This is a genomic window from Arthrobacter sp. Soil761 (assembly GCF_001428325.1).
GTDB lineage: Bacteria > Actinomycetota > Actinomycetes > Actinomycetales > Micrococcaceae > Arthrobacter.
In genome coordinates, this window is the sequence record NZ_LMSF01000012.1 from 113,976 (window position 1) to 171,646 (window position 57,671).

The window sequence follows — 57,671 nt, forward strand, 5'->3', positions numbered from 1 at the left end:
ACCTCCACCGGACACCGGTTCGCCGCCGGGGTGGTAGCCGCGCTCTCCGGGGACCACCGCGCACCCGGAGCGGACCTGACCCGCCTGCTGGCCCAGCTCAAAGCCGACACAGGCCCGGCCGGAAGGCGCTGGGCGGACGAGTCCAGGCGGCTGGGCGCCCTGGCGGGTCGGCAACAGGACGGCGCCACGGCCCCTCCCGCCATCCCTGCCGCTGGAAACGAAGCTGCGGGCGCCGTCGTCGCGCTTGCCTTTCCCGACCGCGTGGCCCGCCGCGTGCCCGGCAGCGACGGCGCCGGACAGTACCTGCTGACGTCCGGGACCAGGGCAGGGCTGCCGGCAGGCAGCACGTTGTCAGGCCACGAGTGGCTGGCCGTGGCCGACGTGTCCCGCGCCAAGGGAAGGGACGCGGCCGGTACGGGCGCCGTGATCCGCGCCGCAGCCCCCATCACCCTTGGCATTGCCGAAGCGGCGGCGTCCCACCTGCTGTCCGACAGTGTGGACGCGGAATTCAGCGGCGGCCGGCTGAGCGCGCGCAGGACCAGGCGGCTGGGAGCGGTCGTACTCTCCGCAACCCCCGTGCGCCCCACCGCCGAACAGGGCAGGAGGGCCGTGCAAGCCGCGCTGCGGTCAAGCGGCCTTGCCGCCCTGTCGTGGTCGACGGCGGCGGCCTCCTTGCGGCGCCGCCTCGCCTTCCTGCACCGCGAGGTGGGGGCGCCGTGGCCTGATGTGTCGGACGGGGCGTTGCTTGGGCGGCTGGAAGAGTGGCTGGGGCCCGAGCTGGAAGACCTGGCGGCCGGGAAACCGGTCACCTCAATCGACCTGGCCCACCCCCTGCGCCGGCTGCTGCCCTGGCCCGAAGCGGCCCGGCTGGACGAGCTTGCGCCGGAAAACCTGGAGGTCCCCAGCGGCTCCCGCGTCAGGATCGACTACCCGGAACCAGGTGGGGACTCCGCCGCGCCCGTGGTGGCGGTGAAACTGCAGGAGTGTTTCGGGCTGGTTGAATCCCCGCGCCTGGCGGGCGGCCGTGTCCCGGTCCTGTTCCACCTGCTGTCACCGGCCCGCAGGCCGCTGGCGGTCACCGGCGACCTCACATCGTTCTGGTCCGGCCCGTATACCCAGGTGCGCGCCGAAATGCGGGGCCGCTACCCCAGGCATCCCTGGCCGGAGGACCCCTGGTCGGCTCCCGCCACGGCACGGACCAACAAGCGGAACTGAAACCACGTCCGATTCTTTCCGGCCGGGGAAGGCTGCGTGAGAACTCCGATACACAGCCGAAACGTCGCGTCGACGTGCTGAAACATGCCTTCCCTACGCTCTTAAGTACGCGGACAACGTGGTCCGCATTCCCCTACGGAAGGACACACCATGTTTCTCTTGAACAGCCTCAACCTCCTGCTGGACGGCCGACGCAGTGAGGCCAGCGGGTCCCGCAACACCGACACCGGCACGTTCCCGGAAGGCCGGCTCACCTCCGCCGCCTGGGAAGGCTGGTGGCACGAGGACGCTGCCTAGCAGCGTCAGCCGTGCCCGGCGATGAACTCCGCCACCGGAAGCGCCAGCGACGCACCCACCTCATCGGCGGGGCGCTTGTTTCCCGCCACGGCAAAGGAGTGGTCACCGCCCTCCACCCACTGCAGGACCGCGTTGGATCCGATCCGGGCCACGACGCCCGCCAGGATGTCGGGCGTGGCAAACGTGTCGCGCGTTCCCTGCAGGAACAGCATCGGCGCCGTGATCCCGTACAGGTGCTCATCCCGGAGTTTCTCCGGCTTGCCGGGGGCATGCAGCGGGTAGCCGAGGTACACCAGGCCTGTGGCCTCCATGCCGTCGGCAACGGCCATGGACGCCATCCTGCCGCCGAACGACTTGCCCGCCGCCCAGACGGGGCCGCTGCCGCCGTTGGCCTCCGCCTGGGCGCGGGCTGTGTCCATGGCGGCCCGCCAGGCGGCGATGGCAGCCGGAGGGCGGTCTGGGAACTTCCGCCCTGCCTCCAGGTACGGGAAATTGAAGCGCAGGGTGGCCAGGCCCAGCCCGTTCAGGGCGTCGCTGAAGCCGCGGAGGAACGGATGGTCCTTGCCGGCACCGGCACCATGCGCCACCACCACAGTGGCGGTGGGCTTCCCGGGACGGGCGTAGACGGCGGAAAACGAGGCGTCACCGACGGCGACCATGAGCTGCTGATCGGATGAGGGCATGGCTCCATCATGCCGGAGGCCGGCGGATATGCCGGTGTCTGCCGGCGGCCGGGTGTACGTTGTCCCCATGGCGAGCGAACAGACCACCATCACTGTCCCGGGTCCCAACGGCGGGCGCGAAATGCGCATCTCCAGCCCCAGCCGCGTCCTCTGGCCGGACCTGGGCCTGACCAAGCTGGACCTCGCCAGGTACATCTGCGACGTGGGGGAGGCATTCATCGCCGCCAACGGGGACCGGCCCGTGTCCCTCCAGCGGTACTCGGACAACATCGAAGGCGAGATGTTCTTCTCAAAGAACCCGCCAAAAGGCACGCCGGACTTCATCAGGTCCGTCAAGGTGGTGTATCCGAGCGCCAGGTCCCACCCCCAGCTGGTCCTTGACGAACCGGCAGCTGCCGTCTGGGCCGTACAGATGAACACCGTGGTCTTCCACCCCTGGCCCTCCCGGGCGGAGAACACGGACAACCCGGACCAGCTGCGGATCGACCTTGACCCGCAGCCGGGCACGGACTTCGACGACGCCGTTCCCGCCGCCTTGGTGCTGAAGGACGTCCTCGCCGAGGCAGGCCTCACCTGCTTCATCAAAACGTCCGGCAACCGCGGGCTGCACGTTTACGCACCCGTCGAACCAACACGGGAATTCCTGGACGTCCGGCACGCGGTCATCGCCGCTGCCCGGGAAGTGGAGCGCCGGATCCCGGACAAAGTAACCACGGCGTGGTGGAAGGAAGAACGCGGCCAACGGGTGTTCCTGGACTTCAACCAGGCCAACCGCGACCGCACCATCGCCGGCGCCTACAGCCCGCGGGCCCTGCCGCACGCCCCCGTGTCCTGCCCCATCACCTGGGAGGAACTGGAACACGCGGATCCAAAGAACTTCACCATCCTCACGGTTCCGGAACGGTTGAAGACGGTGGGAGACCCCTGGGCTGGCTTCAACGCCAAGCCCGGGACCATCGACACGCTGCTGGAATGGTGGGACCGCGACTGCAAAGCCGGCCTGGGGGAGATGCCCTTCCCGCCGGACTACCCCAAGATGCCGGGCGAACCGCCCCGGGTCCAGCCCAGCCGGGCGAAAAAGCAGACTGACGCCAACAGCGACTGACCCGCGCCCTCCAAAACGGGGCACTTTGGCACGGACACGGCGGCCGCCGTCGGAAATTACGACGGCGGCGCCGCCAAAGTGCCCCGGGACCGCAGGTGCGGCCCGGGTTACTTCGAAGCAGGTTTATTCGAAGCGGGACGGGTCGCCCATGCCACGCCGGACCACCTCGGCCAGCCCGCTGGAGAAATCAATCACGGTGGTGGGCTCTGCGCCGCAGTCCCCGGCGTCGATCACGGCATCCACCTGGTGGTCCAGCCGCTCCTTGATTTCCCAGCCCACGGTCAGCGGCTCTTCCTCGTCCGGCAGCAGCAGCGTGCTGGACAGCAGCGGCTCGCCCAGTTCGGCGAGCAGCGCCTGGACCACGCGGTTGTCCGGAATCCGCACGCCCACCGTCTTCTTCTTGGGGTGGAGCAGGCGCTTGGGAACCTCCTTGGTGGCGGGCAGGATGAAGGTGTAGCTGCCCGGGGTAACGGACTTGATGCTGCGGAACACGTCGTTGCCGATGTTCACAAACTGGCCCAGCTGCGCGAAATCGCGGCAGACCAGCGTGAAGTGGTGCTTGTCGTCCAGGTGCCGGATGCTCCTGATCCGGTCCAGCGCCTCCCGGTTGCCCATCTGCGCCCCCAGCGCGTAGCAGGAATCCGTGGGGTAGGCGATCAGGCCGCCGTCGCGGATTATGTTCACTGCCTGCGCGATGGCGCGCGGCTGGGGGTCCTGGGGATGCACATCAAAGAATCGGGCCATGCCCCGAGCCTACGTTCCCGCGGCCCGCGCCGCACCCTTTCCTGCGGGATATGCCTCGACACGGAAACAGTTTCGTCCCCTGACATTCAAACCCCGGAACACGGGATGAACAGGGGAGACTTCCCCTACCGGGTGGCGGCCGGATAGGGCAGGATGTTGTCTGCCCGCGTTCCGGCCGAAGCAGTTCCGGCCCCTGTGAAGGAGAACCTGCCATGCCAACAATCCTCAATCCCTACATAAGTTTCCGGGACAATGCCCGTGAGGCACTGAACTTCTACCAGCAGGTGTTCGGCGGCGAGCTGACACTCAGCACTTTTGGTGACTTCCAGGCCAGCGAGGATCCTGCGGAAGCGGAAAAGATCATGCACGGCATGCTGATCACCACCCAGGGCCTGGTCCTCATGGGCGCTGATACCCCCAACAGCATGGAGTACCACCCGGGTTCCGCCATCTCCATCTCGCTCAGCGGCGATGATGAAGTGGAGCTTCGCGGCTACTACGAGCAGCTCAGCGGCGATGGCGGCGCGGTGACAGTCCCCATGGAAAAGTCGCCGTGGGGTGACATCTTCGGCATGTGCACCGACCGGTACGGAGTCGCCTGGCTGGTCAACGTCAACGCATCGCAGGCCACGCCGGCACCCTGAGGACCCTGAGGACGTGGAGGGGGGAGGGCCGGCCGGCCAGCCTGCATGGATCTGCCCCTGCGCCTTGAGGCCGGGCCCCCGGGCTGGGAGGATTGATGCGTGAGGCCCCTCATGGAGTTCCTGTACGACAAGTGGTGGATGGTGTTTCCACTGATGGCGGTGGCCGGCCGTTGGGCAGGCGGCTGGCGGCGTGCCGGCGAGCGCCGGTACCGGCGCCGGGTTGAACTGTACAAACTCCAGAACCAGGACAAACTCCAGAACCAGGCACGCGAAGCTGCCAGGGCGTCGGTGGCCGACGTGAAGTCGCTCATGGCCACCCACGATGCCACCAACCGGCGATGGCTTGACTATGAGCTCGACGTGGGCAAGCTCATTGACTTTCCCCTCATGACGGACGTCCGGGAACCCCTCACGGTCGCCTTCCTGCGCGCCAAACGCGAAGCCGACGGCCTGCGGCCACCCTCTGCCGAAGACCTGACATCAGTGGCCGGCCTTGACGCCTACCGGCAGGCCGTGAACAACTTCGCGGTGGCCCTGGATGTGGCCGAGCGCGAAGCCATACGGATCAGGGACAGCAAGTTCAGCGGCCCCGAACGCGAACGGCTTGCCGTGGCACGGAAACTGCTCATGATTGCCGAGAACCATGCGGCTACCCCGGCCGAACGGCAGTCTGCCTACAAGCGGGCCCGGCGTGAGCTGGACGGGCTCATCGTCCTGCCGGACGTCACAGTGGCGGCCCTTGAGGGCAGAATCGCGCCGCCGCTGGATGCAGGTCCCAGGCCGCCGCAGTTCCACCAGGGCTGAAGCCCCTGCAGGTGCAGCGTGCGGCGGACGCTTTATTTGGATGTCGACGGCGTGGTCTGCCCGTTCGGCCCGGAGGGAACCACCGGCTGGGGGTCCGCCTGGCAGCGCGCCGACGCTGGGCTGTTGCCCGTCACCTTCGCCGCAGAACTCGTATCGGGGCTCAACTCCCTGGCCATGACGCCCGGGCTGCGTTGTGTCTGGCTTACCAGCTGGGAGGAGCTGGCGCCCCAATACCTGTGTCCCGCCGTCGGACTTGCGGGCAGCGGCTGGCCATACCTTGCCGCGGACGGGGCAGCAGGCGGGGCCGTCTGGTGGAAGCTCCGGGCCATCCAGGGCGACGTCGAGAAGACCGGACCCGACTCGGTGGCGTGGGTGGATGACCAGCTGGCGTTCGAGGCTGAAGCACAATCATGGGCACGCTTCCTGGGCAGGCGCATCCTCACGGTGTCGCCCCATCCGCGGCAGGGAATCACGCCCGCGGAACTGGACGTGCTCCGCTCTTTCCTGGCCGGGCCCGTGTTTTGACCTCCTGCCCGGTACGCGTACGATCGATAAGGTTTCCCGCCGGTTGTGCCATCGCCGCAAGTCATTCCAAAGCAAACAACTGGTGAACTATGCTGTCCAAGGCAGCCGGGTAAGAGAAACTGCTGAACGTCGACTCTGCAGATTGGGCAACAGGTGGATATCACCTTCATGGTGGCGCTGGTCATCGCACTGGCACTATTTTTCGACTTCACGAACGGCTTCCACGACACCGCGAACGCCATGGCAACGCCCATCGCAACCGGTGCCATCAAGCCCAGGACAGCCGTGGCCCTGGCAGCCGTCCTGAACCTGGTGGGCGCCTTCCTTTCCACCGAGGTGGCCAAGACAGTGTCCGGCGGCATCATCCGCGAAGGGTCCGGCGGCGTCCAGATCACGCCGGAGATCATCTTCGCCGGATTGATGGGGGCCGTCCTGTGGAACATGGTCACATGGCTGAAGGGTTTGCCCTCCAGCTCATCCCACGCACTGTTCGGCGGACTGATCGGCGCGGCCATCGTCGGCGCAGGGTTCAACTCCGTCAACCTTGAGACGCTCCTTCAGAAGGTCATTCTTCCGGCGGTCTTCGCACCGCTGATCGCAGGCCTTGCCGCCTACGTCTGCACGCGCCTTGCCTACGCCCTCACGTCACGCCACGATCCCGAGACGGGCACCAAGCTCACCCAGAAGCGCGGCGGCTTCCGCACGGGGCAGGTCTTCACGTCCAGCCTGGTGGCCCTGGCACACGGAACCAATGACGCCCAGAAGACCATGGGCATCATCACGCTGGTCCTGATCGCCGCCGGAAGCCAGGCGCCCGGGTCCGGTCCCCAGCTTTGGGTGATCGCCGCCTGCGCCCTCGCCATCGCCATCGGTACTTATGCCGGCGGCTGGCGGATCATCCGCACCATGGGTTCCGGCCTGACCGAAGTCAAGCCCGCCCAGGGCTTCGCGGCCGAGACCAGCACTGCGTCCGCCATCCTCGCCTCGTCCCACCTTGGCTTCGCCCTTTCCACCACGCAGGTGGCCTCGGGTTCCGTCATCGGCTCCGGAATGGGACGCCGCGGGACCACCGTCCGCTGGAACATGGTGGGCAAGATCGCGCTGGGATGGCTCTTCACCCTGCCGGCCGCCGGCATCGTCGGTGCCCTGACCGCCCTGCTGGTGAAGACCGGAGTCGTGGGCGTGCTCATTGCCGCGATTGCCGGCAGTGCCGCGGTGCTCTTCATGTTCTTCTACTCACGCAAGTCCTCCGTGAGCCACCAGAACGCCGTCGAGGTGGAGGAAGCCGGCCAGGCTGTCCGGTTCGCCAAGAAGAAGGCCATGGCCCGCGCCCGGGCCGAAGCCAAGGCTAAAGCCAAGGCCGATGCCAAAGCCAACAACCCCAAGGAGAATCGGCGATGAAGTGGTTGGAACTCCTGACCGTTGCCGGCGCCACGCTGGTTGCTGCCGCAACAGTGGTGACCCTTTACTCGCTCGGCGTCCGGCTGACGGCGATCGCAGCTGACGCCGAACAGCCGTCCCCGGCCATGAAGCGCTCGTTCGCTTATGCTTGCTTCGGCCTGTGCGGCCTGGCTGTCCTGGTGGGGCTGTACCTGATCATTCCGTACTTCTCCAAGTAGCCATTCCCGGAAGCTGCTGCCCGGAGAGCCGCAGCCCGGGCATGGCCCGGGCCATTGGCTGGACTGGGCCGCTTGGCTAGGCTGGGGCCATGCCGCGCATCCAATATTTTGTGGCCGCGTCCCTTGATGGCTTCATCGCCACGTCCACCGATGATCTGGACTGGCTCCTGCAGTTCGACGGCTTCGAAGGCGGGGCCGACAGTTACGGCGAGTTCATGTCCGGGGTGGGCTGCATCGTCATGGGCGGGGAAACCTACGCCTGGCTGATGGAGCACGAGCCCGGCAGGTGGCCGTACACGGACACACCCAGCTACGTCTTCACGCACCACGAATACCGTGCCCCGGAGGGCGCAGACATCACGTTCGTCCGCGGGGATGTCCTGGAGTTCATGGCCGACTTCGAGCGCGCGGCCGGGGACAGAAACATCTGGGTAGTGGGCGGCGGCAACCTGGCGGCCGAGTTCGCGGATGCCGGACTGCTGGACGACATCATCCTTTCCGTCATCCCGGTGGTCCTGGGCAGCGGGAAGCGGCTGCTCCCGGTAAAAGGACCGACGCCGCCGCTTGAGCTGGCTGCGTCCCGCACCATGGGCAGGGGGATCGTGGAGCTGCGCTATCTGCTGCCCGGGCGAACGGGCCCGCGGTCCTGACGCACGTACCTCAGCCGGCGTCGTCCCGGAGCATGTTGGTGATCCGTGCCGTTGACAGGCGCCGTCCCTGGGCATCGGTCATGACGATTTCATGGGTGGCAAGCGTGCGCCCCAAATGGATCGCCGTACAGGTGCCCGTCACCATGCCCTTCGCAATGGACCGGTGATGCGTGGCACTGACCTCGATGCCGACGGCATGCCGGCCGGGACCGGCGTGCATCCCTGCGGAGAACGAACCCAGGGTCTCGGCCAGCACCACGTGCGCGCCGCCATGGAGTATGCCTGCCACCTGGGTGTTGCCCTCCACCGGCATGGTGGCAACGGTCCGTTCCGGACTCATCTCCAGGAAATGGATTCCCATTTTGACCACCAGGGCGCCAACGCCAAACCGGCCCAGCCAGCCGTGCATGTGGTCGGGAATGCCGGCGGCCGCCAGCTCCTCCGCGAAAGCGCCCGGCGTGAAATTGTCTGTCATGGCAACTAGGCTGGCACCTGTGAGTGAAACAACCAAACCGGCCCCTTTCCCGTCTTCGGCCATCGCTGAGGAGGCTGCCGCGCAGCTTTCGTCCTCCACGCCCAGGCCTGCTGCAAAGGCCGCCACCCCCGCTGCCGGTGGGTCTGTTTCAGCCACGGAAGCGCCCGTGATTCCCATCACCGACCAGCCCCGGCTGCTGGTCCTTGACGGCCACTCCATGGCGTTCCGCGCCTTCTTCGCCCTGCCCGCGGACAAGTTCTCCACGTCCAACGGCCAGCACACCAACGCCATCCACGGCTTCACCTCCATGCTGATCAACCTCATCAAGGAGCAGCAGCCCACCCACATCGCGGTGGCGTTCGATGTCTCGGACGAATCCACCCACCGGAAGACCGAGTACAGCGACTACAAGGGCGGCCGGAACGAAACCCCCCGCGAGATGAGCGGCCAGATCGACCTCATCGCGCAGGTCATGGAAGCGTGGGGCATCAAGACCATCAAAATGCCCGGCTACGAGGCCGACGACATCCTGGCCACGCTCGCCACCATGGGTGAAAAGGCCGGATTCGAAGTCCTGCTGGTCTCCGGTGACCGGGATGCCTTCCAGCTCATCACGGACAACGTCTTCGTGCTCTACCCGCGGAAGGGCGTCAGCGACATCCCGCGGATGGACGCTGCGGCCATTGAAGCGAAATACTTCGTCAGCCCGTCCCGCTACTCGGACCTTGCCGCCCTGGTGGGGGAGACGGCCGACAACCTGCCGGGCGTGCCCGGCGTCGGGCCCAAGACCGCGGCGAAATGGATCAACCTGTACGGCGGCCTGGAAGGCGTCCTGGAGCACCTTGACTCCATCGGGGGCAAGGTGGGCGACGCCCTGCGGGAGAACGTCGACGCCGTGAAGCGCAACCGCCGGCTGAACCAGCTCCACACCGATCTTGACCTCCCCGTCACCCTGGACGACCTCTACCAGCCGCGCCCCGACCAGGCCGCGATTGAGGACCTCTTCGACCAGTTGGAGTTCAAGGCCATCCGCGGCCGGCTGTTTGCCCTCTACGGCGACGCTGACACTCCCGCCGCCGAACGCGACAGCATCGAAACACCGCACTACACCACGCCTGCCGGTGCCGCCGAACTGGCCGCCTTCCTGGCCGCAGGCGCCGGCCAGCGGACCGCCCTCGCTGTGGACCTCGTGCCCGGCCGCATTGGCGAGGACGCCGCCGCGCTGGCCATCGTGCGCGGCGACGCCGCCGTCTACGTCGACCTCGCCGGCCAGGACGCCGAAACCGAAAATGTACTGGCCGGATGGCTGCGCGACCCCGAAGCACCCAAGGTGATGCACGGCTTCAAGGCCGCGCTCAAGGCACTCACTGCCCGCGGCCTGGAGCTGGAGGGCGTGGTGGACGACACCTCCATCTCGGGCTACCTCATCCAGCCGGACCGCCGCACCTATGAACTCGCCGAACTCGCCCAGCACCACCTCAATGTGGGAATCCCCGCCGCCACGGCCAAGGCCGGGCAGCTGGAACTGTCGTTCGACGGCGACGACACCGCAGCCGCCGACGCCCTGGTCCAGGCCGGCGCCGTCGTGCTGGCCCTGAGCCGCTACTTCGAGGACGAGCTCAAGGAGCGCAAGGCGGAGGAACTGCTGTCCACCCTGGAACTGCCGGTCAGCCGGGTCCTCGCCGACATGGAACTCGCCGGCATCGCCATCGACATGGACAAGATGGATGAACAGCTTGCCGACCTCGCGCGGGTGATCGACCAGGCGCAGGAACAGGCCTTCGCTGCCATCGGCCACGAGGTCAACCTGGGCTCGCCCAAGCAGCTGCAGACCGTCCTGTTCGACGAACTGCAGCTCCCCAAGACCAAGAAGATCAAGTCCGGTTACACCACGGACGCCGCTTCCCTGAAGAACCTCCTGGAAAAGACAGGGCACGAGTTCCTGGTGCAGCTCATGGCGCACCGCGAGGCGGCCAAGCTGCGCCAGATGCTCGAATCGTTGAAGAAGTCCGTGGCGGAGGACGGCCGGATCCACACCACCTACGCCCAGAACGTGGCCGCCACCGGCCGGATCTCGTCCAACAACCCCAACCTGCAGAACATCCCCATCCGCAGCGAGGAAGGCCGGCGCGTCCGTGGCATCTTCGTGGTCAGCGATGGCTACGAATGCCTGTTGTCCGCCGACTACTCCCAGATCGAGATGCGCATCATGGCGCATCTTTCGGGGGATGCGGGCCTGATCCAGGCGTACAGGGACGGCGAGGACCTGCACCGCTTCGTCGGCTCCAACATCTTCCACGTCCCCACGGACCAGGTCACCAGCGCCATGCGCTCCAAGGTGAAGGCCATGTCCTACGGGCTTGCCTATGGTTTGACGTCCTTCGGCCTGTCCAAGCAGCTGGAGATTTCCGTTGATGAGGCACGGACCCTGATGAAGGATTACTTCGACCGCTTCGGCGCCGTCCGCGACTACCTCCGGGGAGTGGTGGACCAGGCCCGGGTTGACGGCTACACCGCCACCATTGAGGGGCGCCGCCGCTACCTGCCGGACCTGACCAGCACCGATCGCCAGCTGCGCGAGAACGCCGAGCGCATCGCGCTCAACAGCCCCATCCAGGGTTCGGCGGCGGACATCATCAAGCGCGCCATGCTGGGTGTCCATGCCGAACTGCAGGCGCAGGGCCTGAAATCGCGGATGCTGCTCCAGGTCCATGACGAACTGGTCCTGGAAGTCGCTGCCGGGGAGCGGGCCGCCGTGGAGAAACTGGTGACCGAGCAGATGGCGGCAGCCGCGGACCTGAGCGTGCCCCTGGAAGTCCAGATCGGTGTCGGACCCAGCTGGTACGACGCCGGGCACTAACGTGTGTTGATGCTGGCCAGGCGCCGGAGGTCTTGGCTAGGCTCGGGTGCGTGGCTGATCTGAGTGGAAACTACGAAATCCGGCGCTTTGGGGCTGTATCCAGGGGCAAAGACGGTTACGCCCAGGCGGAAACCTGGAGCCGCGCCGTATCCTTCGGCTTCCACGAATCCACCCGCACCCCGGAACATGTCGCGAAGACGCTCGAAACGTATGAGGCAGACCGGCGCGTCCTCACCGGCGCCTACCAAACGGGCCCGGTAGCGCCCTCTTCGCTGCCCGCGGACGTGCCGGTGGCCACCTTCGGCACCATGCGCAATACCCTCAACGTAGGCTTCGGGCGCCTGGTGGAAGCCCACCTGGTCACCGCCGTTACCGTCCGCACCTCGCACCGGCGGCGTGGGCTGCTGCGGCGGATGATGAGCGAGGACCTGCAGCTCGCGAAGGACGACGGGGTGGCGGTGGCGGCGCTGACCGCATCAGAGGGAACCATCTATGGCCGGTTCGGCTACGGCGTGGCCAGCTTTGAACGCACTGCCAAGGTGGACACCACTGCGCGGTTCAGCCTGCGGCACCAGGCCACCGGCACCGTGGAGGTCGCCGACCCCAAGGCCCTGCTGCAGCTGGCTCCTGAAGTCTTCGACCAGGTGCACCGGCTGACTCCGGGGTCCGTAGGCCGGCAGGACTGGTATCGGCTGCTCGCGTCGGGCGCGCTCGGCCGCGACGGCAAGGAGGACCCCGCCATCAAGGTGGCGCTCCACTACGGCCCGGGCGGCGACATTGACGGCTACGTTTCCTACAAGTTCCTCGGCTGGGACACCGAGCCCTACACCGTGGAAGTAGTGGACCTGCTGGCCGGCAGCAACGATGCCTACCTGGAACTCTGGCAGTTCCTTGGTGCCATCGATCTGGTGGACCGCGTGTCCTGGACGGAAGCCCCGTTGGACGACCCCCTGGCCTGGGCCCTGGACGATCCCCGCTGCATCGACTCCTCGGACAGCCGGGACATGCTCTGGCTGCGCATCCTCGATGTCCCTAAGGCACTCTCCGGGCGGCATTACCCAGCAGCAGGCCGCCTGGCGCTGAAAGTCCTGGACCCGCTCGGCCTCACGGCTGGAACCTACGCCCTTTCGTCTGACGGCGGCCAGGCCGCCGTCGAGCGCCTGCCGGAAACCGCGGAGGCGGACCTGACCCTCGATGTGTCCGCCCTGTCGTCCATCTACGTCGGCGGGGTCAGTCCGGTTACGCTGGCGGCAGCCGGCAAAATCCGGGAGCACACGGCAGGTTCGGCGTTGACGGCCATGCAGATGTTCGCCGTCGAACGGGCGACGCACTGCCTCACCCACTTCTGAGGTCGGTTGACTGCTTGGGGTCCGGTCCTGGGTGAACGCGCCACCGGCGTACTGCGCCTGCCCGCTTTGACCCGAATTGCGGGCAGCGACTAGAATAAACGGGCGTGTACCACGTGCACGCACTTGCGTCCCCTCGCGGGGCGCATTGAAAGCAATCCACAAAATCAGGATGACCCGGAGGATCCGTCGGATTCACCGCGAATCGCGCCTGCGTTCCATAACGCGGGCGCGCCGGTTTGCCTGACCGACTAACTATCCACAACGGAGCCCCTACTACATGACCATCACCTCCACCGAGAAGCCCGGTACCCCCGTAGTCGCCATTAACGACATCGGTACCGCTGAGGACTTCCTCGCAGCAGTCGACGCGACCATCAAGTACTTCAACGACGGAGACCTCGTCGAAGGTACCGTCGTCAAGGTCGACCGCGACGAAGTCCTGCTCGACATCGGTTACAAGACCGAAGGTGTCATCCCCTCCCGCGAGCTTTCCATCAAGCACGACGTTGACCCCGGAGACGTCGTCTCCGTTGGCGATCAGGTCGAAGCCCTGGTGCTCACCAAGGAAGACAAAGAAGGCCGCCTGATCCTCTCCAAGAAGCGCGCTCAGTACGAGCGTGCCTGGGGCGACATCGAGAAGGTCAAGGAAGAAGACGGTGTCGTCACCGGTACCGTCATCGAGGTTGTCAAGGGTGGTCTTATCCTCGACATCGGCCTGCGCGGCTTCCTGCCCGCATCCCTCGTCGAGATGCGCCGCGTGCGCGACCTGGCTCCGTACATCGGCCAGCAGATCGAAGCCAAGATCATCGAGCTGGACAAGAACCGCAACAACGTGGTCCTGTCCCGCCGTGCATGGCTGGAGCAGACCCAGTCCGAGGTCCGCTCCACCTTCCTCAACAAGCTGGAAAAGGGCCAGGTCCGCCCCGGCGTTGTTTCCTCCATCGTCAACTTCGGTGCCTTCGTGGACCTGGGCGGCGTAGACGGCCTGGTCCACGTTTCCGAGCTGTCCTGGAAGCACATCGACCACCCGTCCGAGGTTGTCGAGGTTGGCCAGGAAGTCACCGTCGAGGTCCTCGAGGTCGACCTGGACCGCGAGCGCGTCTCCCTGTCGCTCAAGGCTACGCAGGAAGACCCGTGGCAGACCTTCGCCCGCACCCACGCCCTGGGCCAGGTCGTCCCGGGTAAGGTCACCAAGCTGGTTCCGTTCGGTGCGTTCGTCCGCGTCGAAGACGGCATCGAAGGCCTGGTCCACATCTCCGAGCTGGCCGTGCGCCACGTGGAGCTGGCCGAGCAGGTTGTCTCCGTTGGCGACGAACTGTTCGTCAAGGTCATCGACATCGACCTGGAACGCCGCCGCATCTCGCTGTCCCTCAAGCAGGCCAACGAGGGCGTCGACGCCGACAGCACCGAATTCGATCCGGCTCTGTACGGCATGGCCGCAGAGTACGACGAAGAGGGCAACTACAAGTACCCCGAGGGCTTCGACCCCGAGTCCAACGAATGGCTCGAAGGCTACGAGACCCAGCGCGCCGCTTGGGAGCAGCAGTACGCTGACGCCCAGGCCCGTTGGGAAGCCCACAAGAAGCAGGTTGCCCAGCACGCTGCCGACGACGCTGCTGCCGCAACGTCCGGTGACGGCGATTCCGGCGCCACCAGCTACTCCTCCGAGCCTGCTGCCACCGACACCGGTGCCGGCACCCTGGCTTCGGACGAGGCACTTGCTGCCCTGCGCGAGAAGCTGACCGGCAACTAATTGCCGCCGGCCCGGATTCCGGGCTGACACAACGGGCCCCCGCGAAAGCGGGGGCCCGTTGTGCTTTAACGCGACAGCTGGCTGGCAGCTGCCCGACAACGCATGGGGCGTTGCGCTCAGCCGGGCCTACAGGTCGACGACGGCGAGGACCGTCCCTTCGCCGTCAGAGGTCAGTGCCGCCCCGGCTGCCGCGAGCAGCCGCTGGGCGCGGTGGTTCCCAGCCAGGGTACGCGCGGTGACGCGCCTCAGGCCGGCCCGGCGGGCCTCCGCAAGGACCAGGTCCAGGGCGGCGGCGCCGATCCCGCGCGAACGGAAGCTCCGGCCAAGCCAGATCCCGGTTTCCGCGGAAGGCACGTCGGCACCAGCGTTCCGTTTGAGGCGCACGGAGCCGGCAATCCGGCTGCCGCTGAAGACGGCCCAGGACTTTTCCGCTGCGGGGCCTCCCAACCCGGCTGCCGCAGCGTGATGGTAGCTGTAGAACCAGGCGGTGCGCTCCAGGTTCCAGCCGGGGCCGCCCAGTGGGGGAGCGACTTCATCCGGGGAGGCGTCGCGCTTGGCCAGCTGGAGCAGCTGGTCCGCTACGGCTTCATCGACGTCCACCAGGGTCACTTCAGGTGATGGCTTCATCCACCCATTCCGTTTCACCGGGCGTGAGCGTGGCAGACCCTGCCGTCAGCTGCAGGACGCGGTCAGTTGCGGCAGCTATGGCGGCTGCGTGGTCCGGCACGGCAATCCGCAGCACCGTGTGCCGGTCCTGGTAGCTGGTCTCCGCCATGACGGCGCCGGTGGCACGCAGGTCGTTCTCCAGCCGCCCTGCGGCGGCGTGCGGTACCGCCGTGGAACAGATCCGCAGCCTGCTGCGGCGGACCAGGGGCGCCAGGTCCAGGGCTGCCGAAACCGACTCGGAGTAGGCCCGGACCAGCCCACCGGCGCCGAGCAGGACGCCGCCGAAATAACGCACGAGGACGGCACTGGTGTCACTGAGGTCGGTCACCCCGGGTGCGGTCTCCCTCTTCAGCAGGGCTTCGAGCATGGGGATGCCTGCAGTCCCGGCAGGTTCGCCGTCGTCGCTGGAGCGCTGGATGGTGCGGTCCGGCCCAAGGACAAACGCCGAGCAATGGTGGCGCGCGTCGTGGAATTCCCGGCGGAGGTCCGCCACCAGGTCACGGGCCGCAGCCTCCGTGCCGGCCCTCCGCAGGACCGTGATGAACCGGGAGCGCTTGATCTCGAGTTCGTGCCGGAAGTCCCGGCCGGCCGCCAGCGTGGTGTAGGTGCCTGACCGGCTGTCTTGCTCTTGCATCCGCCCCAGTCTAGGCCCACCCGCCGGCGGCCTCACCTCCCTGCTTCCAGGCGGCGGACCTGCGGCCGGGGACTAGTAGGCTGGCGGGGTGCTGAAAATCGGGCTGACGGGCGGGATCGCTTCAGGGAAATCGGTGGTGGCCGCGCGGCTGAAGGAACGTGGCGCCGTGCTGGTGGACGCAGATGCGCTGGCACGGGAGGTGGTTGAGCCCGGCACCGAGGGCCTCGAGCGGATTGTGGGGGAGTTCGGCGCGGACATGCTCGACGGCGCCGGGCGGCTGGACCGCGCACGGCTCGGCGGGGCGGTGTTCGGCAACCAGGAGCGCCTGGCTGCGCTGAACGCCATCGTCCACCCCCTGGTACGCGCCCGCGCCGCCGCCATCACGGCAGCGGCGCCGGAAGACGCCATTGTGGTCCAGGACATCCCCCTTCTGGTGGAGACGGGGCAGGGGGCCGCCTTCCACCTGGTGCTGGTGGTGGACGCCCCGGACGAGGTGCGGATGCAACGCATGCAGGAGCAGCGCGGCATGACCGCCGAAGCGGCGCGTGCGCGGATGGCCGCCCAGGCCACCCGGGAGGCACGGCTGGCCGCTGCCGACGTCGTCCTGGACAACTCCGGCACCATCCAGCACCTGCTTGAGCAGGTAGACAGGCTCTGGGACGGGCGGCTGGTGCCGTTTGCGCGCAACCTGGCAGCCGGGACCCGCGCACCGCGGAAGGGGGGACCGGTGCTGGAGCCGCACCGGAAGGAATGGGCACGGCAGGCGGCCCGGATCGCGGCCCGGCTGGAAGCGGCTGCGCCCGGCCTCATCCTGGCCGTGGACCACATCGGCTCCACCTCCATTCCCGGCCTGGCCGCCAAGGACGTCATCGACCTGCAAGTGGTGGTGCCCGACCTGGAAACCGCGGACAGGATCGCACCGCTCCTGGCGGCTGCCGGCTTCCCGGCAGTACGGGGAGCCGAATCGGACACCCCGAAGCCCAACGCCCCTGATCATGCCGAATGGCAGAAGCGGTTCCACGCCAATGCGGACCCGTGCCGGGCCGTGAACGTCCATGTCCGGGCCGCCGGCTCGGCCGGGTGGCGTTACGCGCTGATGTTCCGCGACTGGCTGCGGACTGACCCCTCCGCGGTCCGGCTTTACGAAGCGCACAAGGCGGACCTGGCAGGACGCTTCGCGGACTCCGCCACCACCAGGGCCTACGCGGACGCCAAGGAGCCCTGGTTCACCGACGTTGCCTGGCCGCGCATGTCCGCCTGGGCCGAGGCAACAGGGTGGGTGCCGCCGTCGTACGCGTCCTGAGGCAGGTCCTTGGACGGGCGGCTGTTCGCCTGTAACGGACGGGACCGCCCAGTGTCGGTGCCCGGTTGTAGATTAGATCCATGAGCCTTGCGCAGGAGATCAACCGTGTTGTAGCGCCCTTTGAGGTCATCAGCGAATTCAAGCCCGCGGGCGACCAGCCGGCGGCCATCGCGGAGCTGACGGAGCGGATCAACAACGGCGAGAAGGACGTGGTGCTGCTCGGTGCCACGGGTACCGGTAAGAGCGCCACCACTGCCTGGCTCATCGAACAGGTGCAGCGCCCCACCCTGGTAATGGTGCAGAACAAGACCCTCGCCGCCCAGCTGGCCAACGAGTTCCGCGAACTCCTGCCCAATAACGCGGTGGAATACTTCGTTTCCTATTACGACTACTACCAGCCCGAAGCCTACGTCCCGCAGACGGACACGTTCATCGAAAAGGACTCCTCCATCAATGAGGAAGTCGAACGGCTGCGCCACTCCGCCACCAATGCCCTCCTGACCCGCCGTGACGTCATCGTGGTGGCCACCGTGTCCTGCATCTACGGCCTGGGAACGCCGGAGGAATACATCGCAGGGATGGTCACGCTGCGCAGGGGCCAGGAGATGAACCGGGATGCCCTGCTGCGCAAGTTCGTGTCCATGCAGTATGCCCGGAACGACATGGACTTCCACCGCGGCACGTTCCGGGTACGGGGCGACACGGTCGAGATCATCCCCATGTACGAGGAACTGGCGCTGCGGATCGAGTTCTTCGGGGATGAAGTGGAAAACATCTACACCCTCCATCCGGTGACGGGCGATGTCATCCGGGAGGAGACGGAGATGTACGTCTTCCCCGCGTCGCACTACGTGGCCGGGCCGGAGCGGATGAGCCGCGCCATCAAGACCATCGAGGCCGAGCTCGCGGAGCGGCTGGCGGTCCTGGAGGGCCAGAACAAGCTGGTGGAGGCGCAGCGCCTCCGCATGCGGACCACCTACGACCTCGAAATGATGCAGCAGATGGGCTTCTGCAACGGCATCGAGAACTACTCGCGGCACATCGACGGCCGCCCCGGCGGATCTGCGCCGCACTGCCTGCTGGACTACTTCCCGGACGACTTCCTGCTGGTGGTGGATGAATCCCACGTGACCATCCCGCAGATCGGTGCCATGTACGAAGGCGACATGTCCCGGAAGCGGACCCTGGTGGACCACGGCTTCCGGCTGCCCTCCGCCATGGACAACCGGCCCCTCAAGTGGGATGAGTTCCTGGAACGGATCGGCCAGACCGTCTACCTTTCCGCCACCCCCGGCAAGTACGAACTTGGCAAGGCCGACGGCTTCGTCCAGCAGATCATCCGCCCCACCGGCCTGATCGACCCCGAAGTGATCGTCAAACCAACCAAGGGCCAGATCGATGACCTGCTGGGCGAGATCCGCACCCGGGTGGAGAAGGATGAGCGGGTCCTGGTCACTACGCTTACCAAGCGCATGGCCGAAGACCTGACGGACTACCTCCTGGGGCACGGCATCAGGGTGGAGTACCTCCACTCCGACGTTGACACGCTGCGGCGCGTTGAACTCCTGCGGGAGCTGCGCCTCGGCAGCTTCGACGTCCTGGTGGGCATCAACCTGCTCCGTGAAGGACTGGACCTGCCGGAGGTCTCCCTGGTAAGTATCCTGGACGCAGACAAGGAAGGCTTCCTGCGCTCCTCAACGTCGCTCATCCAGACCATAGGCCGTGCCGCCCGCAACGTGTCGGGCCAGGTGCACATGTACGCGGACCGGATCACTGACTCCATGGCCAACGCCATCGACGAAACCAACCGGCGGCGCGCCATCCAGGTGGCCTACAACAAGGAACACGGCGTTGACCCGCAACCGCTGCGCAAGAAGATCGCGGACATCACGGACCAGCTGGCCCGCGAGGACGCCGACACCCAGGAACTGCTGAACAACAACCGGCTGGCCAAGGGTGCCAAGCGCAGCAAGTCGGGCGCCAAGGGCGCAGCGCAGGTGCGTGCGGACGGGCTGGCCGCTGCACCGGCCGAGGACCTGGTGGGCCTGATCGAGCAGCTGACGGAACAGATGCACGGCGCTGCGGCTGAACTGCAGTTCGAGGTGGCGGCCCGCATCCGCGACGAAGTCAGCGACCTGAAGAAGGAGCTGCGGCAGATGCAGGCGGCCGGCCACGCCTAGGCGCTGCTTTTCCAGGCAGCCGCAGCCATGACCGGAAACGGCGGGCACCCACCCCGGGTGCCCGCCGTCGCGCTTTCTCTGCTGTGGTGCTGTTGCCTTACTTCCTGGCGGAGTCGATCATTCCCTTAGCTTCCTGCATCAGGCCCTTCGCAGCATCCGAAGGGGATTTCCGGTCGAACAGGACATCAGTGCTGTACCGCTGGATAAGCGCCTGCACGCCGGAGGAACCGGTGGGAGGTACCGGCGGACCGCTCTTCAGGTCCGGCTTGATGTCCTTCAGGAACGCGGCAGCGGCCTTGTCCGCAGGGGTCAGCAGCGGGTCGATCGCCGTCTGGACCTCGGAGTTGGTGGGGAAGCCGCGTTCAGTCAGGATGGTCTTGGCCGCATCCAGGTTGTTGAGCATGTAGTTGACCACTTCTGCGGCTTCCTTGGGGTGCTTGCTGCGCGAGGAAACTGACCAGAACATGGACGGCTTGTAGGACATGCCGTTGTCCTTGGCGCTGCCGGTGGAGCTGGGTGCCCGCAGGATCTTCACCTCGGTCTTCAGTGCGGACTGGAGCGCATTCACCTGGTTGGTCCACCACCACGACATGGCCGTCTTGCCGGTGGCGAACAGGGTTTGTTCCACGGGGGCGCTGATGTCCTCGGTGGCAATGTTGGCCGGTGGGGCGGCGCCCTTGTTACGCAGGTTCAACACGTTCTGGAAGAAGGACGCTGCCGTGCCCTCGTCAAAGCCGAGGCCGCCATCCGCCGAGTACAGCGACTCGCCGTGCTGCATGGCCCAGGTGTTCAGGTCGGAGTCGGTCAGGGAGTAGGAGCTGCCGTAGTTGGTCTGGCCGGCCTTGCCCGCAGCCGCCGCGATCTGGGCGGCGGTCCGGGCGTAGTCGTCCCAGGTCCAGGTTTTGTCATCCGGGATGGGAACCCCGTAGTCCTGGAACATCTTGGTGTTGATCATCACGGCCTTGGCGTTCTGCCCGGTGCTCAGGCCGTACTGCTTGCCGCTCACCTGGCCGGACTTCAGGGCGTCCTGGTCAATCTTGGACGTGTCGACGTTGCCCTGCTTGGACAGGTCCAGCAGCGCGCCCCGGCCGCCGTACTCGGCGATGTATGCCTGGTCCATCTGGATCACGTCCGGTGAATCGTTGGCGGCCGTGGTGGTGGCCAGCTTGTCCCAGTAACTGCTCCACACCCCGGGCTCAGCCTTGACGGTGATGTTGGGATGCGAAGCCTGGAATGCATCGATCACCTGCTGCGTCTGCTTGTTCCGCAGGTCGTTGCCCCACCAGGTGAAGCGGATGGTGACGTTTCCGCCGTCGCCCGACGATGAAGAGGGGGAGGACGAGCAGCCGCTGGCCAGCATGGCCAGCGCAGCGGCGGTGGCAAGGGCCTTGGCCACCACGCCAGTGCGATGAGGAGTCTTCATTGACCAACCTTGATTTCTGGGAATGACGCCGGGACGCCGGGTCGAAGCGAGAAACCGCTTTCTCGCCTGAACGTGATTATTGCAAGCGTGCCGGCGGCCGTCAACGGTTTGGGGGAAAACGTTATCCAGCGACGTGCGCCCGCGTCCCGGGGCGCGCCGGTCAGCCCCCTGGGGTACAGTTAATGGCACGTAGGGGAGTATCCCAAGCGCTACGATCGTCAACACGCAGGGCACAGTTGCCCTGCCGGGCGTAGCGGGCCGCCGCATCAGCACCAGGTGCACAGGCAGGCCGGAGAGACTTACACCATTTTTGTGTACCCTGCGAAAGGCTTCCCTGTGCTTGATTTGCCTGTTTGGTTCGAGGTCGGCTCATTTGTCGTCCTCGGCCTGATTCTCCTGATCGATCTCCTCCTGGTGGTCCGGCGGCCGCACGAGCCGTCCATGAAGGAAGCCGGTCTGTGGGTAGCCTTCTATGTCAGCCTCGCCCTGGCCTTTGCCGGTGCCATGTTCGCTTTCACGGGTGCCGAGTTCGGCAGCCAGTTCGTGGCCGGCTGGGTCACCGAATACAGCCTCAGCATCGACAACCTGTTCGTGTTCATCATCATCATGGCCAGGTTCTCCGTGCCCCGGAAGTACCAGCAGGAAGTGCTGATGGTGGGCATCATCATCGCGCTGGTCCTGCGAGGCATCTTCATCATGCTCGGCGCCATCGTCATCGAACAGTTCAGCTGGGTGTTCTACATCTTTGGCGCATTCCTGCTGTGGACGGCCTGGAAGCAGGCCCAGGACGAGGGCGAAGAGGAAGAAGACCGGGAAAACCCGCTGATTGCCAGGATCCGCAAGGTCATCCCCATGTCCGAGAAGTTCGACGGCGGCAAGCTGCGGACCACGGTGAACGGCAAGAAGGTGTTCACCCCCATGGTGATCGTCTTCATCACCATCGGCCTCACGGACCTGCTGTTCGCGGTTGACTCCATTCCCGCCATCTTCGGCCTGACCCAGAGCCCTTTCATTGTCTTCACGGCCAACCTTTTCGCCCTCATGGGACTGCGGCAGCTGTACTTCCTGCTCGGTGGCCTGATGAACCGGCTCATCTACCTGAAGCACGCACTGTCCTTCATCCTCGCGTTCATCGGCGTCAAGCTGGTCCTGCACGCCATGCACGTGAACGAGCTGCCCTTCATCAACGGTGGACACCACATCGAATGGGCGCCGGAGATTCCCACGTTCGTCTCCCTTGCCGTCATTGTGGGCACCATCATCATCGCCGTGGTCGCCAGCCTGGTCAGCTCCAAGGCGCAGGCTGCCAAGATGGATCCCCGGCTTGAGGAAGACGTCCGCAGGAGCCACAGCGACGTCGACTAGGCGCCCCCGCCCGCTCCAATCCGCCGGATCCCGGCCGCACGCGCGGCCGGGATCCGGCATTTAACCCTTCCTGAGGCAGCGGGCAAAAACCCCTGTGGCGTGCGCCGCGCCGGGACTATGCTCTGAACATGGCCCGCACACTTGTGATGGAGCAGGACGTGCGCCACGTGCAGCGGCGCACTGTTGTGCTCTTGAGCGTGGCCCAGGTATTCAGTGGACTTGGGACGGGATCAACCGTCTCCATAGGCTCAATCCTGGCCGTGGAACTCTCCGGTTCCAGCGCCTGGGCGGGTGCCGTTGCCACGGTGATGACCCTCGGGGCCGCGGCCGCGGCACTGCCGCTGGCATCGCTGGCGGAACGGCGCGGACGCCGGGCCGGGCAGGTGGCCGGTCTCTCGGCCGCTTTGGCAGGCGCCGTGCTGATGGTGCTGGCCGTTGTCTCCGGCCTCTTCGTCCTGCTGCTGCTTGGATCGGCAGGCATAGGGGTGGGCACGGCCGCGAGCCTGCAGGCAAGGTTTGCCGCCGTCGATCTCGCTCCTGCCGAACACCGCGGGCGGGCGCTGTCCACCGTGGTCTGGGCCGTGACTGTCGGCGCCGTTGCCGGACCCAACCTGATCCAGCCGGGCACAGCCGTGGGGGCAGCATTGGGCCTGCCTCCGGTTGCTGGTCCTTTTGTGATTTCCGGGGCCGGGCTCCTCATTGCCACTGTAATCCTGTTCGCAGGCCTTCGCCCCGACCCCTTGCTGCTGGCACGCCAACGTGCGGCCGCCGGCCCTGGTGGAGCCGTTCCGCCGTCGGCGGCAGCGCGAACCGGGGTCGCTGCCGCCGCCCCCTCGCAAGCCCCTCCCATGGACGCCCCACCCACTGTCTCCGCGGCCGCCGCAGCTGCCTCCCCGGGTTCGCTCAGCCGGGGGCTTCGTGCCATCCGTGGATCGCGGACAGCACTGCTGGCGGTGACGGGCGTCGTGGCAGCCCACGCGGTGATGGTCGGCGTGATGTCGATGACGCCGCTGCACCTCCAGCACCTCGTGGAGGGACCCGGTCCGCACGCCGGGCACGTTGCCGAGGGGGACGTGCTGGTCATCATAGGCTTCACCATCTCACTTCACATCGCCGGGATGTTTGCGCTCTCCCCGGTCATGGGCTGGTTGACCGACAGGGCGGGCAGGATGGAGACCATCATGATCGGCTTCACGCTGCTGATCGCGGCGGTGGCCGTTGCCGGGTTCGGCCAGTCCTCAACCGCCGCGGTGGCCACCGGGCTGGTCCTGCTGGGCATGGGCTGGTCTGCGGCCACGATTTCCGGCTCCACGCTCCTGGCGGAAAGCGTGGGGCAGGAAGCCCGGGTGGCGGTCCAGGGTGTCTCCGACATGCTGATGGGGGCCGCGGGGGCTCTGGGCGGCGCGGTGTCGGGACTTGTCCTGGGTGTTGCCGGCTACCTGGGCCTGAACCTTCTGGGCGGGACCATCGGGGCGGCCGTCCTGGCCGCAGCGGTGGCCACGCGCCTGTCACACCGCCGGTCAGCGGCCGCCTGACCGCACCATGCCCAGCAAGCGGGCAAAAATCCGCTCACCGTCGTCGGCGATTCCGTCGTGATGGAAGTCCGCCGTCTCCCAGACCTGCAGCCCGCGCACCGCAGCGGCGGTCCGCAGCGAAAGCTCCCGGTCCACGTAGATGTCGTCCGAGTAGACTGCCGCAGCCACGGGAACAGTATTGCGGGCCAGTACCCGCGCGTCGTACAGCGGCTTCCAGTCCTGTTTGCCGGCCAGCAGTTCCGCCACTTCCCGCAGGGGCCGGAGGGCAGGGTCCTGCTCGAAGTACCACGGATACACCATCTCCCCGGTGAGCAGCAGCGGGTCGGCATCCGGCCGGAACCAGGGGTTTTCGCCGAGCATCCGCCACGCTGACCAATCGGTGGCCTGGCCCTGGCCATAGATGGATTCGTGCATCAGCGCGTACAGCGGGTTGGACCGGCGGGAGATGACGCCTTGGAGCTGCTCCAGGAACGCGTCGGACAGGCGCGGTCCGGCCGCCGTGTCCACAAAGGCGTCCTCGAGCAGGTAGTGGAGGCTGTCCACGCGCGTGTTGCCGCCCAGGAACGCCCCCGCCATCTGGAACCGCTCCACGGTGAGGGGCCCGCCGTCGGGCAGGAATTCCGGCGTGGAGCGCAGGTGGCGGGCAATCCGCTCCACAACGTTCCTGTCCTCGGGATACCAGCGGAAGTACTCGTCGTTGCGGGCCGCCACCCGCTGGTACGTGGCCCGGTACACGTCGTCCGCGGAACCGGTGAGCGGGGCAAGGCCGCCCGTGACCATCACCTCGCGCAGACCTTCGGGCGCGAAGGACAGGTATGTAAGCGCGCAGAAGCCGCCGTAGCTCTGGCCGTAAATCGTCCAGGGCGGTGATTCCAGCGCGTGGCGGATCACCTCAGCGTCCGCCACGATCGAGTCCGCCCTGAAGTGCTCAAGGTAGGCCGCCTGCTCCGCAGCGCTTCCGCGCCCGGGCAGGGTAATCCGGTCAATGGGCGAGGAGAGTCCAGTGCCGCGCTGGTCAAGCATCAGGATGCGGAAGTCCTGCGCCGCGGCTTTGCTCCAGCCGCCCAGGGAACCCCACCTGTTGCCGCGGCCGCCCGGGCCCCCCTGCAGGAAGAGGAGCCACGGCAGCCGCGCGGCGGCTTCTTCGCTGTGCGCAGCAGACACGTACTCCCGGGCGAAAACCGTGATGGTTTCGCCGCGAGGCTGGCCGCCGGCCACGGCATGGTCCTCCGAAGCAAAATGGTCCAGCGGGACTGTGAAGTAGTGCTCCACCGTGCGCATGCCACGGAATTCATGCCGGGCCTTGATGTCATGCCCGACGGCGGTCGCCTGGACCCGGCGCGCGTCAGCCACGGGCAGAAGCGGGAAGGGAGTCGCGGGACGTGGCCCGGCCGAACCGGTCCAGTGATTCGCCGGTCAGCCTGAAGGTGGACCAGCCGTCCATGGGGCGCGCACCCAGGCGGCGGTAAAAGTTGATGGAGGGCTCGTTCCAGTCCAACACGCTCCATTCCACCCGTGCGTAGCCATTCTCGACCGCGATCGCCGCAAGGTGCTGCAGCAGCGCCTTGCCGTGGCCTTCGCCCCGGGCTTCCGGGCTGACGTAAAGGTCCTCCAGGTAGATCCCGTGAACGCCCTCCCAGGTGGAGTAGTTCAGGAACCACAGCGCGAAGCCCTGCACCTCGCCCGCCGCGTTTTCGGCCATGGCCGCGAATACGCGGGGGTTGTCGCCGAAGAGCACCTGTTCCAGGCGCTCGGGCGTGTTCCGGACGGCGTCGGGTTCCTTCTCGTAATGGGCCAGTTCATGGATCATTCGGAGGATGGCGGGCACGTCGTGGCGGGTTGCGGGGCGGATTGCACTCATTCTCCGAGCTTACCGCCGGCGCCGGGACGGCTGCCCCGGCCAGGTCGGTGTCAGAGCCGGTTAACCTCCGTCACCTTGACCACCGCTGTCCCGGTGGCATCCGAGCCCGCAAGATCCACCTCGGCGGAGATCCCCCAGTCGTGGTTGCCCGCCGGGTCATCGAAGATCTGACGCACCTTCCACGTTCCGGGTTCCTCGGTGATGATGAGCAGGCCCGGACCGCGGGCGTCGGGCCCGGTCCCGATGTCATCGTGTTCGTCGAAGTAGTCGTCCAGCGCGTCTTCCCAGCGTTCGGCACCCCACCCGGAACCGCCGTCGAGCTCGCCCAACGCCGTCGCGTCCTCGTCAGCGAACAGTTCCACCCGCCGGAACATCTCGTTGCGCACCATCACCCGGAAGGCGCGGATGTTGGAGGTGAGCGACGGCGGCGGGGGAGGCGGCGCGTCATGCGGCGTCGGCGCCGCCCCGGAGGCCAGCTCCTCCCATTCGTCCAGGAGGCTGGAGTCCACCTGCCGAACCAGCTCACCCAGCCAGGCGGTCAGGTCTTCCAGGTCCTCGCGAAGCATGTCCTGCGGAACAGTCTGGCGCAGCGCCTTGAAGGCATCGGCAAGGTACCGCAGCACGATTCCTTCGGACCGGGCCAGGCCGTAGAACTGGACGAATTCGCCAAAGTTCATCGCCCGCTGGTACATGTCGCGCACTACCGACTTGGGTGCAAGCTCAAAGTCGCCCACCCACGGCGCGGCCTTCCGGTAGACCTCGAACGCCTCGCCCAGGATCTCCGCGAGCGGTTGGGGGTAGGTGACCTCGTCCAGCATGGCCATCCGCTGGTCGTAGTCGATGCCCTCAGCCTTCATGGCGGCCACCGCTTCGCCGCGCGCCTTCTTCTGCTGCGCCGACAGTATCTGCCGCGGTTTCTCCAGGGTCGCCTCGATCACGGACACCACGTCCAGGGCGTACGACGGCGACTCCGGGTCAAGGAGCTCCAGTGCGGCAAGCGCAAAGGGGGAGAGCGGCTGGTTCAGCGCGAAGTTCGGCTGCAGATGGACGGTCAGCCGGACGGAACGGCCATCGGGGCCTTGCTCCTCCGGCGGGATGCGTTCGATCACTTCGGCGGCCAGCAGTTCCCGGTAAATGCCCAGGGCCTTCTTCATCAGCCGCAGCTGGGAAGCGCGCGGCTCGTGGTTTTCGGTGAGCAGCCGCCGGGCCGCCGCGAACGGGTCGCCGGGCCGCTCCATCAGGTTCATCAACATGGCGTGCGTTACCGTGAAGCTGGACGTCAGCGGGTCCGGTACCGATTCCACCAACCGCTTGAACGTGGGCTCACCCCAGGAGACGAAGCCCTCGGGCGGCTTTTTCTTCACCACCTGGCGCAGCTTCTTCTGGTCATCGCCGAACTTGGCGGTGGCCTTGGCCATCGCCTTGACGTTCTCAGTCACGTGCTCGGGTGCCTGCACCACCACTGTCCCGGCGGTGTCGTAGCCCGCACGGCCTGCCCTGCCCGCAATCTGGTGGAACTCACGCGGGTTGAGCAGCCGGGTGCGGACGCCGTCGTACTTGCTCAAAGCCGTGAGCAGCACCGTCCGGATGGGGACGTTGATGCCCACGCCCAGGGTGTCCGTGCCGCAAATGACCTTCAGCAGCCCCGCCTGCGCCAGCTGCTCCACCAGCCGCCGGTACTTGGGCAGCATCCCGGCGTGGTGCACACCGATCCCATGGCGGACCAGGCGGTTAAGCGTCTTCCCAAAGCCCGCGGCAAACCGGAAGTTGGCGATCAGCTCCGCGATTTTGTCCTTTTCCTCCCGGGTACACACGTTGATGCTCATCAGGTTCTGGGCACGGTCGATCGCTTCGAGCTGGCTGAAGTGCACCACATAGACGGGCACCTGCCGGGTGGACAACAACTCCTCCAGCGTCTCGTGGACGGGTGTCTGGTGGTAGTAGTAGTGCAGCGGAATGGGCCGTTCGGCGGAACTGACGGTGGTGGTCGCACGTCCGGTCAGCGCCGTGAGCCCCTCCTCGAACCGGGTGACATCGCCCAGGGTGGCGGACATCAGCAGGAACTGGGCCTGCGGAAGCTCCAGGAGGGGGACCTGCCAGGCCCAGCCGCGCTGCGGGTCGGAGTAGAAGTGGAACTCGTCCATGATCACCGCACCGAGTTCGGCTGCGGCGCCTTCCCGGAGCGCGATGTTGGCCAGGATCTCGGCGGTGCAGCAGATGATGGGAGCATCCTGGTTCACCCCGGAGTCGCCGGTGATCATGCCCACGTTCTCTGCTCCGAAGATGTCGCAGAGCGCGAAGAATTTCTCGGACACCAGGGCTTTGATCGGTGCCGTGTAATAGCTTCGGCGGCCCTGGGCCATGGCCTGGAAGTGCGCCGCAATGGCCACCAGGGACTTCCCTGAGCCGGTGGGCGTGGCCAGGATGACGTTCGCCCCGGTTGCCAGCTCCATGATGGCCTCGTCCTGTGCCGGGTACAGCGACAGGCCCCGGCTTTCCGTCCACTCCACGAACCGGGTGTAAAGGGCGTCGGGGTCGACGGCGGCGGATGGGGCGGGGGCGGGCAGATCGATCAGCTGGTCAACGAGTTTCATTGACTTCAACCTTAGTGCCACGTTGCGGCCGGATCCGGAGTCCCTGGCGGGTTAGGCTACGCCTTGCCCGTGTGCGCGTCAGAAGCTGGAGAGATTCATGAAGTGGGACCCCGCCAAGTATGTCCAGTTCGGCGACTACCGGAACCGGCCGTTCTTCGATCTCACGGCCCGGATCCATGCCGACCGGCCCAAGCGCGTGGTTGACCTGGGCTGCGGGCCAGGGAACCTGACGGCAACCCTGGCTGACCGCTGGCCGGGCGCCCGGGTCCTGGGCCTGGATTCCTCCGCGGACATGCTGGCAAAGGCGTCGGCACTGGCGGAGGAGAAGCCCTCCCTTCGCTTTGAGCAGGCCGGCATCGAGGGCTGGATGCCCAGTCCGGAGACGGACGTTGTGGTCAGCAACGCCGCCCTGCAGTGGGTTCCGGGCCACCAGGACATGATGCGCAAGTGGCTGGAAGTGCTCCGGCCGGGGGCCTGGTTCGCCCTGCAGGTACCCGGAAATTTCAACGCCCCCTCGCACTCCCTGATGCGGGATCTCGCGGGGTCGGACCGCTGGGCTGCAAAGCTGGACGGTGTGCTGCGGGGCGGGGAGGCAGTGGGGGAGCCGGAGGAATACCTGCGGATCCTGCTCGACGCCGGCTGCGCGGCGGATGCGTGGGAAACCACCTACCTGCAGGTCCTGCCGGGGCCGGACCCCGTGCTGGAATGGGTCCGGGGCACGGCACTGCGGCCTGTGATGGCCGCCCTGGGCGAGGAGGACGCCAGGAGTTTCGAGACCGAGTACGCGGCTTCTTTGCGGGACGCCTACCCCCGCGGGGTCCACGGCACCGTTTTGCCTTTCCGCCGCATCTTCGCAGTGGGCCGCAAGGCCGGCTAACCGGTACCCGGCCAACGGGTTTTCCACGCCCGTCACAGGCTGTGACAGCAGTGAAAAGTGATCTGGCTTACAATGGCGACTGTGGTTTAGGGGTCAAGCCGCTGGCCCCCTCTTCGGCCCATGCATTTACAGGGGGTATTTTGCTGGTCGGACTCGTGAAGCGGCAGCTTGCCGGTCAATACGCGTATGTATGGGCGATCGTTTTCCTTCAGCTGATCCAGGCGGCGGCAAACCTGCTGCTGCCCACCGTGAACGCCGCCATTATCGATGACGGGATTGTCGCAGGGGAGCCGGGGGTGGTCTCGCGCCTTGGCGTGCTCATGGCCGTCATTGCCGTGGTGCAGGCAGCGTCCGCCATTGCTGCCGGCTACCTTGGGGCGGTGGTGGCCATGAGGATCGGGCACCGCCTGCGGGCCGAGGTTTTCACCCGGATCCAGTCCCTGTCCTCCCAGGACGTGGCCCTGTTCGGAACACAGAGCCTGACCATCCGCGCCACCAACGATGTCCAGCAGATCCAGGCCTTCGCGGTGCTTGTCTTCACCATGCTCTTTGCCGGGCCCGCCATGGGCGTAGGCGGCATCGTCCTGGCCGTGCAGCAGGATGTTGCGCTGTCCCTGGTGGTGATCGTCATCGTGCCCCTGCTCCTGCTGATCATGTACCTGATTGTCAGGCGGCTGATTCCGCTCTACCGTGAGGGCCAGGACCTGCTGGACCGGTCCGGCGGGATTCTTCGCGAGCAGATCATCGGGGTGGATGTCATCCGCGCCTTTGTCCGCCAGGGCCATGAGGTCCGGCGGTTTGCGGAAACCAACGCCGGCCTCACCGCCAACAACCTGCAGTCCGCGCTCCTGGTGGCGGGGATGCTGCCCATCATCATGCTGGTGGTCAATACCAGCTCGGTTGCGGTGGTGTGGTTCGGCGGGCACCGGATCCAGGCAGGCCAGATGAACCTTGGGGCGCTCACGGCGTTCATCGCCTACATCATGCAGATACTGCTGGCGATCATGATGTCCATGTACGTGCTCATGACGGCGCCGCGGGCGGCAGTCTGCGCGGAACGCATCCAGGCGGTCCTTGACACCGAGCCGTCCGTCGGCGATCCGGGCAATCACACTGCGGCCAGTGACCGAGCGGCCAGCGACAAGGCAGCCAGTGACAAGGCAGCCGCGCCTCCGCCGCCCGGCGCCGTGCTGCCGGGGCGGCAGGCAACGCTGGCGTTCCACGATGTTGCCTTCTCTTATCCGGGAGCAGAAGCGCCCGTGCTCGCGGACATCAGTTTCACGGCAGCTCCCGGTACCACCACAGCAATCGTGGGCTCCACCGGAAGCGGCAAGACCACGCTGCTGAACCTGATCCCGCGTTTCCTGGACCCCACCCACGGCCGCATCACCCTTGCCGGCCACGACATCCGCCACCTGCCCCTGGACCAACTCCGCGCTGCCATGGCTATCGTGCCCCAGCACTCCCACCTTTTTACGGGAACCATCGCAGACAACCTGCGGATGGCGGACCCCGACGCCACGGACCAGGAACTGTGGGCTGTCCTGGAGGCTGCCCAGACCATGCGTTTCATGCGCGACCTCCCGCTTGGACTTGCCACCCCCGTCGGCCAGGGCGGCGCCAGCCTGTCGGGCGGCCAGCGGCAAAGGCTCTGCATCGCCAGGGCCCTCCTGCGCAAAGCGCCCCTCTACCTCTTTGACGACAGCTTCTCCGCGCTGGACTATGACACCGACACCAGGCTGCGGCGCGCACTTGACCAGGCGCTCGCCGCCGCAACGGTCATCATCGTGGCCGAGCGCATTTCCGCGGTCGAAGACGCGGATCTCATCCTGGTGCTCGACGACGGCCGGCTGGTTGCGCAGGGAACGCACAGGGAGCTGCTGGAAACGTCCGCCACCTACCGGGAAATCGCAGAATCCCAGCTCGCGCTGGACGGCACGCTGTGACGGCGGTGGAGGAATCCGCGGAATCGGCGCACAGGTTCTGGCCGACCGCCCGCAGGCTCCTTGGCCTGCTGCGCCCGTTCCGGCTGCAGATGCTGGGGGCCGTGGCGGCAACGTGCGCCTTCGCAGGGGTCAACGTTGCCGCCCCCAAGTATCTGGGCGACGCCACGGACATGGTGGTGCAGGGCATCTTCCAGGGAAGCCTGGACCAGCGCCTCGGAGTCCTGCTGGCAGCCGTGGCCTTGATGTATGTTTTCGCTTCCCTCTTCAACTGGATCCAGGGCGCTCTGACGGCACGTGCGGTGCAGGGACTTATGTATGGCCTGCGAGCAGCGCTTGAGGACAAGCTGCACCGGCTCCCCTCCACGTATTTCCGGGAACGCTCCCGCGGGGATGTCCTGAGCCGGGCCACCAACGACATCGACAACATTGCCCAGGCCCTGAACCAGGTTCTGACCCAGCTCATCGTGTCCGTCCTGATGCTGTGCGGGTCGCTGGCCATGATGCTGTGGATCTCGCCGCTGCTCGCGGCCATTGCCATTGCCAGCGTCCCCGTTTCCACCTGGATCACCGTCCTGGTGGCCCGGCGGTCCCAGGAGCATTTCGCCAGGCAATGGAAGGAGACCGGCGAACTCAACGCGCACGTGGAGGAATTCATTAGCGGGCATGAAGTCATCAAGGCCTTTGGCCGGCAGGCGCAGGCCACGGAGGTCTTCAGCCGCAGCAACGGCCGCCTGGCCCGGGCGGCAGCCAAAGCCCAGTACTCAGCCGGTGTGGTCCAGCCGCTGATGGTGCTGATGTCCAACCTCAATTACATTGCTGTCGCAGTGGTGGGTGCGCTGCAGGTCATCGCAGGCGCCATGACCATCGGCGGCGTCCAGGCCTTCATCCAATTCAGCCGGCTGTTCACCCAGCCGGTGGGGCAAATCGGCGGCCTGCTCAACGTTATTCAGTCCTGCGCAGCCTCGGCGGCAAGGGTTTTCGTGCTCCTCGATGCCGGGGAAGACCTCCAGGAACCGGCCGGCGCAGCGGCCGGCGCTCCCGCCGCCGGCCGCATCGTCTTCCATGACGTCACCTTCAGCTATCCCGGTTCCGTTCCGGCGGTCAGCAACCTCACCTTCACGGTGGAACCGGGCCAGGCGGTGGCCATCGTGGGGCACACGGGCGCGGGCAAGAGCACCGTGGTGAACCTGCTGATGCGGTTCCTGGAACCTTCGTCCGGCAGGATCACCATGGGCGGAAGGGACATCGCGGAAATTCCCCGCGACCAGCTGCGGGGCAGGTTCGGCGTGGTGCTCCAGGATTCCTGGCTTTTTGCCGGGACCATCCGGGAAAACATCGCCTACGGGCTGCCAGGCGCTGCCGATGCGGCCATAGTTGCCGCCGCGGAGGCAACGCACGCGGACCGTTTCATCAGGTCCCTGCCGCGCGGCTACGACACAGTCCTGGAGAACGGCGGCGAGCAGCTCAGCCAGGGGCAGCGGCAGCTCATCACCATCGCCAGGGCGCAGCTCGCCGGGCGCAGTGTGCTGGTCCTGGATGAGGCCACAAGTTCGGTCGATTCCAGGACGGAGGTGCTCATCCGCCAGGCGATGCAGCGGCTGCGCCAGGGGCGGACCAGTTTCGTGATTGCCCACCGTTTGTCCACCATCCGGAACGCTGATCTAATTCTCGTCATGGACCATGGACGGATCGTCGAGCAGGGCACGCATGACAGCCTCCTTGCCGCCAACAGCTACTACGCCCGGCTGTACAACGCACAGTTCGCCGAACGCGACGGCCGTGCGGGCATCCTGGAGGGCGGCCTGTGAGCGCCGCAGGCGACTTCCCGGGGTCCTGGCGCCCCAACCCGGCCAGCAGCGTGGCGCTGTTCGAGCAACTCCGGCTTCAGGTCATCCATCTGGCGGACAGCGGCGCGTTGGCGCCGGGCACCAGGCTGCCTGCCGTGCGGGCCCTGGCGGAGAAGCTCGACGTTGCCCCGCACACCGTGGCCAGGGCGTACAAGGAACTGGAGGCCGCCGGGATCGTCACCACCCGTGGCCGGAACGGTACGGTGGTTGCCGCGCGGGACGAGCGCCTGGGCGGCCTGTCCGCCGCAGCCGCCGCATACGCCGCCGTCGCCAAATCCCAAGGGGCCAGCTTTGCCGAGGCCGTGAAAATCCTGGCGGCTGCCTACGATGTTCCCTGACGGCGGAACCGCGAGTGTTCGAAAAAGTTTTCGATTAGCATAATGGGGTGCCTAAAGCCGTAGCTGAAGAAACCCCTGCCCCCTCCACGTCCTTCGCGGTCCCTGCCGCCGCCGCCCCGCAGCGCCCGGACCTCTCCCGCCTTGTGGTGAAGGGCGCGCGGGAGCACAACCTGCGCAACGTGGACCTCGACCTGCCGCGCGACGCCATGATCGTCTTCACCGGCCTCTCCGGCTCCGGCAAGTCCTCGCTGGCGTTCGACACAATCTTTGCCGAAGGCCAGCGCCGCTACGTCGAATCGCTGTCCGCCTACGCACGCCAGTTCCTGGGCCAGGTGGACAAGCCCGACGTCGATTTCATCGAAGGGCTCTCCCCGGCTGTATCCATCGACCAGAAATCCACCAGCAAGAACCCGCGGTCCACTGTAGGAACCATCACCGAGATCTACGACTACATGCGCCTGCTGTGGGCGCGCGTCGGCAGGCCGCACTGCCCCGTCTGTGGTGAACCCGTGTCAAAGCAGACGCCGCAGCAGATTGTGGACCAGCTCCTCGAACTCGACGAGGGAACCCGCTTCCAGGTCCTGGCGCCGGTGGTGCGTGGCCGCAAGGGCGAGTTCGTGGACCTCTTCAAGGAACTCACCGCAAAGGGCTACTCCCGGGCGCGGGTGGACGGCAACCTCGTCCAGCTCAACGATCCCCCCAAGCTGGGCAAGCAGTTCAAGCACACCATCGAAGTGGTGGTTGACCGCCTGGTGGTCAAGGAAGGCATCAGCCAGCGGCTCACCGACTCCATCGAGACCGCGCTGGGACTGGCCGAGGGCCGGGTCCTGGCGGAGTTCGTCGACGTGGACGCGGACGCCCCCGAAAGGATCCGGGCGTTCTCCGAGAACCTCGCCTGCCCCAACGAGCACCCCTTGGCCATCGACGAAATCGAGCCGCGCTCCTTCTCGTTCAACAACCCCTTCGGCGCCTGCGCCGCCTGCAGCGGCATCGGCACCCGCCTCGAGGTTGACGAGGAACTCATTGTTCCCAACCCGGAACTCTCCCTGTCGGAGGGAGCCATCGCGCCCTGGTCACTGGGTACTGCCACCACGGAGTACTGGAACCGGCTCCTCGAGGGCCTGGCCAAGGAGGTTGGTTTCTCCATGACCACGCCGTGGGAGAAGCTGGGCAAGGACGTGCGCCAGACCATCCTGCACGGCAAGGACCACAAGGTGGTGGTGCAGTACCGCAACCGCTTTGGCCGCGAACGCAAGTACAGCACCGGGTTTGAAGGCGCCATCCAGTACGTCCACCGCAAGCACGGCGAGACCGATTCCGACTGGGCCCGCGACCGCTACGAGGAGTACATGCGGCAGGTTCCCTGCCCCGCCTGCAACGGCGCGCGGCTCAACCCGGCATCCCTGTCGGTGCTGATCAACGGCAAGTCCATCGCCGAGGTTGCCGCCCTGCCCATGCGGGACTGCGCGGATTTCCTCAACAACCTGGTGCTGACCGGGCGCGAGGCGCAGATCGCCCACCAGGTCCTCAAGGAGATCCAGGCCCGCCTGACCTTCCTGCTGGATGTGGGGCTGGAATACCTCAACCTGGAGCGCCCCTCGGCCACCCTGTCCGGCGGCGAAGCGCAGCGCATCCGGCTCGCCACCCAGATCGGCTCCGGCCTGGTGGGCGTCCTCTACGTCCTGGATGAACCGTCCATTGGGCTGCACCAGCGGGACAACCGCAGGCTCATCGAAACCCTCACCCGGCTCCGCGACATGGGAAACACCCTGATCGTCGTGGAGCACGACGAGGACACCATCCACGTGGCCGACTGGATCGTGGACATCGGACCCGGCGCGGGCGAGCATGGCGGCCAGGTGGTCCACTCGGGGACCTACAAGGAGTTGCTGGACAACAAGGAGTCCCTGACCGGCGACTACCTGTCCGGCCGCAAGGCCATCGAGGTGCCCCGGAAGCGGCGCAAGTACGACAAGAAGCGCGAGATCAAGGTATTGGGCGCACGGGAGAACAACCTCCTGAACGTCGACGCAGCCTTCCCGCTGGGTCTTTTCACCGCGGTGACGGGCGTGAGTGGTTCGGGCAAGTCCACCCTGGTCAATGAAATCCTCTACAAGGTGCTGGCCAACAAGCTCAACGGCGCCAAGCAGGTGGCCGGACGGCACAAGACGGTCCAGGGCCTGGAGCACCTCGACAAGGTGGTCCATGTAGACCAAAGCCCCATCGGCCGCACGCCGCGGTCCAACCCGGCCACGTACACCGGTGTCTTCGACAACATCCGCAAGCTCTTCGCCGAAACCACCGAGGCCAAGGTCCGCGGCTACCTGCCCGGCCGTTTCTCGTTCAACGTCAAAGGCGGCCGCTGCGAGGCCTGCTCCGGCGACGGCACGCTGAAGATCGAGATGAACTTCCTGCCTGACGTGTACGTCCCCTGCGAGGTGTGCCACGGTGCGCGCTACAACCGGGAGACCCTGGAGGTGCACTACAAGGGCAAGACCATCGCCGACGTCCTCAACATGCCCATCGAAGAGGGCGCCGAGTTCTTCGCGGCCTTCTCGCCCATCGCACGGCACCTGAACACCCTGGTGGACGTGGGACTCGGGTATGTCCGCCTCGGACAGCCTGCCACCACCCTCTCCGGCGGTGAAGCGCAACGCGTCAAGCTCGCGGCGGAGCTGCAGAAACGCTCCAACGGCCGCAGCATCTACGTCCTGGACGAGCCCACCACTGGCCTGCACTTTGAGGACATCCGCAAGCTGCTGATGGTCCTGCAGGGGCTGGTGGACAAGGGGAACACGGTGATCACCATCGAGCACAACCTGGACGTCATCAAGAGTGCCGACTGGCTGGTTGACCTCGGGCCCGACGGCGGTTCGGGCGGCGGCCAGATTGTCGCGGCCGGAACGCCGGAGCAGGTGGCCAAGTCCGGCACCAGCCACACCGGGAAGTTCCTGGCCGAGATACTCGGCTGACCGGATGAAATTCCACCGAAATATTCCTCACGGGGAATGCGAGTTTCAGGCACTCCTGCTGTCATGAGAAACTAACCCGGTGACTTCAACAACAGTGCCCGTGATCTTTGACCTGGACGGCACTCTTGTCGACCCGGCAGGTGGCATAACCGAGGGGATTGCCGCGGCCCTCCGCGGACTGGGGCTCCCGGTTCCCGGCCAGGACCTGCTCAACGCGATGATCGGCCCCAAGCTGAGCGATTCCCTGCTCAACGTGGCAAAGGTACCGGCGGACCGCCTGGAAGAGGTGGTCCGCCGGTACCGCGAACACTACGTGGCCACCGGAATCGCCCAAAGCCGGCTGTACCCGGGCATCCGCGGGATCCTTGAATCCTTCGCCGCAGCGGGCCGGCCTGTGGCAGTAGCCACCCAAAAGCCACAGCGTCTGGCGCATACGGTGCTGGCGCATCATGGCATCGACGGCCTCTTCCACGGAATCCACGGCTCCGGCGATGACGAAGCGGCAGTGGACGGTGTTCCCCTGGGCAAGACCCAGATCATCGCCGCCGCCCTGCGGGATCTGGACACGCAGCACGCCATTATGGTGGGGGACCGCGCCCAGGACGTGTCCGGGGCCATCGCCAACGGACTGGACTGCATCGGCGTCGCATGGGGGTTCGCTCCGGACGGGGAACTGGAGGAAGCCGGCTCCGTGGCTGTCGTCAGCACCGATGAGGAGCTGGTCGCGGTCATCGAGCGTCTGCAGGCCGTCCACGTCGCGGCAATGAGCGGGGTGAGCAACGATGGAAATGTTTGATGCCGTCCGCTGGACCACCCGCAACCTGATCTCCGGCACCTGCCGGCCCACCGTCGTCGGGCTGGACAATGTCCCCTCCGACGGCCCGTTTATCGTGGCTCCCAACCACCTGTCCTTCTTCGACAGCGTGATCGTCCAGGCATTGATGCCGCGGCCGGTCGCCTTCTTCGCCAAAGCCGAATACTTCACCACCGGCGGCGTCAAGGGCAAGGTCATGAAGGCGTTCTTCGAATCCGTGGGCTCCATTCCGGTGGAGCGCGGCGAACAGGCCGCAAGTGTCCAGGCGCTCAAGACACTGCTGGATATCCTGGAGTCAGGCCGCGGCATCGGCATCTACCCTGAGGGAACCCGTTCCCGGGACGGCATCCTCTACCGGGGACGCACCGGGGTCGGCTGGCTGGCGCTCACTACCGGGGCGCCGGTGATTCCCGTGGGCCTGATCGGCACCGAGAAGCTGCAGCGCGCCGGCGAGAAGGGGGTCAGGCCGCAGCACTTCACCATGAAGGTGGGGGAGCCGCTGTACTTCGACAAGACCGGCCCGGACCACTCCCTGCCTGCCCGCCGCGAGGTCACGGACCGCATCATGGACGCCATCGCCGAACTCAGCGGCCAGGAACGTTCGGCCAGTTACAACCAGAGCAAGACCCCGGAATAGCCGGCAAGCCGGCCAGGGACAGCCGGAACGGACCCCGTCCTGGCCGGCTGGCAGGGAGACCCGGCGCGACTCAGTAGACTTGATAGGTGGCAAATCCAGCAAGTTACCGGCCCAAAACCGGTGAAATCCCCACCAACCCGGGCGTATACCGGTTCCGTGATCCGCACGGCCGGGTCATCTATGTGGGCAAGGCGAAAAGCCTGCGGTCCAGGCTGAACTCGTATTTCGCCAACCCGGCCGGACTGCTGCCCAAGACCTATGCCATGGTGCACGCGGCCAGCAGCGTCGAGTGGACGGTCGTTGGCAGCGAACTCGAGTCGCTGCAGCTGGAATACACCTGGATCAAGGAATTCAAGCCCCGGTTCAATGTGGTGTTCCGGGACGACAAGACCTATCCCTACCTCGCCGTGACCATGAACGAAAAGTACCCCCGGGTACAGGTCATGCGGGGGGACAAGCGGAAGGGGACCCGCTACTTCGGCCCGTACACCGCCGGGGCCATCCGCGAGACCATGGACACCCTGCTCCGCGTCTTCCAGGTCCGGAGCTGCAGCGCCGGCGTCTTCAAGCGGGCGGAGGCCAGCGGGCGGCCGTGCCTGCTGGGATACATCGACAAGTGCTCCGCGCCCTGCGTGGGCCGGATCTCGCCGGAGGACCACAAGGCACTTGCCGAGGATTTCTGCGCCTTCATGGGAGGCGAGGCCAAGCGGTTCATCAACAAGCTGGAAAAGCAGATGGCCGACGCCGTGGCGAGGCTGGACTATGAGCACGCCGCCCGGCTCCGCGACGACATCACGGCCCTGCGCAAGGTCTTCGAACGGAACGCCGTGGTGCTGTCCGAGGACACGGATGCAGACGTCTTCGCCCTGCATGAGGATGAGCTGGAAGCCGCCGTCCAGGTGTTCCACGTCCGCGGCGGCAGGATCCGCGGCCAGCGCGGCTGGGTGGTGGAAAAGGTGGAGGATTTCACCACTCCGGACCTGGTGGAGCACCTGCTCCAGCAGGTCTACGGCGAGGACGGCGACACCCATGGCCGGCTGCCGCGCGAAGTCCTGGTGCCCGTGGCGCCCAGCAACGCGGAGGACCTTGCCAAATGGCTGGGCGGCATCCGTGGCGCCAAGGTGGACATCCGGGTGCCGCAGCGCGGAGACAAGGCGGCGCTGATGTCCACCGTCCGCGAGAATGCCGAGCACGCGCTGAAGCTGCACAAGACGCGGCGCGCCGGGGACCTCACCGTCAGGTCCCAGGCCCTCCAGGAACTCCAGGAGGCACTGGACCTGCCCGTGCCCCTGCTCCGGATCGAATGCTTCGACGTCTCCCATGTCCAGGGCACCAACGTGGTGGCATCCATGGTGGTGGTGGAGGACGGGCTGCCCAAGAAGTCGGACTACCGCAAGTTCTCCATTACCGGCCCCGCGGCCGCCGATGACACGGCGGCCATGCATGATGTCCTGACCCGGCGGTTCCGGCACTACCTGCAGGACAAGTCCGCGCAGGTGGACGAATCCGTCCTGGCATCCGACGGCCTGGAACCGGACGCGGACAGCGCCGTGCTGGACACCACCACTCCTGCACCCAAGGCCAGGTTCGCCTACCCGCCCAACCTGGTGGTGGTGGACGGCGGGCAGCCACAGGTGAACGCAGCGGCCCGCGCCCTGAAGGACCTGGGCATCGACGACGTCTACGTGGTGGGCCTGGCCAAGCGGCTGGAGGAAGTGTGGCTTCCGGACAGCGACTTTCCCGTCATCCTGCCCCGGACCTCCCAGGGGCTGTACCTGCTCCAGCGGATCCGTGACGAGGCGCACCGCTTCGCCATCACCTTCCACCGGCAAAAGCGCGGCAAGGCCATGACCGTGTCCGCGCTGGACGCTGTTCCGGGCCTGGGCGCCTCCAAGCGCAAGGCCCTGCTGGCCCACTTTGGATCGGTCAAGGGCGTGAAGGCCGCAACCGTGGAAGAGCTTTCGCAGGCAAAGGGGATTGGTCCGGCACTCGCCAGCGCCATCGTGAACCACTTCGCCGCTGACGGGCCCGAGGCCGTTGCCGTGCCCGCGATCAACATGACCACCGGCGAAATCATCGAGACTTAGCGGAGTTCCCGGAAATTTAGCTAGGGTAAAGGACGGGCAGTGCCATCACGGCTGCCGGTGGACAACGAGGAAACGGGGCAGGCTTCATGGCAGACACGACGGCGGGATCCGGAGCGGATCAGGACGGGCTGGAGCCCGTCAAACCGCTCGAAGCGGAACTGCTGGTGGTCACCGGAATGTCCGGCGCCGGGCGGAGCACCGCCGCGGACGCCCTGGAGGACCATGGCTGGTATGTCGTGGAGAACCTCCCGCCCCAGATGCTGGGCACGCTGGCGGAGCTTGTTTCGCACGCCCCGCAGTCCATCCCCCGGCTGGCAGTGGTGATCGACGTCCGCAGCAAGGGCCTTTTCGCGGACATCCGCGCAGCCCTGGGCGCACTCGCCGCGAGCGGTGTCACCTTCCGCGTCCTGTTCCTCGACGCCAGCGACAACGTCCTGGTCCGGCGGTTCGAACAGGGGCGGCGGCCCCATCCGCTGCAGGGCGGCGGACGGATCCTGGACGGCATCGCTGCCGAACGTGAGCTGCTGCAGGAACTGCGCGACAGCTCCGACGTCGTCCTCGACACCTCCAACTACAACGTCCACGGGCTGGCCACCGCCATCACCGAACTGTTCAGCGAAACCGGTCCGGTGGCGCTTCGGCTGAATGTCATGAGCTTTGGCTTCAAGTACGGCCTGCCGGTGGACGCCAACTATGTGGCCGATGTCAGGTTCATCCCCAACCCGCACTGGGTACCGCAGCTGCGCCCGCTGACGGGCCTGGACAAGGACGTCAGCGACTACGTGCTCGAGGCCGAAGGCGTCAAGAACTTCGTGGACCGGTATGTCCTGGCACTCGAACCTGTCCTGGAGGGCTACCGCAGGGAGAACAAGCACTACGCCACCATCGCCGTCGGCTGTACGGGCGGCAAGCACCGCTCCGTTGCGGTCGCCGTGGAACTTTCCAAGAAACTTGCGCAGTACCCCCGGGTCACGGTGACCACCGCGCACCGGGATCTGGGCCGCGAATAATGGCACTTTTCACCGGAGCACTGCCCCTGGTGCCGCCTGCCGCCGGCAAGGGCTCGGGCCAGCAGGACAAGGGCCCCAACGTGGTGGCCCTGGGCGGCGGCCACGGCCTTGCGGCCTCGCTGTCCGCGCTCCGCCTGCTCACCTCCGAACTCACTGCGGTGGTCACAGTGGCGGACGACGGCGGGTCGTCGGGGCGTCTGCGCGAGGAGTACGGTGTCCTTCCGCCGGGAGACCTCCGCATGGCGCTGTCTGCGCTCTGCGACGACACCGACTGGGGCCGTACCTGGCGCGATGTCATGCAGCACCGGTTCCGCGCCGCAAAGGGACCCGGCGGATCGCTGGACGAGCACGCCATGGGGAACCTGCTGATCGTCACGCTCTGGGAACTGCTGGGGGACACCGTCGCAGGGCTCAAATGGGCGGGTGCCCTGCTGGGCGCCCGCGGCCAGGTCCTGCCGATGTCCACCGTGCCACTCACCATTGAAGGTGATGTGCGCGTGACCGCACCTGACGGCTCAACCGCGCTGCAAACCATCCACGGCCAGGCCCGCTGTGCCGTGGCAGGCTCACTCGAGGAGGTCCGCCTCCTGCCGAAAGCGGCGCCGGCCTGCACGGACGCCCTGACGGCCATCGAACTGGCGGACTGGGTGGTCCTGGGTCCGGGCTCCTGGTACACGTCCGTCCTGCCGCACCTGCTCCTGCCGGAGATGCGCCAGGCCCTCTGCAGCACCCCCGCCAAACGCTGCCTGACCATGAACCTTGCCACGGACACCAAGGAAACCACGGGCATGACGGCGGCGGACCATCTCCACGTCCTGCGGCGCTACGCGCCGGAGTTCAGCGTGGACGTGGTCCTGGCCGATCCCACCTCCATACCGGACCGCCGGGAGTTCGAGAAGGCCGCCGGCATGATCGGCGCAGAGGTGGTCTTGGGTAAAGTAGGGGCGTCGGGACGCCGCCCTGTCCACGAGCCGCTGCGGCTGGCGACGGCGTACCAGGACATTTTTGGGAACAGTTAGGAAGGTGCCATGGCACTGACAGCATCAGTCAAGGAAGAACTGTCCCGTCTGGACATCAAGAAGTCATCAGTGCGCAAGGCTGAGGTTTCCGCCATGCTCCGGTTTGCCGGGGGACTGCACATCATCTCCGGCCGGATCGTCATCGAGGCGGAAGTGGACCTGGCCTCTACGGCGCGCAGGCTCCGTGCCGCCATCGCAGAGGTCTACGGACACCAAAGCGAAATCATCGTCGTTTCCGCCGGCGGACTCCGGCGCGCCAGCCGCTACGTCGTCCGCGTAGTCCGTGACGGCGAGGCGCTGGCACGCCAGACCGGCCTCCTGGACGGACGCGGACGCCCCGTGCGCGGCCTGCCGTCCGCCGTCGTGAACGGTTCCGCGGCGGACGCCGAGGCCGTCTGGCGCGGGGCCTTCCTGGCCCACGGCTCCCTCACGGAACCCGGCCGGTCATCATCGCTGGAGGTCACCTGCCCGGGGCCGGAATCCGCCCTGGCCCTGGTGGGCGCGGCCCGCCGCCTGGACATCCAGGCCAAGGCCAGGGAAGTCAGGGGAGTGGACCGGGTGGTGATCCGCGACGGTGACACCATCGCCGCACTCCTGACCCGCATGGGAGCCCACGACGCCCTGATGGTCTGGGAGGAGCGCCGCATGCGCAAGGAGGTCAGGGCAACCGCCAACCGCCTCGCCAACTTCGACGACGCCAACCTGCGCCGTTCCGCACAGGCAGCGGTGGCGGCAGGGGCAAGGGTGGACCGGGCACTGGAAATCCTCGGCGACGACGTTCCGGACCACCTGAAGTACGCAGGCGAACTGCGGGTGGCGCACAAGCAGGCCAGCCTGGACGAGCTGGGCCGCCTGGCCGACCCCGTCATGACCAAGGATGCTATTGCCGGCAGGATCCGCCGGCTGCTGGCCATGGCGGACAAGCGCGCCCTTGACCTGGGCATTCCCGGAACGGACGCCAATGTGACGCCCGAAATGCTGGACGAGTAACCGCCCCATAGAATCAAAAGTAATTCCGGGCACCAGCTGCCCGGATGCACAATCCGAGAGTTACCAACCGGGCCTGACGGGTCCACGATATTGGAGGATTTTGTGACCGAGTACGTATTGCCGGAACTCAGCTACGACTACGCCGCCCTCGAACCGCACATTTCCGCGCGGATCATGGAACTGCACCACAGCAAGCACCACGCCGCCTACGTGGCAGGCGCCAACAACGCCCTCGCCCAGTTGGCCGAGGCGCGCGAAAAGGGCGACTTCGCCAACATCAACCGGCTTTCCAAGGACCTCGCGTTCCACACCGGCGGCCACATCAACCACTCCGTGTTCTGGAAGAACCTCTCCCCGGACGGCGGCGACAAGCCCGAGGGCGAGCTGGCTGCCGCGATCGATGACGCCTTCGGCTCCTTCGATGCCTTCCGTGCACAGTTCTCCGCCGCTGCCCTGGGCCTCCAGGGATCGGGCTGGGGCTTCCTCGCCTACGAGCCCATCGGCGGAAACCTCGTCATCGAGCAGCTGTACGACCAGCAGGGCAACACGGCACTGGGAACCACCCCGCTGCTGATGCTGGACATGTGGGAGCACGCCTTCTACCTGGACTACGTCAACGTGAAGGCCGACTACGTCAAGGCCTTCTGGAACATCGTCAACTGGGCGGACGTTGCCAAGCGATTCGAGGCAGCACGCACCAACGCCACGGGACTCATCACCCTCCCGTAGTGGGCGGCACCATACCCTGCTGTAACAAACTTCACATTCGGACTTAAACCACCCGCAATGTGGACCGTCCGCCCCCGCACTTGCGGGGGCGGACCCAGTTAAACGTAAGATAGGTCACGGAAGGCGGTTAGCCTTCAGCAATGAGGCTGGTCGCCCTCCGTTTGTAAATCATCTCTGCCCAATGGCGTGCGGGATCTGTTAGTTGGCTTGATAGCCCGCTCAACTAGTTGTGCTTCTGAAAGCACCAAGGAGACTGAAAAAGTGACGACCCGTATTGGTATCAACGGCTTTGGCCGTATTGGCCGCAACTACTTCCGCGCAGCCCTGGCACAGGGCGCCGACCTGGAGATCGTTGCAGTCAACGACCTCACCAGCCCCGAAGCCCTGGCCCACCTGTTCAAGTACGACTCCGTGGGCGGCCGCCTGAAGGAAACCATTGAGGTCAAGGACGGCAACATCGTCGTCAACGGCAACGTCGTCAAGGTACTGGCTGAGCGCGACCCCGCCAACCTCCCCTGGGGCGAACTGGGAGTGGACATCGTCATCGAGTCCACCGGCTTCTTCACCAAGGCCGCCGATGCCCGGAAGCACATCGATGCCGGCGCCAAGAAGGTCCTGATCTCCGCTCCCGCCTCGGACGAGGACATCACCATCGTGATGGGCGTGAACCACAACCTGTACGACAACGCCACGCACCACATCATCTCCAACGCCTCCTGCACCACCAACTGCCTCGGCCCGCTGGCTAAGGTGGTCAACGACGAATTCGGCATCGAACGCGGCCTGATGACCACCGTCCACGCCTACACCGCAGACCAGAACCTGCAGGACGGCCCGCACAAGGACCTGCGCCGCGCCCGCGCTGCCGCCATCAACATGGTCCCCACTTCCACCGGCGCCGCCAAGGCCATCGGCCTGGTCCTGCCTGAGCTGAAGGGCAAGCTGGACGGCTACGCCATCCGCGTTCCCGTGCCCACCGGCTCGGCCACCGACCTCACCGTCACCGTCTCCCGCGAGACCACCGTGGAGGAAGTCAACGCAGCCCTCAAGCGCGCCGCCGAATCCGAGGAACTGCAGGGCTTCCTGACCTACACGGACGAGCCCATCGTGTCCTCCGACATCGTCGGCGACCCCGCATCCTCCATCTTCGACTCCGGCCTGACCAAGGTCATCGGCAACCAGGTCAAGGTTGTTTCCTGGTATGACAACGAATGGGGCTACTCCAACCGCCTCGTAGACCTTACGGAGCTCGTCGCATCCAAGCTGGGCTAGGGTTAGACACATGACATCTCACACCCTCAACGAACTGATCGCTGAAGGTGTCCGCGGGCGGTACATTCTGGTTCGAAGTGACCTGAATGTGCCGCTCGACGGCTCTACAGTCACTGATGATGGCCGTATCAAGGCCTCCCTGCCAGTGCTGCAAAAGCTCACGGACGCCGGTGCCCGCGTGCTGGTAACAGCCCACCTCGGACGCCCCAAGGGCGCCCCGGAAGACAAGTACTCCCTCCGCCCCGCAGTGGACCGCCTCGCCGAACTGGCAGGCTTCAAGGTCACCCTTGCAGCCGACACCGTCGGCGATGCCGCCAAGGCAGCCGCCGCGTCGCTGCAGGACGGTGAAGCGCTGGTCCTTGAGAACGTCCGCTTCGACGCCCGCGAAACCAGCAAGGACGACGCTGAACGCGGAGCCTTCGCGGATGAGCTCGTGGCGCTCACCGGCGGCAACGGCGCCTACGTGGATGACGCCTTCGGCGCCGTCCACCGCAAGCATGCCAGTGTCTATGACGTCGCCACCCGGCTTCCGTCATACCAGGGCGACCTGGTGCACACCGAAGTGGAAGTCCTCCGAAAGCTGACCACCGACACCCAGCGCCCCTATGTGGTGGTGCTCGGCGGCTCCAAGGTCTCGGACAAGCTCGCGGTCATCGACAACCTGATCGGCAAGGCTGACACCATCCTGGTGGGCGGCGGCATGCTCTTCACGTTCCTGGCGGCAGCAGGCCACAAGGTTGGCTCCAGCCTCCTTGAGGAGGACCAGATCACCGTCGTCAAGGACTACCTGAAGCGCGCGGCCGATGCCGGCACGGAATTCGTTGTCCCCACGGACGTTGTGGTGGCAGAGAAGTTCGCCGCCGACGCCAGGCACGAGACCGTGGCAGCCGACGCCATTGAAGGCAGCAGCTTCGGCGCCCAGGGCATCGGCCTGGACATTGGGCCGGATACAGCGGCTGCCTTCTCCGAACGGATCAAGGGCGCGCGGACAGTCTTTTGGAACGGCCCCATGGGTGTCTTCGAATTCGAGGCATTCTCGGCCGGCACCCGTGCAATCGCCCAGGCCCTCACCGAAACCGGCGGGTTCACCGTGGTGGGCGGAGGGGACTCCGCTGCCGCCGTGCGCACGCTGGGTTTCAGTGATGACCAGTTCGGACACATTTCCACTGGCGGCGGCGCCAGCCTGGAATACCTTGAAGGCAAGGAACTCCCCGGCCTCAGCGTCCTGGACCGGTAGGGCCAGGCCGGTAGAACCACCGCTGCTTTCCCAGCAGTAAACGGACTTCGCAGTCCTCCGGCCGGCAGGTTGCCCGCGGCAGCCTGCCGGCCGCACACATATCAAGAACTTTTTGGAGATTACGTGACTACGTCAACGAACGGCGCTTTCGACCGCAAGCCCTTCATCGCGGGCAACTGGAAAATGAACATGGACCACGTCCAGGGCATTACGCTCCTGCAGAAGCTGGCCTGGACCCTCTCCGACGCCAAGCACGACTACAGCCGCGTCGAGGTGGCCGTCTTCCCGCCGTTCACGGACCTCCGCGGTGTCCAGACCCTGGTCCAGGGCGACGACCTGCAGGTCGCCTACGGCGGCCAGGACCTGTCCCAGTTCGACTCAGGAGCCTACACCGGCGACATTTCCGGGCAGTTCCTGAACAAGCTCGGCTGCAAGTACGTCCTGGTGGGCCATAGCGAACGCCGCACCATCCACAACGAATCCGATGACGTCCTCAACGCCAAGGTCAAGGCCGCCTTCAGGCACGGGGTCACCCCGGTCCTCTGCGTCGGCGAAGGCCTTGAGATCCGCCAGGCCGGAACCCACGTCGACCACACGCTGCAGCAGCTCCGTGCCGGAGTGTCCGGCCTGACGGCCGAACAGGCCGCCGAACTGGTGGTGGCCTACGAGCCCGTCTGGGCCATCGGCACCGGTGAAGTGGCAGGACCGGAGGACGCACAGGAAATGTGCGCCGCCATCCGCGCCGAGCTGGAATCGCTGTTCGGTGCCGGGACAGCCGGCAAGACCCGCCTTCTCTACGGCGGTTCGGTAAAGGCCAACAACGCGGCAGCGATCCTGCAGGAACGCGACGTGGACGGCCTGCTGGTGGGAGGCGCAAGCCTCGACCCCGCCGAGTTTGCTAATATTGTCAGGTTCGAGAGCCACCTGGTCGCGGACTAGTCCCCAGCCAGCGAAAACTCCCGCAATCCCAACTTCTGAAAGGCCGTCGTGGACGTTCTTCATGTCATTCTGCAGATCCTCCTGGGCATCACCAGCCTCCTGCTGACGCTGCTGATCCTCCTGCACAAGGGACGCGGCGGCGGGTTGTCCGACATGTTCGGCGGCGGCATGAGCTCGGGCCTCAGCTCTTCAGGCGTGGCAGAACGGAACCTCAACCGCTTCACCATCATCCTGGGCGTGACGTGGGGCGTGGTGATCATCGCCCTTGGCCTGATCATGCGGTTCAGCGGGACCGGGGATTCCTGACCCCTGCTGTACAAGGTCCTTTAGGCCCTGCCGCCCGGTAGGCCTGCCAATTAGACTGTGGCTGTCGGTTCACCCGGCGGCCACAGTCTTGTTTAAGCTGCAGGTCCCCGGCGTCCGCTTCGAGGCAGGAGTCGTAATGGTCCATCCGTCATCAGGCTTCCGGGGCACCCGCGCCGGGGTTACTGCAGGGTCCGGGTCGAGCCTGCAGTCCAACGACTCGTCCCCGCGCCCTCTTCCCCGTATCCGGGTGTCCTATTGGTGTGCCAGGGGGCATGAGACGCAGCCCGTGTTCCTGAAGATGCCCGAGGACCAGATTCCCGCGACGTGGGACTGCAGGCGTTGTGGCGGACCCGCCACCAGGGACGGACGGGCCGCGGCTGCTGACGACCCTTTCGACGACGGCTACAAGAGCCATCTGGAATACGTTAAAGAACGGCGCTCCGCCCAGGACGCCGAAGACGTCCTGGCCGGAGCGCTGGAAAAGCTACGCGCCCGCGGCGTCCTTCCGGACCAACTGCTGCGGGACACGTGAGGCTGCATTCTCGTCAATCAACCACAGGGTACGGGACGTTCCACGGGGGCCGGACGCCGGTACCTGCACAGGGTTGGCCCCGGCCAGGGCCAGCCCCACAGCTCCTGCCTTGTCCTCACCGGCCACAACCATCCAAACCTCCGCCGCCGTATTGATGGCGGGAAGGGTCAGCGAGATCCGCAGCGGCGGCGGCTTGGGGGAGTTCCTGACACCCACCACCGTGCGCTCCTTTTCGCGGATGCCGGCCTGTTCCGGAAACAGCGATGCGATGTGTGCGTCGGGCCCCACGCCGAGCAGCACCACGTCCAGCCGGGGGAGCAACGACGGCTCCTCCGGCCGGTCGTCGGACATGTCGGCCGCGTGTTCGTCTGCTGCGGCTTCCCGCAGCTGGCGGGCGTAGTCCTCGGCGGCTTCCTCCGGAGTGCCGAACTCATCCGAAGAACCAGGGGAGTGCACCCGGTCCGGATCGACGGGGATGTGGGACAGCAGTGCGTCGAACGCCTGTCTGGTATTTCGCTCAGGATCGGCAGACCCGACGAATCGTTCGTCGCCCCACCAGAAGTTGACCTTGGACCAGTCGACGGCGGGCGCTGCCGGTGAGTCCGCAACCGCCTTCAGCGTGCCGATCCCCACGGTTCCCCCGGTGAGCACCACGGTGGCTTCGCCGTACTTGTCCTGCACATCAACGAGCTTGGTGATCAGGCGGGCCGCGATGGCGGCCATGAGGACGGACGAATCTGGATGGATGCTTACTCGTGGGTCAACGCTCACTGGGTCGGACGCTCCTTAGATTGGTACGTGGCAGTCCCATAGTAATCACTTCCCCGAAGACTTCGTCCGGGTCGAGGCGGCGGAGTTCTTCGGCGAGGCAGTCGCGGAGGCTGCGGCGTGGGAGGGAGATCCGTTGGGCGGGTTGGCCGGGTTGGGTGAGTTCGGCGACGGAAAGTCCGGGGCGGAAGAGCTGGACGTCGCCGCCGGGGCGGCTGAGGCGGACGCGGCGGATGCCGGTCCCTGCCGGGTCCGCGACGATGGTCACGGGTGCGTCCAGGGTCAGGGTGAGCCAGGCTGCCAGCAGGATGGTGGAGGGTGAGTCCGAGGCGCCTTCGACCGCGACGGCCGTGACCGGTGAGGAGTCCACTTCGTCCAGGGCTGCCGCGAGCTGGATCCTCCAGTTGGTCAGCCGGGTCCAGGCGAGGTCGGTATCGCCGGCCTTGTAGGTGCGGTGGATCCGTTCCAATGCGGCCTGGGGGTCGGGTTCGTTCGCGGAGTCGGTGATCCTGCGGTGCGCGATCGCGCCGATGGAGGTCTCGCACGCNTCGCCGGCCTTGTAGGTGCGGTGGATCCGTTCCAATGCGGCCTGGGGGTCGGGTTCGTTCGCGGAGTCGGTGATCCTGCGGTGCGCGATCGCGCCGATGGAGGTCTCGCACGCGTTCGCGGGGGCGCCGTGCGGCCACCAGGCCACGATCGGGGCGTCCGGAAGCAGCAGCGCGGCCACCAGGGACTCGGACTCGTGGGCCAGTTGGCCGTAGCCGCGCAGCACGATCACTTCCGAGGCGCCGGCGTCCCCGCCGACCCGGATCTGCGCGTCGAGCCGGTCCTCGGCGTCCTTCCCGGCGTCGGCGAGGACGATGATCCGGCAGGGGTGTTCCCGGCTGGCGTCGTTCGCGGCCTCGATCGCTTCTTCCTCGAGCCCGGACTTGGTCACGACCACCAGGGTCAGGACCCGGCCCAGCGCGATCACGCCGCCCTGCTCGCGCAGGGCCATGAGTTTCTTGGACACCTTTGAGGTGGTGGTGTCGGGCAGGTTAACGATCATGGCCTTCTCCAGGTTCGTCCGTCACGGGCCAGCAGCTCATCGGCCGAGGCGGGGCCCCAGGAACCGGGGGCGTAGGGTTCGGGCTGCTCACTCAGGGACGCCCAGTATTCCTCGAACGGGTCAAGGATCTTCCAGGACAGCTCCACTTCCTCATGCCTCGGGAACAGCGGCGGCTCACCCAGAAGCACGTCCAGGATCAGCCGCTCGTACGCCTCCGGCGAGGACTCCGTGAACGAGTGCCCGTAGCCGAAGTCCATGGTCACGTCGCGGACTTCCATTTGCGTGCCCGGGACCTTGGAACCGAACCGGATGGTCACGCCCTCATCGGGCTGGACCCGGATCACCACGGCGTTCTGCCCGAAGTCATCCTCCCCGTGGTCACGGAACAACAGGTTCGGGGCGCGCTTGAAGACCACCGCGATTTCGGTCACGCGCCGGCCCAGGCGCTTGCCGGCCCGCAGGTAGAACGGCACTCCGGACCAGCGGCGGGTGTGGATGTCCACCCGGACAGCGGCGTAGGTTTCGGTGGTGGAATCGGCGGGGATGCCTTCTTCCTCCAGGTAGCCCTGGACCTGCTCGCCGCCCTGCCAGCCGCCGGTGAACTGCCCGCGGGCCGAGTGCGTGGACAGGTCGTCCGGGAGCTTGACCGCGGCGAGGACTTTTTCCTTCTCTGCCCGCAGGTCATCGGCGTTGAAGGAGATCGGCTCCTCCATCGCCGTCAAAGCGAGCAGCTGCAGCAGGTGGTTCTGGATCACGTCGCGGGCCGCGCCCACGCCGTCGTAATATCCTGCCCGGCCGCCGGTGCCGATGTCCTCGGCCATGGTGATCTGGACATGGTCCACGTAGTTGGCGTTCCACAACGGCTCGAACAACTGGTTCGCGAAACGCAGCGCCAGGATGTTCTGCACCGTTTCCTTGCCCAGGTAATGGTCAATCCGGAACACCGCGTCCGGCGGGAACACCGATTCGACGATGTCGTTCAACTGCCTGGCCGACTGCAGGTCGTGACCGAACGGCTTTTCGATCACCACGCGCCGCCATTTGTCCCCCTCGGCCTGCGCCAGGCCGTGCTTGGAGAGCTGCCGGCAGACCTGCTCGAACGCCTTGGGCGGGATCGACAAGTAGAACGCGTGGTTCCCCCGGGTGCCCCGGACGTCGTCGAGTTCCTTGATGGTCTCACCAAGGCGCTCAAAGGCCGCGTCGTCGTCGAACTCGCCCTGGACAAACCGGATGCCCTCGGACAACTGGTTCCACACGGCCTCATCGAACGGCGTCCGCGCATGGGCCTGCACCGAGGCCTTCACCTCGGCGGCGAAATCTTCCTTGTCCCACTCCCGGCGGGCAAAACCCACCAGCGCGAAACTCGGCGGCAACAGCCCGCGGTTGGCAAGGTCATACACCGCAGGCATGAGCTTCTTCCGGGCCAAATCACCCGTGACCCCAAAGAGTACCAACGACGACGGACCGGCAATCCGGTTCAAACGGCGGTCACGCGGATCGCGCAACGGATTACGCCCGCGGCCCGCGCCCTTCCTGCCGTATTCAGTTTCTGGCATGGTTGCTTCTGCGCCTTAGCTTTCGGTAGCGGATGCGCGGGTGGACAGGGCAGCGACGATGTCCTGCAGCTGCGCCACGCCGGCGGCACGGTCGGTGAGGTGGAGGCGGAGCACGGGACGTCCGTGCCCACCCAGGACCTGGGCGTCGCCTGCTGCCTGTGCGGCGATGAGTTCGCCAAAGCTGAAGGGCCGGTCCGGGATCCCCAGATCCTCGGCGGGGGTGGCGGTGACCTGGAGGAACACGCCAATGGCGGGACCGCCCTTGTGGAACTGGCCGGTGGAGTGCAGGAAGCGCGGACCCCAGCCGAACGTCACCGGACGGCCGGTCGCGGCGGCAAGTTCGTCCCGGATACCCTCCAGCCCGGCGAACGCCAGCCGGTCGAAGTACGCCTGGACGCTCAGGTAGCTGTCCGCGGCCAGGGTGCCCAGCAGGGCCTTGACGGCGCCCTCCGCCGTGGCGGCGTTTCCGAGCCAGTCCCCGCCGCGCACCTCAATGGCGCCGTCGACGAATGCCGCAGGCGTGGGCTCCGGCTGGGCGTCCAGCAGCCCACGCGCTGCCACCTTGGCGGCCTCAACGTCGGGCTGGTCGAAGGGGTTGATCCCCAGCAGGCGCCCCGCAACGGCGGTGGCGAACTCCCACACCATCATCTGGGTGGCAAGGCCGCCGGCAATGGCCACCTGGTTGTCACCGGGTTCGACGTCGGCATCCGCGGCGACGAGCCGCACCACCAGGACGTCGGGGGCACCGGAGGTTACCTCCGGGGCCTGCGGCCCCGCGACGACCGGCAGGATCCCGGTTCCCAGCTTGCCCGTGGACTCGGCGATGAGCTGCTCAGCCCAGTCCGCGAAGCCAACGATGCCGGAGCCGTCCTCGGCGATGACGACCTTGTTCCGCAGCGGGCTGGTTCCGCCCAGCGCGGCGCCCAGTGCCAACCCGATGTTTTCAGGGGCGTCGTCGTTGAGGATCTCGGCAGCTTCCTCGGCTTCGTCCAGGAATGCCTGGATGTCCACGCCGGCCAGGCCGGAAGGAACCAGGCCGAACGCTGTCAGCGCGGAGTAGCGGCCGCCCACGTTGGGGTCGGCGTTGAAGACGGCGCGGTAGCCGGCTTCGCGGGAGGCCTTGTCCAGCGGCGATCCCGGGTCCGTCACGATGATGATCCGGCTCTTGGCGTCCACGCCGGCCTCGGTGAAGGCCTGCTCGAAAATCCGGCGCTGCGAGTCGGTCTCCAGGGTGGAGCCGGACTTGGACGAGACCACGATTGCGGTCTGGCCCAGCCGGTCCGCCAGGGCAGCCCGGACCTGGTCCGGGTCCGTGCTGTCCAGCACTGTCAGCTCGACGCCGGCGGTGCCAGCAATGACCTCAGGGGCCAGCGAGGATCCGCCCATGCCGCAGAGCACGATCCTGCTCACTCCCTCCGCGCGCAGGGCGTCGCGGAGTTCCAGGATGTCCTTGACCAAAGGCTGTGAGACTGTTGCCGCCTCCACCCACCCAAGGCGGATTGCCGACTCCGATTCGGCGTCCGGACCCCACAGGGTGTGGTCCTTGGCGAAGATCCGCGTGGCGACCCGGTCCTCCACCAGGGCGGGAAGGTGCTGTTCAAGCGCGTGCTGGGCAGCGCCGGTGGCGTCGAAGCTGAGAGTGCTCATAGGTGTTAGGAAGCCTTCCGTGCAGAGGCCAGGGCACCTTCGACGTCGGCCAGCAGTTCCTTCCAGCTGGCCACGAACTTGTCCAGGCCTTCGGTTTCAAGGAGTGCCACGACGTCGTTGTAGGAGACCCCGAGCTTTTCAAGGGCGTCGAGGGTTGCGTTTGCTTCGGCGTAGGTGCCGGTGATGGTGTCACCGGTAACCACGCCGTGGTCGAAGGTGGCATCCAGCGTCTTTTCCGGCATGGTGTTCACCACGCCGCGGGCCACGAGTTCGGTGACGTAAAGGGTGTCCGGGTAAGCAGGATCCTTCACACCGGTGGAAGCCCACAGGGGGCGCTGGGGGAGAGCCCCGGCGTCGGCCAGCAGCGCCCACCGTTCGGTGGCGAAGAGCTCTTCGTAGACCTGGTAGGCCAGGCGGGCGTTGGCCACGCCGGCCTTGCCCTTGAGGGCTTTTGCCTCGTCGGTGCCGATCTTGTCGAGGCGCTTGTCGATTTCCGTGTCCACGCGGGAGACGAAGAACGAGGCAACGGAGTGGATCTTCGAAAGGTCGTGGCCGTTCTCTTTGGCCTGTTCCAGGCCGGACTGGAATGCATTGATGACCGCGCGGTACCGCTCCAGCGAGAAGATAAGGGTCACGTTGACGCTGATGCCCTCGGCCAGTGTTGCCGTGATGGCTTCAAGGCCCTCGATGGTTGCGGGGATCTTGATCAGGACGTTGTCCTTGTTGACTCGCTGCGAGAGGTGCTTGGCCTCGGCGATGGTCCCTGCGGTGTCCCAGGCAAGGCGCGGGTCGACTTCGATGGAGACGCGGCCGTCAACGCCCTTGGTGGCAGCAGCCACGGGTGCAAACAGGTCGCAGGCATCGGCAACGTCGGTGGTGGTGATCTCGAAGATCGTGTCCTCCACGCTGGCGCCTTCTGCAGCCTTGCCGGCAATGATGTGGTCGTAGTCGGTGCCGGACGTGATGGCTGCGTGGAAGATGGACGGGTTGGTGGTCACGCCGACCACGTTCTTCTCTTCAATGAGCTTGCGGAGGGTGCCGGTCTGCAGGCGTCCGCGGGAAAGGTCATCGAGCCAGATGGAGACTCCGGCGTCGGAGAGCTGCTGGGTGGGAGTAGTCATTTCTTGTATCTCCTAAAAGATGAGGGTTTCAGGCCTGGAGGCTGGAGATGGAGTCCTTGGCTGCGGCAGCCACTGCTTCTGCCGTGATGCCGAACTCCTGGAAGAGGCGCTTGTAGTCCGCGGAAGCGCCGTAGTGCTCAAGGCTCACGGAACGGCCGGCGTCGCCGACGAATTCCCGCCAGCCCAGGGCCAGTCCTGCTTCCACCGAAACGCGTGCCTTGACGGCGGCGGGCAGGACGGATTCGCGGTAGGCGGCGTCCTGCTTCTTGAACCACTCGACACACGGCATGGAGACAACCCGGGCTGCGATGCCTTCGGCCTGGAGGGCTTCGCGGGCCTGGACGGCCAACTGGACCTCGGAGCCGGTGCCGATCAGGATCACGTCGGCCGGAACCGTGGCGCCGTCCTTCGAGGCCTCGGCCAGGACGTAGCCGCCCTTTGCAACACCTGCGGTGGAAGCGAACGTGTCGCCGTCGGCGTCGCCCGCGCCACGTTCCCAAGTGGGGATGTTCTGGCGGGTCAGGACGATGCCGGCAGGGTTGCTGTGGTTTTCGAGCATGGTCTTCCACGCAGCTGCCACTTCGTTGGCGTCGCCGGGGCGGACCACGTCCAGGCCAACGATGGCACGCAGCGAGGCGAGCTGTTCCACCGGCTGGTGGGTGGGGCCGTCTTCGCCCAGGCCGATGGAGTCGTGGGTCCAGACGTACAGCGACGGAACACCCATGAGCGCGCCGAGCCGGATGGCGGGGCGCTGGTAGTCGCTGAAGATCAGGAAGGTGCCGGAGAAGGCGCGGGTGTTGCCCGCCAGGCTGATGCCGTTCACGATCGAGGCAGCAGCGTGCTCGCGGATGCCGAAGTGCAGCACGCGGCCGTAGGGGTTGCCGGACCAGGCACCGGTCTGCTTGGAGGCCGGCACGAAGGACGGCGAGCCCTCGATGGTGGTGTTGTTGGACTCGGCGAGGTCGGCGGAGCCGCCCCAGAGTTCGGGCAGTACCGGGCCCAGCGCGTTCAGTACCTTGCCCGATGCTGCGCGGGTGGAAACGTCCTTGCCTGCCGGGAAGACCGGAAGGGCAGCGTCCACGCCTTCAGGGAGTTCCCTGGCCTCGATGCGCTGCAGCAGAGCCGCGCCTTCAGGGTTGGCTGCCTGCCAGGCATTGAAGGACTCTTCCCATTCCTTGCGGGCGGCGGCGCCACGGTCCACTACGGAGCGGGCGTGGGCCAGGACTTCCTGGTCCACATCGAAGGACTTGGACGGGTCGAAGCCCAGGACTTCCTTCAGCGCTGCGACTTCCTCGGCGCCGAGGGCGGAGCCGTGGATCTTGCCGGTGTTCTGCTTCTTGGGCGCCGGGTAGCCGATGATGGTGCGCAGGGAGATGATGGAGGGCTTGGAGGTCTCAGCCTTCGCTGCGAGCAGGGCCGAGTAAAGCTCCTGCACATCTTCCTTGTATTCGCCCGTCTTGGTCCAGTCCACCCGCTGGGTGTGCCAGCCGTAGGCTTCATAGCGCTTCAGGACATCTTCGGTGAAGGCGATGTCGGTATCGTCCTCGATGGAGATGTGGTTCTCGTCGTAGATGACCACGAGATTGCCGAGTTCCTGGTGGCCGGCGAGCGAGGAAGCCTCGGCCGTGACGCCTTCCTGGAGATCGCCGTCGGACGCAATGACCCAGATGGTGTGGTCGAACGGCGATTCGCCGGCGGGGGCATCAGCATCGAACAGGCCGCGCTGGCGGCGCTGGGAGTAGGCGAAGCCAACCGAGGAGGCCAGGCCCTGGCCCAGCGGTCCGGTAGTGATCTCCACGCCGGCGGTGTGCTTGTACTCCGGGTGTCCCGGGGTCAGCGAACCCCACGTGCGAAGCGCCTCCAGGTCCTTCAGTTCCAGGCCGTAGCCGGAGAGGAACAGCTGGATGTAAAGGGTCAACGAGGTGTGGCCGGGGGACAGGACGAACCGGTCGCGGCCCAGCCACTGCGGATCGCGCGGGTCATGGCGCATCAGCTTCTGGAAAAGAAGGTAAGCGGCGGGGGCCAGGCTCATGGCGGTTCCGGGGTGGCCGTTGCCCACCTTCTCTACGGCATCGGCGGCCAGGACGCGGATGGTGTCCACGGCGCGCTGGTCCAAGCTGGTCCATGACAGTTCTTGCTCTTCCAAATGTGGCACGAAAACCGGGCCCCTCTCTGTGCTGATGGCGGCTGTACACCGGTTCCGTTTAAGGGCGCACTGCGTGGCGCCTGCTGCGGTGTGTACCAGCCGTTCACCATCGAAACGTTGATCCTTGCATTCAGTCACGGACAGCAGCGGGAATGCGTTTTCCACCGCTTTCTTGCTGCGTGCTGATCTGTTGACAGCTTAGCTCTTATCCATTCTGCGGGCGGCCCAAATCTCACGTTTTGGACGCAATTTCCCCTTTTGTGAATCACCGTCACGAAGGGTTGAGTTAATCTGCTCGAATGGGCCCGTGAGCAATCATCTGCGAATATGGCGAGGCCGGGACAGCGCCCGCGGCGCGGTATGATATTCGGAGGCCAACGCCGGGCGTGCATCCCTATCGCCGTCCGGGGTTTCCCGACTGTTGCACGCACCTGAAGCATTTCCTCCCTTCTTGCCGTGCCCGGGTCCGGGCCGCACGACCGGAGCTGCACTGCCAGCCTCAACTGCCACACAGAACGGGTGACTGCCACCGTGAGCACAACAGATACGCCGCTGAACGCATCCCGGGCCTCCGGCGCCGGGTTTGCCCGTAAGGCCAAGGCGTATCTCGCCCTCACCAAGCCGCGCGTGATCGAACTGCTGCTGGTCAGCACCCTGCCCACCATGATTTACGCCCAGCGGGGCTTCCCATCCATCGGACTGATCCTCGCCACGCTGGTGGGCGGTGCCTTCGCTGCGGGCAGCGCCGGGGCCTTCAACTGTTACATCGACCGCGACATCGACAAACTGATGCACCGCACGGAGAACAGGCCGCTGGTCACCGGTGAAGTCACCCCGCGCGAGGCGCTGGTCTTTTCCTGGCTGCTGGGTGCCGCCTCGATCGTGATCCTCTGGTTCGGAGCCAATCCGCTTTCCGCCTGGCTGGGGCTGGGTGCCATCTTCTTCTACGTGGTCATCTACACCATGATCCTCAAGCGGCGCACGGCGCAGAACATTGTCTGGGGCGGTGCAGCAGGCTGCTTCCCGGTGCTGATCGCGTGGGCTGCCGTCACCAACTCTGTTGAGTGGCCGGCGGTCGTCCTGTTCATGGTGATCTTCCTGTGGACCCCGCCACACTACTGGCCCCTGTCCATGCGTTACGGCGAGGACTACCGGAACGCCAACGTCCCCATGCTCGGTGCCATCGCCGGCGCCAAGGTGGTGTCCGTCCAGGTGGTCCTGTACGCCTGGGCCATGGTGGCCTGCTCCCTGCTGATGATTCCTGCGGGTGGGGCCGGCTGGGTCTACACCGTAACCGCAGTCCTGGCCGGCGCGTGGTTCCTCTATGAATCCCATGCCCTGTATTCGCGCGCCCACAGCGAGGACATCCCGGACAAGCGCGCCATGAAGGTCTTCCATGGCTCCATCAGCTACCTGACGCTGTTGTTCATCGCGCTGGCGGTGGACCCGTTCGTCGGGCATGCAATCATGGCCGGCTAGGCCCCGGGGCGCAGATCCCCGGCGCACATACCCGGCCCAAGCCCATCGGCGGCCCCCACCTGAGTGGTGG

At 66.4% G+C, this 57,671-nt stretch carries 49 protein-coding genes and 1 pseudogene (1 of these 50 only partly in view); 34 read left to right on the forward strand and 16 right to left on the reverse strand.

The window, feature by feature from the left end:
• Positions 1-1,215, forward strand: partial view of an ATP-dependent helicase HrpB gene (gene hrpB / locus ASG79_RS08655; RefSeq protein ID WP_056390194.1) — the 3' end only. 1,407 nt of this gene lie to the left of the window's left edge; the window shows 1,215 of its 2,622 coding nt (coding positions 1,408-2,622); the start codon falls outside the window, past its left edge; the stop codon is at positions 1,213-1,215.
• Between the two features lie 150 nt (positions 1,216-1,365).
• On the forward strand, positions 1,366-1,512 hold the full coding sequence (locus tag ASG79_RS23835) for a hypothetical protein (protein ID WP_186447710.1): 147 nt from the start codon (positions 1,366-1,368) through the stop codon (positions 1,510-1,512).
• A 5-nt stretch (positions 1,513-1,517) separates the two neighbouring features.
• Here the strand turns inward: ASG79_RS23835 and ASG79_RS08660 are convergent, their stop codons facing one another.
• Positions 1,518-2,195 carry an alpha/beta family hydrolase gene (locus ASG79_RS08660; protein ID WP_056390198.1) on the reverse strand — a complete coding sequence of 226 codons (678 nt, stop codon included), beginning with the start codon at positions 2,193-2,195 and terminating at the stop codon, positions 1,518-1,520.
• A 67-nt stretch (positions 2,196-2,262) separates the two neighbouring features.
• Here ASG79_RS08660 and ligD point away from each other — a divergent pair, with 67 nt between their 5' ends.
• Positions 2,263-3,300, forward strand: a complete 1,038-nt coding sequence (gene ligD, locus ASG79_RS08665; RefSeq protein WP_056390805.1) for a non-homologous end-joining DNA ligase — start codon at positions 2,263-2,265, stop codon at positions 3,298-3,300.
• 123 nt (positions 3,301-3,423) lie between these two features.
• Here ligD and ASG79_RS08670 read toward each other — a convergent pair whose 3' ends face one another.
• Positions 3,424-4,044, reverse strand: coding sequence for an L-threonylcarbamoyladenylate synthase (locus ASG79_RS08670; protein ID WP_018770984.1), 621 nt, complete (start codon positions 4,042-4,044; stop codon positions 3,424-3,426).
• Positions 4,045-4,256: 212 nt separating this feature from the next.
• Between ASG79_RS08670 and ASG79_RS08675 the strand changes: the two genes are divergently transcribed.
• The 6 genes from ASG79_RS08675 (at position 4,257) to ASG79_RS08700 (ending at position 8,286) form a co-directional block, all read left to right on the forward strand.
• Positions 4,257-4,688, forward strand: a complete 432-nt coding sequence (locus ASG79_RS08675) for a VOC family protein (protein WP_018770983.1) — start codon at positions 4,257-4,259, stop codon at positions 4,686-4,688.
• A 99-nt stretch (positions 4,689-4,787) separates the two neighbouring features.
• A complete protein-coding gene (locus tag ASG79_RS08680) occupies positions 4,788-5,492 on the forward strand; it encodes a hypothetical protein (RefSeq protein WP_056390200.1) in 705 nt (234 codons plus the stop codon).
• An 18-nt stretch (positions 5,493-5,510) separates the two neighbouring features.
• Positions 5,511-6,017 carry an HAD domain-containing protein gene (locus ASG79_RS08685; RefSeq protein ID WP_056390203.1) on the forward strand — a complete coding sequence of 169 codons (507 nt, stop codon included), beginning with the start codon at positions 5,511-5,513 and terminating at the stop codon, positions 6,015-6,017.
• Between the two features lie 153 nt (positions 6,018-6,170).
• Positions 6,171-7,418 (forward strand): inorganic phosphate transporter, encoded by a 1,248-nt coding sequence (locus tag ASG79_RS08690; protein ID WP_018770980.1) that lies wholly within the window; start codon positions 6,171-6,173, stop codon positions 7,416-7,418.
• The gene (locus ASG79_RS08695; protein WP_056390206.1) at positions 7,415-7,636 is read left to right on the forward strand and encodes a hypothetical protein; all 222 of its coding nucleotides are present in this window, start codon (positions 7,415-7,417) and stop codon (positions 7,634-7,636) included. Before ASG79_RS08690 ends, ASG79_RS08695 begins: the two co-directional genes overlap by 4 nt.
• An 89-nt stretch (positions 7,637-7,725) precedes the next feature.
• The gene (locus tag ASG79_RS08700) at positions 7,726-8,286 is read left to right on the forward strand and encodes a dihydrofolate reductase family protein (RefSeq protein ID WP_056390209.1); all 561 of its coding nucleotides are present in this window, start codon (positions 7,726-7,728) and stop codon (positions 8,284-8,286) included.
• Positions 8,287-8,296: 10 nt separating this feature from the next.
• Here the strand turns inward: ASG79_RS08700 and ASG79_RS08705 are convergent, their stop codons facing one another.
• On the reverse strand, positions 8,297-8,761 hold the full coding sequence (locus ASG79_RS08705) for a hotdog fold thioesterase (protein WP_026266023.1): 465 nt from the start codon (positions 8,759-8,761) through the stop codon (positions 8,297-8,299).
• A gap of 217 nt (positions 8,762-8,978) precedes the next feature.
• Here ASG79_RS08705 and polA point away from each other — a divergent pair, with 217 nt between their 5' ends.
• From polA to rpsA, 3 genes are all read left to right on the forward strand, one after another.
• Positions 8,979-11,621, forward strand: coding sequence for a DNA polymerase I (gene polA, locus ASG79_RS08710; RefSeq protein ID WP_056390808.1), 2,643 nt, complete (start codon positions 8,979-8,981; stop codon positions 11,619-11,621).
• A 50-nt stretch (positions 11,622-11,671) separates the two neighbouring features.
• Complete coding sequence (locus tag ASG79_RS08715) at positions 11,672-12,970, forward strand: GNAT family N-acetyltransferase (protein WP_200953157.1); 1,299 nt, start codon at positions 11,672-11,674, stop codon at positions 12,968-12,970.
• A gap of 277 nt (positions 12,971-13,247) precedes the next feature.
• Positions 13,248-14,723: a 30S ribosomal protein S1 gene (gene rpsA / locus ASG79_RS08720; RefSeq protein ID WP_018770974.1), complete on the forward strand. Its 1,476-nt coding sequence runs from the start codon at positions 13,248-13,250 to the stop codon at positions 14,721-14,723.
• Between the two features lie 126 nt (positions 14,724-14,849).
• On the opposite strand, the gene ASG79_RS08725 is transcribed toward rpsA, so the two are convergent.
• Positions 14,850-15,350, reverse strand: coding sequence for a GNAT family N-acetyltransferase (locus tag ASG79_RS08725; protein ID WP_056390211.1), 501 nt, complete (start codon positions 15,348-15,350; stop codon positions 14,850-14,852).
• Positions 15,334-16,023 carry an IMPACT family protein gene (locus tag ASG79_RS08730; RefSeq protein WP_056390214.1) on the reverse strand — a complete coding sequence of 230 codons (690 nt, stop codon included), beginning with the start codon at positions 16,021-16,023 and terminating at the stop codon, positions 15,334-15,336. Before ASG79_RS08730 ends, ASG79_RS08725 begins: the two co-directional genes overlap by 17 nt.
• Before the next feature lie 88 nt (positions 16,024-16,111).
• Between ASG79_RS08730 and coaE the strand changes: the two genes are divergently transcribed.
• Together coaE and uvrB are read left to right on the forward strand one after the other, a co-directional pair.
• Entirely contained in the window at positions 16,112-17,326 is a 1,215-nt protein-coding gene (gene coaE / locus ASG79_RS08735) for a dephospho-CoA kinase (RefSeq protein WP_056390216.1), read from the forward strand.
• An 80-nt stretch (positions 17,327-17,406) separates the two neighbouring features.
• On the forward strand, positions 17,407-19,506 hold the full coding sequence (uvrB, locus tag ASG79_RS08740; RefSeq protein WP_018771997.1) for an excinuclease ABC subunit UvrB: 2,100 nt from the start codon (positions 17,407-17,409) through the stop codon (positions 19,504-19,506).
• A 97-nt stretch (positions 19,507-19,603) separates the two neighbouring features.
• On the opposite strand, the gene ASG79_RS08745 is transcribed toward uvrB, so the two are convergent.
• Positions 19,604-20,929 (reverse strand): ABC transporter substrate-binding protein, encoded by a 1,326-nt coding sequence (locus tag ASG79_RS08745; RefSeq protein ID WP_026266194.1) that lies wholly within the window; start codon positions 20,927-20,929, stop codon positions 19,604-19,606.
• A 336-nt stretch (positions 20,930-21,265) separates the two neighbouring features.
• Here ASG79_RS08745 and ASG79_RS08750 point away from each other — a divergent pair, with 336 nt between their 5' ends.
• A complete protein-coding gene (locus ASG79_RS08750; RefSeq protein WP_018771995.1) occupies positions 21,266-22,294 on the forward strand; it encodes a TerC family protein in 1,029 nt (342 codons plus the stop codon).
• A 128-nt stretch (positions 22,295-22,422) separates the two neighbouring features.
• The gene (locus ASG79_RS08755; RefSeq protein WP_018771994.1) at positions 22,423-23,829 is read left to right on the forward strand and encodes an MFS transporter; all 1,407 of its coding nucleotides are present in this window, start codon (positions 22,423-22,425) and stop codon (positions 23,827-23,829) included.
• On the opposite strand, the gene ASG79_RS08760 is transcribed toward ASG79_RS08755, so the two are convergent.
• From ASG79_RS08760 to ASG79_RS08770, 3 genes are all read right to left on the reverse strand, one after another.
• Positions 23,815-25,110 carry an alpha/beta fold hydrolase gene (locus ASG79_RS08760; RefSeq protein WP_235509786.1) on the reverse strand — a complete coding sequence of 432 codons (1,296 nt, stop codon included), beginning with the start codon at positions 25,108-25,110 and terminating at the stop codon, positions 23,815-23,817. The genes ASG79_RS08755 and ASG79_RS08760 overlap by 15 nt on opposite strands.
• A gap of 64 nt (positions 25,111-25,174) precedes the next feature.
• On the reverse strand, positions 25,175-25,690 hold the full coding sequence (locus ASG79_RS08765; RefSeq protein ID WP_018771992.1) for a GNAT family N-acetyltransferase: 516 nt from the start codon (positions 25,688-25,690) through the stop codon (positions 25,175-25,177).
• A gap of 50 nt (positions 25,691-25,740) precedes the next feature.
• Positions 25,741-28,284, reverse strand: a complete 2,544-nt coding sequence (locus ASG79_RS08770; protein ID WP_056390220.1) for a DEAD/DEAH box helicase — start codon at positions 28,282-28,284, stop codon at positions 25,741-25,743.
• Positions 28,285-28,381: 97 nt separating this feature from the next.
• Here ASG79_RS08770 and ASG79_RS08775 point away from each other — a divergent pair, with 97 nt between their 5' ends.
• The 17 genes from ASG79_RS08775 (at position 28,382) to ASG79_RS08855 (ending at position 47,836) form a co-directional block, all read left to right on the forward strand.
• On the forward strand, positions 28,382-29,161 hold the full coding sequence (locus tag ASG79_RS08775) for a trans-aconitate 2-methyltransferase (RefSeq protein WP_056390223.1): 780 nt from the start codon (positions 28,382-28,384) through the stop codon (positions 29,159-29,161).
• Between the two features lie 140 nt (positions 29,162-29,301).
• On the forward strand, positions 29,302-31,107 hold the full coding sequence (locus ASG79_RS08780; protein ID WP_018771989.1) for an ABC transporter ATP-binding protein: 1,806 nt from the start codon (positions 29,302-29,304) through the stop codon (positions 31,105-31,107).
• Positions 31,104-32,915 (forward strand): ABC transporter ATP-binding protein, encoded by a 1,812-nt coding sequence (locus ASG79_RS08785; RefSeq protein ID WP_056390226.1) that lies wholly within the window; start codon positions 31,104-31,106, stop codon positions 32,913-32,915. The genes ASG79_RS08780 and ASG79_RS08785 overlap by 4 nt, the downstream gene beginning before the upstream one ends.
• The gene (locus tag ASG79_RS08790) at positions 32,912-33,292 is read left to right on the forward strand and encodes a GntR family transcriptional regulator (RefSeq protein WP_018771987.1); all 381 of its coding nucleotides are present in this window, start codon (positions 32,912-32,914) and stop codon (positions 33,290-33,292) included. Before ASG79_RS08785 ends, ASG79_RS08790 begins: the two co-directional genes overlap by 4 nt.
• Before the next feature lie 47 nt (positions 33,293-33,339).
• Positions 33,340-36,264, forward strand: a complete 2,925-nt coding sequence (gene uvrA, locus ASG79_RS08795) for an excinuclease ABC subunit UvrA (protein ID WP_018771986.1) — start codon at positions 33,340-33,342, stop codon at positions 36,262-36,264.
• A gap of 79 nt (positions 36,265-36,343) precedes the next feature.
• Positions 36,344-37,060: an HAD hydrolase-like protein gene (locus ASG79_RS08800; RefSeq protein ID WP_026266193.1), complete on the forward strand. Its 717-nt coding sequence runs from the start codon at positions 36,344-36,346 to the stop codon at positions 37,058-37,060.
• Complete coding sequence (locus ASG79_RS08805) at positions 37,047-37,715, forward strand: lysophospholipid acyltransferase family protein (RefSeq protein ID WP_026266192.1); 669 nt, start codon at positions 37,047-37,049, stop codon at positions 37,713-37,715. The genes ASG79_RS08800 and ASG79_RS08805 overlap by 14 nt, the downstream gene beginning before the upstream one ends.
• A gap of 86 nt (positions 37,716-37,801) precedes the next feature.
• On the forward strand, positions 37,802-39,802 hold the full coding sequence (gene uvrC / locus ASG79_RS08810; protein WP_056390229.1) for an excinuclease ABC subunit UvrC: 2,001 nt from the start codon (positions 37,802-37,804) through the stop codon (positions 39,800-39,802).
• Positions 39,803-39,888: 86 nt separating this feature from the next.
• Positions 39,889-40,812: an RNase adapter RapZ gene (gene rapZ / locus ASG79_RS08815; protein ID WP_018771982.1), complete on the forward strand. Its 924-nt coding sequence runs from the start codon at positions 39,889-39,891 to the stop codon at positions 40,810-40,812.
• Entirely contained in the window at positions 40,812-41,831 is a 1,020-nt protein-coding gene (locus ASG79_RS08820; protein WP_018771981.1) for a gluconeogenesis factor YvcK family protein, read from the forward strand. The genes rapZ and ASG79_RS08820 overlap by 1 nt, the downstream gene beginning before the upstream one ends.
• A gap of 9 nt (positions 41,832-41,840) precedes the next feature.
• Positions 41,841-42,821, forward strand: a complete 981-nt coding sequence (gene whiA, locus ASG79_RS08825; RefSeq protein WP_015937022.1) for a DNA-binding protein WhiA — start codon at positions 41,841-41,843, stop codon at positions 42,819-42,821.
• 102 nt (positions 42,822-42,923) lie between these two features.
• Positions 42,924-43,550, forward strand: a complete 627-nt coding sequence (locus ASG79_RS08830; RefSeq protein WP_018771980.1) for a superoxide dismutase — start codon at positions 42,924-42,926, stop codon at positions 43,548-43,550.
• Between the two features lie 261 nt (positions 43,551-43,811).
• On the forward strand, positions 43,812-44,822 hold the full coding sequence (gene gap, locus ASG79_RS08835) for a type I glyceraldehyde-3-phosphate dehydrogenase (protein ID WP_018771979.1): 1,011 nt from the start codon (positions 43,812-43,814) through the stop codon (positions 44,820-44,822).
• Between the two features lie 10 nt (positions 44,823-44,832).
• Positions 44,833-46,059, forward strand: a complete 1,227-nt coding sequence (locus tag ASG79_RS08840; RefSeq protein WP_056390232.1) for a phosphoglycerate kinase — start codon at positions 44,833-44,835, stop codon at positions 46,057-46,059.
• A 123-nt stretch (positions 46,060-46,182) separates the two neighbouring features.
• Positions 46,183-46,998, forward strand: a complete 816-nt coding sequence (gene tpiA / locus ASG79_RS08845) for a triose-phosphate isomerase (RefSeq protein WP_018771977.1) — start codon at positions 46,183-46,185, stop codon at positions 46,996-46,998.
• Between the two features lie 48 nt (positions 46,999-47,046).
• Entirely contained in the window at positions 47,047-47,304 is a 258-nt protein-coding gene (secG, locus tag ASG79_RS08850) for a preprotein translocase subunit SecG (RefSeq protein ID WP_018771976.1), read from the forward strand.
• 136 nt (positions 47,305-47,440) lie between these two features.
• The gene (locus tag ASG79_RS08855; RefSeq protein ID WP_026266190.1) at positions 47,441-47,836 is read left to right on the forward strand and encodes an RNA polymerase-binding protein RbpA; all 396 of its coding nucleotides are present in this window, start codon (positions 47,441-47,443) and stop codon (positions 47,834-47,836) included.
• Here ASG79_RS08855 and pgl read toward each other — a convergent pair.
• From pgl to tkt, 7 genes and pseudogenes are all read right to left on the reverse strand, one after another.
• Entirely contained in the window at positions 47,789-48,559 is a 771-nt protein-coding gene (pgl, locus tag ASG79_RS08860; RefSeq protein ID WP_235509787.1) for a 6-phosphogluconolactonase, read from the reverse strand. The two genes, ASG79_RS08855 and pgl, sit on opposite strands and share 48 nt — an antisense overlap.
• Before the next feature lie 37 nt (positions 48,560-48,596).
• The coding region (locus ASG79_RS24090; protein ID WP_235509774.1) for a glucose-6-phosphate dehydrogenase assembly protein OpcA at positions 48,597-49,151 on the reverse strand (555 nt) is incomplete at its 5' end.
• A gap of 1 nt (position 49,152) precedes the next feature.
• Positions 49,153-49,652, reverse strand: a pseudogene (locus ASG79_RS24095) (glucose-6-phosphate dehydrogenase assembly protein OpcA); the annotation flags it as partial.
• Complete coding sequence (gene zwf, locus ASG79_RS08870; protein ID WP_026266207.1) at positions 49,649-51,208, reverse strand: glucose-6-phosphate dehydrogenase; 1,560 nt, start codon at positions 51,206-51,208, stop codon at positions 49,649-49,651. The pseudogene ASG79_RS24095 and the gene zwf, both read right to left, overlap by 4 nt.
• A gap of 15 nt (positions 51,209-51,223) precedes the next feature.
• On the reverse strand, positions 51,224-52,855 hold the full coding sequence (locus tag ASG79_RS08875; RefSeq protein WP_018772120.1) for a glucose-6-phosphate isomerase: 1,632 nt from the start codon (positions 52,853-52,855) through the stop codon (positions 51,224-51,226).
• 5 nt (positions 52,856-52,860) lie between these two features.
• Positions 52,861-53,976, reverse strand: a complete 1,116-nt coding sequence (gene tal, locus ASG79_RS08880) for a transaldolase (RefSeq protein WP_018772119.1) — start codon at positions 53,974-53,976, stop codon at positions 52,861-52,863.
• 28 nt (positions 53,977-54,004) lie between these two features.
• Complete coding sequence (gene tkt, locus ASG79_RS08885) at positions 54,005-56,122, reverse strand: transketolase (RefSeq protein WP_026266206.1); 2,118 nt, start codon at positions 56,120-56,122, stop codon at positions 54,005-54,007.
• Positions 56,123-56,641: 519 nt separating this feature from the next.
• Between tkt and ASG79_RS08890 the strand changes: the two genes are divergently transcribed.
• Positions 56,642-57,601 carry a heme o synthase gene (locus tag ASG79_RS08890; protein ID WP_018772117.1) on the forward strand — a complete coding sequence of 320 codons (960 nt, stop codon included), beginning with the start codon at positions 56,642-56,644 and terminating at the stop codon, positions 57,599-57,601.
• Positions 57,602-57,671: the final 70 nt, after the last annotated feature.

Excerpts from the sequence above, each read along its gene's own strand:
- ASG79_RS23835 (WP_186447710.1), top strand. The coding sequence starts at position 1,366 with ATGTTTCTCTTGAACAGCCTCAACCTCCTGCTGGACGGCCGACGCAGT.
- ASG79_RS08660 (WP_056390198.1), bottom strand. The coding sequence starts at position 2,195 with ATGCCCTCATCCGATCAGCAGCTCATGGTCGCCGTCGGTGACGCCTCG.
- ligD (WP_056390805.1), top strand. The coding sequence starts at position 2,263 with ATGGCGAGCGAACAGACCACCATCACTGTCCCGGGTCCCAACGGCGGG.
- ASG79_RS08670 (WP_018770984.1), bottom strand. The coding sequence starts at position 4,044 with ATGGCCCGATTCTTTGATGTGCATCCCCAGGACCCCCAGCCGCGCGCC.
- ASG79_RS08675 (WP_018770983.1), top strand. The coding sequence starts at position 4,257 with ATGCCAACAATCCTCAATCCCTACATAAGTTTCCGGGACAATGCCCGT.
- ASG79_RS08695 (WP_056390206.1), top strand. The coding sequence starts at position 7,415 with ATGAAGTGGTTGGAACTCCTGACCGTTGCCGGCGCCACGCTGGTTGCT.
- ASG79_RS08700 (WP_056390209.1), top strand. The coding sequence starts at position 7,726 with ATGCCGCGCATCCAATATTTTGTGGCCGCGTCCCTTGATGGCTTCATC.
- ASG79_RS08705 (WP_026266023.1), bottom strand. The coding sequence starts at position 8,761 with ATGACAGACAATTTCACGCCGGGCGCTTTCGCGGAGGAGCTGGCGGCC.
- polA (WP_056390808.1), top strand. The coding sequence starts at position 8,979 with ATGGCGTTCCGCGCCTTCTTCGCCCTGCCCGCGGACAAGTTCTCCACG.
- rpsA (WP_018770974.1), top strand. The coding sequence starts at position 13,248 with ATGACCATCACCTCCACCGAGAAGCCCGGTACCCCCGTAGTCGCCATT.
- ASG79_RS08725 (WP_056390211.1), bottom strand. The coding sequence starts at position 15,350 with ATGAAGCCATCACCTGAAGTGACCCTGGTGGACGTCGATGAAGCCGTA.
- ASG79_RS08730 (WP_056390214.1), bottom strand. The coding sequence starts at position 16,023 with ATGCAAGAGCAAGACAGCCGGTCAGGCACCTACACCACGCTGGCGGCC.
- uvrB (WP_018771997.1), top strand. The coding sequence starts at position 17,407 with ATGAGCCTTGCGCAGGAGATCAACCGTGTTGTAGCGCCCTTTGAGGTC.
- ASG79_RS08745 (WP_026266194.1), bottom strand. The coding sequence starts at position 20,929 with ATGAAGACTCCTCATCGCACTGGCGTGGTGGCCAAGGCCCTTGCCACC.
- ASG79_RS08755 (WP_018771994.1), top strand. The coding sequence starts at position 22,423 with ATGGCCCGCACACTTGTGATGGAGCAGGACGTGCGCCACGTGCAGCGG.
- ASG79_RS08760 (WP_235509786.1), bottom strand. The coding sequence starts at position 25,110 with ATGCGCACGGTGGAGCACTACTTCACAGTCCCGCTGGACCATTTTGCT.
- ASG79_RS08765 (WP_018771992.1), bottom strand. The coding sequence starts at position 25,690 with ATGAGTGCAATCCGCCCCGCAACCCGCCACGACGTGCCCGCCATCCTC.
- ASG79_RS08770 (WP_056390220.1), bottom strand. The coding sequence starts at position 28,284 with ATGAAACTCGTTGACCAGCTGATCGATCTGCCCGCCCCCGCCCCATCC.
- ASG79_RS08775 (WP_056390223.1), top strand. The coding sequence starts at position 28,382 with ATGAAGTGGGACCCCGCCAAGTATGTCCAGTTCGGCGACTACCGGAAC.
- ASG79_RS08805 (WP_026266192.1), top strand. The coding sequence starts at position 37,047 with ATGGAAATGTTTGATGCCGTCCGCTGGACCACCCGCAACCTGATCTCC.
- rapZ (WP_018771982.1), top strand. The coding sequence starts at position 39,889 with ATGGCAGACACGACGGCGGGATCCGGAGCGGATCAGGACGGGCTGGAG.
- ASG79_RS08820 (WP_018771981.1), top strand. The coding sequence starts at position 40,812 with ATGGCACTTTTCACCGGAGCACTGCCCCTGGTGCCGCCTGCCGCCGGC.
- whiA (WP_015937022.1), top strand. The coding sequence starts at position 41,841 with ATGGCACTGACAGCATCAGTCAAGGAAGAACTGTCCCGTCTGGACATC.
- ASG79_RS08840 (WP_056390232.1), top strand. The coding sequence starts at position 44,833 with ATGACATCTCACACCCTCAACGAACTGATCGCTGAAGGTGTCCGCGGG.
- ASG79_RS08855 (WP_026266190.1), top strand. The coding sequence starts at position 47,441 with ATGGTCCATCCGTCATCAGGCTTCCGGGGCACCCGCGCCGGGGTTACT.
- pgl (WP_235509787.1), bottom strand. The coding sequence starts at position 48,559 with ATGGCCGCCATCGCGGCCCGCCTGATCACCAAGCTCGTTGATGTGCAG.
- zwf (WP_026266207.1), bottom strand. The coding sequence starts at position 51,208 with ATGCCAGAAACTGAATACGGCAGGAAGGGCGCGGGCCGCGGGCGTAAT.
- ASG79_RS08875 (WP_018772120.1), bottom strand. The coding sequence starts at position 52,855 with ATGAGCACTCTCAGCTTCGACGCCACCGGCGCTGCCCAGCACGCGCTT.
- tal (WP_018772119.1), bottom strand. The coding sequence starts at position 53,976 with ATGACTACTCCCACCCAGCAGCTCTCCGACGCCGGAGTCTCCATCTGG.